This is a genomic window from Brevibacillus brevis NBRC 100599 (genome assembly GCF_000010165.1).
Taxonomy (GTDB): Bacteria; Bacillota; Bacilli; order Brevibacillales; family Brevibacillaceae; genus Brevibacillus; species Brevibacillus brevis_D.
Window position 1 is genome coordinate 197,501 of record NC_012491.1, and the last position, 55,302, is coordinate 252,802.

Below are 55,302 nucleotides of genomic sequence, written 5' to 3' on the forward strand. Positions count from 1 at the left end.
CTTTATTGCTACGCATCCGTTTGCAAGCTGTATGCTCTCCGTACTGAAGGGAAGAAATGATTGGAAGGAACCAATCTATACGATCATTACGGACTATACCATCCATCCTTCATGGATTAATCACCATATCAATTATTACTTCATCGGTCATGAACAGCTGTATTACCTGTTAGACGTTTATCGACAGGATCATCAAAAATTCATTCCGATGGGCATTCCTATCATGAAGAAATTCAGCTTGCCATTGGAACCCGAATTGATTCGGCAAAAGCTTGGTCTCGCTCCTGAACAAAAGAGCATTATTCTTTCGGGGGGCGGATTGGGTCTCGGCTCGATGGAAAAGGTATTAGATGGGCTAGAAGAGATTAACATTCCCCTGAAAACTTTTGTGTTAACAGGGACAAACGACAAGCTATACAATAAGGTGACAAATCGTACGTATCGGCATGAAGTCATTCCGCTAAAATTCATCAATAACTTCCACGAATACTTGGAAACGGCTGATTTAATTGTCACCAAATCAGGCGGACTTACATCAGCTGAAGTAATGAGTAAACGGGTACCCATGATTGTTTACAACCCTCTGCCTGGACAGGAAGAGAGGAATAGCCACTTTTTGCTCAATAATGGATGTGCGGTACACGCGAATCTATCCGAGCAGTTGATTTACTTTATCGATGAACTATTGCATAGCCCGTCCAAGGTGGAATATATGCGTAGAATGGGACAAAAAATCTCCAAGCCAGATGCTGCACAACGAATTACTGAGTTTATCATGGATGATATGAATATGTTGCCAGGAAAAGTAGAATAGCTGCCTAGCCAGACAAAATGGAGGAACCCATGACTGTACCATTCGCGATATTATTTGATATGGATGGCACGTTACTGCAAACAGAAAAGCTGTCGACCCCCGCTTTTATTCGAACGTTTGACCAGCTTCGTCAAAAAGGGCTATGGCAAGGGGAAACCCCTGACGAGCGTGAACTGATCAATGTACTGGGAATGACGATCGAGCAGATCTGGGACAAATTACTGCCGGGTGCGAGTGAAGAAGCCATTCGCTCAGCAGATGCTTTCTTGCTAGACAACGAAATCCAGTTACTCAAAGAACGAGTGACCGAGCTATATCCGGATGTAAAATCAACCTTAGAAAAGCTGCATGAAAAAGGAGTTGCTTTATTTGTAGCAAGCAATGGGCAGGAAGAGTACATCGATGCCATTTGTCAGGCATACGAGTTAAAGCCGCTGATGACAGACCTGTACTCGGCTGGTCGTTTCCGCACGCATTCCAAAAATGACCTGGTTGCAAAATTGTTGTCTGATTACAAAATTGGGCAGGCCATCATGGTAGGAGATCGTCACTCCGACGTGGAAGCAGGCAAGACAAACGGTTTATTTACCATTGGATGCGACTTTGGTTTTGCGAAACCAGGCGAGCTTGATGGGGCAGATGTTATTATCACCAGCTTCTCTCAGCTACTGAATCATTTGCCAGCAATCGACACCAATAAGCAAGAACAAGCATAAACCATTCCTCAGGGAGTGGTTTTTTTGTTGATCATGTCCAAGTTTCAAGCGACCCTCTTTTGCCCACACTAGAATGTGTAAGGGACACTTGCGGGCACGCACTAAACCCATTATAATTAACGTCAAAGATAGTCAAAGTCAATAGGTAACCTCATAAGAACATACACAGAGGAATAGGAGGCGATGACTTGCGAAACATCTCGGACATCATTGAACATCACTTGAAAAGCATCCTTACTAACAGTCCCAATGGATCGATCGAGATTCAGCGTAGTGAGCTTGCCGACCATTTTCAATGTGTGCCGTCTCAGATCAATTACGTCATCAATACGCGCTTTACCGTTCAAAAAGGATACCTCGTAGAGAGTAAGCGCGGGGGCGGCGGGTATATTCGCATACGCAAGGTGCAGATTGTCAGCAAAGCACGCTTGCAGGAATTGCTAACAGAAGAACTGATTGGTGAGAGCATCAGTCAGAGTGTGGGATATGCGATCGTAGAAAGACTATTGGAGGAAGGGTTAGTCAACATTAGAGAAGCCACCTTGATGAAAATCGCTACCTCGCGAAACGTTTTGACTCTGGAAGCTGAATTGCGGGATCGTTTGCGGGCAAATATTTTAAAGCAGATGATCGCGGCAATCTTGTTGAAGTAAAAGGAGGTATGATGTTATGAACTGTGAGGAATGCGGAAAACGACCGGCGACACTTCATTTGACGAAAATCGTCAATGGCGAAAAAACCGAATACCATATTTGCGAGCAATGTGCTCATGAAAAAGGGGACGTCTTTACCGGCTTTCACAACTTCAGCATCAACAATCTCCTGTCAGGACTTTTAAAATTTGATCCCATGCAAAAGAATGGACGCGAAACGGCAACGAATAAGCCGCTTCAATGCGAAACATGTGGACTCACATATGCTCAATTTAGTAAAAGCGGCCGATTTGGCTGTAGTGATTGCTACACCTTTTTGGGGGATCGACTGGACCCACTTTTCCGCCGGATTCATGGAAACACACAGCATAGTGGAAAAGTACCAGAGCGTACCGGTGGCAAACTGAAGATCCGTAAAGAGCTGGAGCAACTAAAGCAAGCGCTGCAAAGTCATGTCGCCAGTGAAGAGTTCGAGAAGGCAGCAGAAATGCGTGATCGAATTCGAGCATTGGAACAAAAAATGGCCCAATCGTAGCAAGGGAGGTTAGCTGGTTATGTCCCAAAAGCAGTTTATGCAAAACCCGTGGAGCAATTGGATGAAAGGAGAAGGTCCTGATTCCGACATTGTCATTAGTACACGGCTGCGTATCGCCCGTAACCTGCGCCAGCACCCCTTTCCGTTATTGGCAACGGACTCGCAGGCCGAGGAAGTCGTCAGAAAGGTAACGGAAGTAAGCGATTCGGAGGCAATGCGCAAACGGCATCAGCTTCAGGTCATCCATATGGATCAAATTAACCCGTTAGAAAAACGGGTGCTCGTAGAAAAGCATCTGATTAGCCCTCATCTGGCAGAGGAATCCCGTAAAGGTGCCGTATTGCTTCGGGAAGATGAGTCTGTCAGCATTATGGTTAATGAAGAAGACCACATTCGAATACAGGTACTATTACCCGGGTTTCGTTTGAACGAGGCATGGGAAATAGGTACGAAGATAGACGACATTTTTGAGAAAAGCTTGAACTACGCGTTCGACGAAACTCGAGGATATCTTACAAGCTGCCCAACCAATGTGGGTACGGGAATTCGTGCATCCGTGATGCTGCACCTGCCCGCTCTGGTGATGACGCAGCAGATCAGCAGAATTTTACAGGCGATTAATCAAGTTGGTCTGGTCGTTAGAGGAATTTACGGAGAGGGCAGCGAAGCTCTAGGGAATCTTTTTCAGTTATCCAATCAGGTCACACTGGGGATGTCTGAGTCGGATATCCTTTCCAATCTCTACGGTGTGGCCAGACAGATTATTGAGCAAGAGCGTGTGGCACGCACTTACTTGCTGGAGCATACCCGGGTTTCTTTGGAGGATCGGATTTTTCGGTCGTATGGCATCTTGATGTATGCCCGCACGGTAGAGTCCAAGGAAGCGGCTCAGCGCCTGTCAGATGTACGTCTGGGGATTGATCTAGGCATCATTCCTAATGTATCTCCGCTCGTCTTAAACGAACTGTTGGTCACGACACAGCCAGGTTTTTTACAACACCACGCTGGTCAAAAGCTCACTCCGGACCAACGCGACGAAAGAAGGGCAAGGCTGATCCGCGAACGTCTACGCGTAGTAGAATCACAAGAGTAATCGTAATGGTATCACGCAATTGTTAACCATATAGAGAAAAAACACGGTTATACGGAGGTGTACGATATGATGTTTGGACGTTTTACAGAACGCGCACAAAAAGTACTGGCGCTTGCCCTGGAAGAGGCGGTTCGTCTCGGACACAAAGATATTGGGACAGAGCATGTGCTGCTGGGACTCATTCGAGAAGGCGAAGGAATTGCGGCGAAGGCACTGCAATCACTTGGGCTTGGCCTCGATAAAATCCAGAGTGAAGTGGAGTCGTTAATCGGGCGAGGAACAGAGCAGTCCGGTAGTAATTACACACCAAACTATACACCTCGCGCCAAAAAGGTCATTGAACTGTCGATGGACGAAGCCCGCAAGCTGGGTCATACCTATGTGGGGACTGAACATATTCTGCTTGGCTTGATCCGTGAGGGAGAAGGCATTGCTGCGAGAATCATGAACAATTTGGGCGTTAGCCTGAACAAGGCACGGCAACAGGTGCTCCAGCTGCTGGGCAGCTCGGAAATGATGGCATCTCATCAACCGTCTGGAGGGAATCCAGCGGCGAATACGCCGACATTGGACGGCTTGGCAAGGGATCTGACTGCAATCGCTCGTGACGGCGGTCTGGACCCGGTTATCGGTCGCCAAAAAGAAATCGAGCGTGTGATCCAAGTACTTAGCAGACGTACCAAGAACAACCCTGTTTTAATTGGGGAGCCTGGTGTCGGGAAAACAGCTATCGCAGAAGGTCTTGCCCAAAAAATCGTGAACAACGAAATTCCGGAGACCCTTCGTGATAAGCGCGTCATGACCCTCGATATGGGAACCGTTGTTGCGGGAACCAAATATCGCGGTGAGTTCGAAGATCGTCTGAAAAAAATCATGGACGAAATTCGCCAAGCAGGAAACATCATCCTGTTTATTGATGAGCTGCACACCCTGATTGGTGCTGGTGGAGCAGAAGGCGCAATTGACGCCTCTAACATTTTGAAGCCTGCGCTGGCTCGTGGTGAGCTACAGTGCGTAGGTGCTACAACGCTGGATGAATATCGCAAGTACATCGAAAAAGACGCGGCACTGGAGCGTCGTTTCCAACCGATTCAGGTTGATGAACCGACAGCGGAGGATGCCATTCGTATCCTGCATGGCCTTCGTGATCGTTATGAAGCCCACCACCGTGTCAAAATTACCGATGAAGCAATCGAGCAGGCAGTAAAGCTGTCTGACCGCTATATTACGGAACGCTTCCTGCCTGACAAGGCCATCGACTTGGTTGACGAGGCGGCATCGAAAGTCCGCTTGCAATCCTTTACCGTTCCGCCAAACCTCAAAGAGCTGGAGGGACGTCTGGAAGAGGTGCGCAAGGAAAAAGACGCTGCCGTACAATCACAAGAGTTCGAGGAAGCAGCAGCACTTCGCGATCAGGAGCAAAAACTGCGTGAAGAACTGGATAAAACGAAAAAAGACTGGAAAGAACGCCAAGGCCAGCTGAACATGGAGGTTACGCCAGAAGACATCGCGCAAGTAGTGGCGAGCTGGACGGGTATTCCTGTGTTAAAGCTGAAGGAAGAAGAAACAGAGCGCTTGTTGAAGATGGAAGAGATTTTGCACGATCGCGTTATTGGTCAAGATGAAGCAGTCAAATCCATTTCGCGTGCGATCCGCCGTGCCCGTGCTGGTTTGAAAGACCCAAAACGCCCAATCGGCTCGTTTATCTTCCTGGGGCCTACCGGTGTGGGTAAAACCGAATTGGCTCGTGCCGTGGCGGAGACGCTTTTCGGTGACGAGGATGCCATGATCCGCGTGGATATGTCCGAGTACATGGAGAAGCATTCCACCGCTCGTCTGGTAGGTGCCCCTCCAGGCTACGTAGGCTTTGACGAGGGCGGTCAGCTGACCGAAAAAGTGCGCCGTAAGCCTTACTCCGTCATTTTACTGGACGAAATCGAGAAAGCTCACCCAGACGTATTCAACATCCTGCTACAAGTTCTGGATGATGGTCGTTTGACAGACTCCAAGGGACGTACCGTCGACTTCCGCAATACGGTTGTCATCATGACTTCCAACGTCGGAGCCAGCATGATCAAGAAAAATACAACGCTCGGCTTCACGACCAATGATTCGGAAAGAAAGTATCAGGATATGAAGGACAAAGTCATGGATGAGCTGAAGAAGAGCTTCCGTCCTGAGTTCTTGAACCGTATCGACGAAGTCATCGTGTTCCACTCCTTGGAGCAAGAGCATATCGAGCAAATCGTAACTCTCATGACAGATGAGCTGCGTAAACGTTTGAAAGAGCAGGACATTGATTTCCAATTGACCGAAGAAGCCAAGAAAGTATTGGCAAAAGAAGGCTTTGATCCGGCCTATGGTGCACGTCCTCTGCGTCGAGCTATCCAGCGCCACATCGAGGATAATTTGTCCGAGGAATTGCTCAAGGGCACGATCAGTAAAGGCGATACCGTCAATATCGAAGCGGAAGAAGGCAAGCTGGTAGTCAAGCGCCTTGAAAAAACGAAATCATAAGCTGGGTTGAAACGTAATAGAATGCCTCCTGATTCGGGAGGTATTCTTTTTTTGGGTGCGTTATTATGATAAAAGTAGAGAAAGAAATCCAAGTGAGGGTGCGATTATGTCAAAGTATAAAACGAAATACGCGTGTCAAGAATGTGGCTATGAATCGCCAAAATGGATGGGGAAATGCCCGGGATGCAGCAGTTGGAACACCCTGGTAGAGGAAGTGACGGTAAAAACTGCACATCGTCACGAAGGGATGAGTGGCGGCCAGCGTCAATCTGCTATTCCACTGACCCAGGTAGCCAGTGAAGAAGACCCACGCATGGATACGACGATCGGAGAATTGAATCGTGTTCTTGGTGGAGGACTTGTTCCGGGTTCACTCATTTTGGTTGGGGGAGACCCTGGAATCGGGAAATCGACATTGCTTTTGCAAACTTCTTTTGCCTTGGCTCATCAAGGGGCGAAGGTTCTCTATGTATCTGGAGAGGAGTCGGCAAAACAAATCAAAATTCGCGCGGATCGACTCCATTTGCAAACGCCGCCGATGTTTGTATTGGCAGAAAATGATTTGGATTTGATCGAACAGCATATTAATCAAGTAGACCCGGATGTTCTGATTATTGACTCGATCCAGACCGTGTTTCACCCGACGATCCAATCGGCAGCGGGGAGTGTCGCACAAGTGCGGGAGGCAACAGCCCAATTGATGCGGATTGCAAAAGGGAAAGGGATTGGTACCTTCATCGTCGGTCACGTAACCAAGGAAGGCTCCATCGCCGGTCCGCGTATGCTTGAGCACATGGTGGATGCTGTTCTCTATTTTGAAGGGGAGCGTCACAATACGTTTCGAATTTTGCGTGCCGTCAAAAACCGTTTTGGTTCGACAAACGAAATCGGTATTTTCGAGATGAAGGATCGCGGTCTGGAGGAAGTGGCGAATCCATCTGAGATATTTTTGGCAGAGCGTCCATTTGGTGTTGCGGGTTCCACAGTCGTAGCCAGTATGGAGGGCACACGTCCCGTTTTGGTTGAGCTACAAGCTCTCGTTGCCCCGACCAGCTTTGTAACCCCACGGAGAACGGCAACAGGGGTCGATCATCAGCGTGTGGCGATGATCATGGCGGTGTTGGAAAAGCGCATGGGCATGATGCTGCAAAATCAGGATGCTTATGTAAACGTAGCAGGTGGGGTCAGATTAGATGAGCCAGCGGTTGATTTGGCGATTGCCGTAAGCATTGCAAGCAGTTTCCGTGACCACGCTACCAATCCGCATGATGTCGTTATCGGAGAAATTGGCTTGACTGGTGAGGTGCGCGGTGTCTCCCGTATTGAGCAACGAGTACGAGAAGCCCATAAATTAGGCTTTAAGCGTGTCATCATACCGGAGAAAAACATCCGCGGGCTGGATGCGCCAGCAGATATTCAAGTAATTGGTGTGAGCAATATCGCCGATGCGTTGAACGAGGTGATAAGGAGGTAGGAGTGGGCATGCAGGGGAACATCAAAAGAACTCCGCAAATCGGTGATGTGCTTCGTCTCGTGGCACCCGGCACACAGCTTCGTGAAGGGTTGGAAAATGTTTTACGGGCCAAAACAGGGGGCTTGATCGTTATTGGGTGCGGTCCGGAGATGAAGTCGATTGTCGATGGCGGTTTTTCCATCAATTGTGATTTTTCTCCTGCCCATTTGTATGAATTAGCGAAGATGGATGGGGCGATTATAGTAAGTGAAGACGCAAAACGCATCCTGTACGCGAATACGCAAATCTTCCCACCCTCCTCAATCCCCACGAGCGAGACGGGCACACGGCATCGTACAGCACAACGTACGGCCATTCAAACGAATCATCTGGTCATTGCTATCTCCCAGCGTCGCAATGTGATCACGCTGTATCAGGGGAGTTTCCGGTATGTCTTAAGCGAAATCAGTGTCATTCTGGCCAAGGCGAATCAAGCTGTATCTACCCTTGAGAAATACAAGGCCGTCCTTGATCAAACTTTGACGAATCTCGGTGCGTTAGAATTTGAGGAGCTCGTTACTTTGCATGAAGTTGCCTCGGTTTTGCAACGGATTGAGATGGTGTTACGTATTAAGACTGAGGTCTCCAAGTACATATGTGAGCTAGGGGTAGAAGGAAGGCTCGTCAGTATGCAGTTGGAGGAACTGGTTTCAAACATTGAGGAAGAGGCCCATATGCTTATTCGGGATTATTCCCGAGATCCATCCTATTCACCTGATCTTGTACTGCGGGACATGAAAAAATTGAACTCAGAGGAAATGCTGGAGCTCACTTCTTTTTTACGAACGCTGGGGTATTCCTCTAATGCCAGTATGCTCGATGAATCCGTTTCCCCTAGAGGTTATCGGATCCTGTACAAGATCAGGCGTCTGCCCGTTACAATCATCTCGAATCTGGTAGAGCATTTTCATCATCTGCCACGAATCATGATGGCAACGATTCAGGAATTAGACGAAGTGGAAGGCATTGGTGAGGTTCGAGCGAGAGCGATTAAAGAGGGACTGAAACGGATTCAAGAACAAGTGTTCATTGACAGGCACATTTAAAGTAGAATAGGATAAAGGCATTATTTGTATTCAGCATTTGCCTAAGGGACTTGGATGAAAACAAGGTCAACAGGATAACCTGCTCCTTACGCAAAAGAAATCAGGAGGTAGTCTATGTTCGTGAAATCGTTACCGAACATACTAACCGTAAGCAACTTGTTTCTGGGAGTTTTAGCAATTATTCTTGCGTTTCGAGGCGATCAATACGTCGAATATGCAGCGATCACAGTGATCATTGGTATGCTGGCAGACGGGCTGGATGGACGTGTAGCTCGTATGTTAAACGCCCAAAGTGAGTTCGGGAAGGAATTGGATTCCCTTTCTGACGTTATTACTTTTGGGATTGCGCCGGCGTTCATTATGTATGTTGTCGTCTTGCAACACTTTGATTTGCTTGGGATTCTCATTACAGCCATTTTTCCGATCTGTGGTGCGCTTCGTTTGGCGCGTTTTAACGTACAGGCCGGGGTTCCGGGGTATTTCATCGGTTTGCCGATTACGGCAGCGGGGGGCGTACTGGCTACGCTCGCACTCTATCACCAAGTGTTCACTCCGGTATTGCTTGCCGTAAGTATGTTGCTGCTTGCCTTTTTGATGGTATCAAAGGTCAAGTATCCTAACTTTAAAAAAGTGGGGATTCCAAAGTCTGCTTACTGGATCACACCCATTATCATCGCGATTGTGGTTATTGTAGCGATTAAGTATCCGCAGCAGTTTCCAAAAATTGTTTTCTTGCCACTTGCTTTTTATGCACTCTACGGAATAAAAAAAAACGTTGACTTTCTCGTCAAAAAATTACGTAAGCGTAAAAACAAAGAGAAAGAATCCGTTCCGTTTGAATAGTTTCGGCATAAAAAAACCCACACTTCAATGTGCGGGTTTTTCTTTTTTGTATGCAACTTTTTTTAGGGTTCATTCGTAATACGAGTAGCGGACTTTTAAGACAGGTTGAAGACACCCAAAGTATTCAATCGGTTGGATTCCTTCTGAAGGACATCTTCTAGCTTAATGTCTGTAATATTGCACAAGGCAGTGAGGTAAAAGAGGTTTTTGCCAAGCTCAGCAGTAACTACATCGCGACAATGCTCGCACAGCGGTCCGTTAAAGTGGGTGTCCAAATGGGACTTGTTGTCCTCCAGGTTCTTGTTTGAATCGTACGTCTGTTTTTTGGCAACCACTTCGACACAGCCGCATTCGGTGATGGCTTTTGTCAGTGAACGGTTAATGCGGGATGCCGTTTCCTGAACTTTGGACATGACGTCCAGTACGCTACGATGTCTGATTAAAAGCTCGGATACTTGCGTTTGAAAGTCGTCTATGTTTCGATTGTCCATCTGGTTCACCTCTGCTTTAGGCTGTTGGTATCGTCATAATTTTCTCTCATTACGATACTGACATTATAAGAAGGGAGTCAGCTCCCTGTCAATTTAACATCGAAGGAAACGAGTGTTCCCGGGTTGACGAGAAAATGACAACTATGTTAAAATTTTTGGCTATTTGACATGGCAAAATCTTTTTTGCTATAGTGAGGGAAAGTAAGATGAAGCATTATAATGATTTGGAAAAAAATAGGTTTTTACTCTTAGGCTTCTGTCTATATTAGTAAAAGGAGGTGAAGGCATGTTACGCCGAGTAGGAAAATTCATTTTTGTTTTGATTGGTGCCGGATTGGGGTATCGATTTGGTGACGAATTGTTCTCGTTGCTCGACCCACTGTTAAACTTTGGTGTAGTAGCCGGATCGCAATATATTGGGGCTGTACTAGGTGCCATCTTGTTTTTCTTTTTAGCGAATTGGGTTGTGGATTATGTTCTGCGCATCGTTCGATGGGGTGAAGAGACACTCGTCAAAATGCCGGTTGTCGATGTGATGTTCGGAGCGATGGGGTTGATTAGTGGTCTTATTGTTGCATTCTTATTATTCCTGCCCATCAGTAAAATTCCGATTCCATTTGTGGGAGATCTTTTGCCGTTAATTGTTTCCGGGTTGCTCGGTTATTTGGGCTTCCAGGTAGGGTTTCGCAAGCGGGACGAGATTATGTCGGTATTTTCGATTGGACGTAAGGATAAGAAAAAGGATAGCGCAACAACTACCGTTAACCTGGAAAATAAAATCCTCGATACCAGTGTCATTATTGACGGACGCATCGCAGATATTTGCCGTACCGGCTTTCTAGAAGGGGTTCTGGTCATTCCGGGATTTGTGTTAGAGGAGTTGCAGCATATCGCCGATTCCTCCGATGTACTGAAGAGAAACCGCGGTCGTCGGGGTCTGGATATCTTGAACAAGATTCAAAAAGAAATGAAGGTAAAGGTTCAGATTTGGGAAGGCGATTTTGAAGAAGTATCCGAGGTGGACAGCAAGCTGATCAAGCTCGCAAAGCTCATTAACGGAAAGGTCGTAACAAACGACTTCAACCTGAACAAGGTATGTGAGCTGCAAGGTGTTGCGGTATTGAACATCAATGATTTAGCGAATGCAGTCAAGCCCGTAGTTTTACCTGGAGAAGAGATGAACGTCCAAGTCATCAAGGATGGGAAAGAGCACGGTCAGGGTGTCGCTTACCTGGACGATGGCACGATGATTGTTGTAGAGGGCGGACGAGAATACATCGGAAACGACGTCGATGTTCTCGTAACGAGTGTGCTACAAACTTCAGCAGGACGAATGATCTTCGCCAAACCAAAGTTGCTGGAACGAGCGTTATAGAAAAGACAACAGGAGAGGGATGAAGCAGTGAGTACGGGTGTCGTGATCGTTGCAGCCGGTTCGGGTAAACGAATGGGTGGGCAACGAAACAAGTTGTGGTTACCGCTTGCGGGCGAGCCGATCCTGGCTCATACGGTACGTCTATTTGCTACTCATCCCGACATTGATGAAGTCGTGCTGGTGGTGAGTGAAGCAGACCACGCAGAAGTAATGACCTTGATCTCGGCTGAAAAGCTGATGGTTGTGATTACTATGGGGGGAGCAGAGCGACAGGACAGTGTGAGAAATGGCTTGGCTTCCCTATCCGCAAATTGCGATTACGTACTGGTTCACGATGCTGCCCGTCCTTTCGTCACTCGCAAACAGATCAGTGACATGATCAAACAGGTACAACAAGATCAGGCAACGATCATGGCAGTACCTGTCAAAGATACGATTAAAGTGGTGGGGGTAAATGGACTTGTAGAGTCAACCCCGGCACGGGAAAGCTTGTGGGCGGTTCAAACCCCACAAGCTTTTCGTATGTCTTTACTGCGAGAGGCACATCAGGCAGCAGGGGAAGCAGGGAAGCTGGGTACGGATGATGCGATGCTGGTTGAGTGGCTGGGTCATCCGGTATCGATTATGCAGGGAAGCTATGAGAACATTAAGATTACGACGCCAGACGATCTGTGGTTTGGTGAAGAGATATTGCGGAAACGAAAGGGAGAGTAGTTCATGCGTATTGGACAAGGTTTTGACGTGCATCAATTAGTAGAGGGGCGTCCATGCATTATTGGAGGCGTCACCATCCCGAATGAAAAAGGCTTGCTAGGGCATTCTGACGCGGATGTTCTCCTCCATGCGATTAGTGACGCGATTCTTGGAGCGATTGGTGAGGGGGATATTGGCCGTCATTTTCCGGATACAGACCCGGCTTTTAAGGATGCCGATAGCGTAAAGCTGCTGGAGCATGTATGGAAGTTGGTTCGGGAGCGCGGCTACCGATTAGGTAACGTGGATGCAACGATCATTGCTCAAGCGCCGAAAATGGCACCGTACATTCCGCAAATGTGTGAAGTCATTGCACGCGTGCTGGAGGCAGACGATCTCTCGCAAGTGAATGTGAAGGCGACGACATCCGAGAAACTCGGTTTTACAGGCAGAGGGGAAGGAATCGCTTCGCAGGCGGTATGCTTGCTTGTCAAGTAGAGGGGCAAGGTGTAACATAAAGCCTTAGATACGTTTTTACTTAGGTCAAGGTTATAGCCTTTTACATTCATAAGGATGGTGCTACCAATGGCGAAAGAAATTCGCACTCGTTATGCGCCGAGTCCTACGGGGCATTTACACATCGGCGGTGCGCGAACAGCGCTCTTTAATTATCTTTTTGCGAAACATCACGGTGGTTCGTTCATCGTTCGGATTGAAGATACGGACCAAACGCGCAATAAGGAAAATGCGGACGAAGAGCAAATGAAAAACCTGAAATGGCTCGGCGTAACATGGGAAGAAGGTACAGACGTTGGGGGACCATATGGACCGTACCGTCAAACAGAGCGCCTGGACATTTATCGGAAATATATCGATCAACTGCTAGCAGAAGGCAAAGCATACTACTGCTACGCGACAAAAGAAGAGCTGGATGCAGAACGTGAAGAACAGCTCGCGCGTGGAGAAACACCACGCATTCTGGAAAAGCACCGCCATGTAACGGACGAGCAGCGGGCTCAGTACGAAGCAGAAGGTCGAGTGCCATCCATTCACTTCCTCGTTCAGGATGATCGCGAATATGTCGTGAACGACCTGATTCGCGGCCAGGTAACATTCAACTCCAACGAGATGGGCGATTTCGTTATTTGCCGTCCGGATGGGATTCCTACATACAACTTCGCTGTTGTAGTGGACGACTATTTGATGAAAATTAGCCACGTCATTCGTGGAGAAGAGCATCTGTCTAACACGCCTCGTCAATTGATGATTTACGAAGCGTTTGGATGGGAAGCGCCTGACTTTGCTCACTTGGCACTGATCCTCAACCAAGACGGCAAAAAGATGTCCAAGCGCGATGAGAGCATTCTTCAGTTCATTGAACAGTACCGTGACCTGGGCTTCTTGCCAGAAGCAATCGTGAACTTCCTTGTTCTCTTGGGATGGTCTCCAGGTGGCGAAGAAGAGATTTTCTTAATGGAAGATCTGATCAAGCTGTTCTCAATGGATCGCGTGAACAAGTCTCCAGCTGTGTTTGATGCAACGAAGATGAACTGGATGAACAACTTTTATTTGAAGCGTCAACCGCTGGATATGATTACAGACATGTGTATCCCGCATCTGCAAAAAGCTGGCTTCATCGAAGAGACTTTGTCTGCTGAGAAGCGCGAATGGGTTCGCAGTATCGTAGGCCTGTACCAAGAGCAAATGTCCTACTGTGCGCAAATCGTTCCGTTGGCAGCCCTTTTCTTCCTCGACGAAGTGGTGTACGATGAAGAAGCAACTCTGGTGCTGAAAGAACCGCAATTGCCGGAAGTACTTGCTTCCTTTGTGAAACACCTTTCTGCCCAGGATGCATATAATGTGGATGTTATTAAAGCGGTACTCAAGGACGTGCAAAAGGAAACGGGTCACAAAGGCAAGGCGTTGTTTATGCCGGTTCGCGTAGGAGCAACTGGCCAGGCGCATGGTCGTGATTTGGCAGAGACGTTGTATCTGCTTGGACGCGACAAGGTGATTGCACGTGCACAACAAGTAATTGCAAACGGTCAGTAAGTATTGGCTGGCTATCTTTTATAAATAAGGAATGCGACGATCAGGAGAAGTACAACAGTCTGCACATCTACAGAGAGGATGGATAGGTGAGAGCCATCTGATGTGTCCTGTATGGAAATGCCCCTGTGAGCAATGAGCTGAACCTATCTTTTTGAAAAGATATCAGTAGGCGTCATCGGCCTCCCGCCGTTATCGGGATATGAGCGAGATCGTTCGAGGTTGTTTGTTATGTCTTTGCAGCCAAGACGATCTAAGCAGAGTGGAACCACGGTAAACCCGTCTCTGTCCCTTCGAATTGGAGGGGATAGGGACGTTTTTTTATTTTAGAGGAAGTTGAACACTCGGCAGGTAAATCAGGCAGGAGGTGCCACCCAAAAATGTTAGCACAGATGAGAGATGACATTCATGCTGTTTTTGAACGAGACCCGGCTGCGCGCAGTACGCTGGAAGTCGTCATGACCTATTCCGGATTGCACGCGATATGGGGGCACCGGATTGCCCACAGGCTCTGGAAAGCTGAGCTGTGTACACTCGCCCGAATTGTCTCTCAACTATCCCGCTTTTTCACGGGAATTGAGATTCACCCGGGCGCGACAATTGGCCGCGGCCTGTTCATTGACCATGGCATGGGTGTTGTGATCGGAGAGACGTGCGAAATCGGAGACAATGTAACGATTTATCAAGGGGTTACACTCGGGGGAACAGGTAAAGAAAAAGGAAAGCGTCACCCTACGATCGGCAATGATGTCATTATTGCAACGGGAGCAAAGGTGTTGGGCTCCTTCAAAATTGGCGATAATTCAAAGATAGGGGCTGGTGCCGTTGTTTTGCAGGAGGTACCGCCGAACTCGACCGTAGTAGGAATCAAGGGGCGTATCGTCATCCAGGATGGCAAGCGGGTCAAAAATGACCTGGACCATGTAAACATGCCAGACCCGGTAGCGGATACGATTCGTATGATGCAAAAGGAAATTGATCAATTACGCAAAGAATTGGAGCTTTTGAGGGAGGATAAAAAGAACGATGGGCATTCAGCTGACTAACACGATGACGCGGCGAAAGGAACCGTTTCACACATTGGAGCCAGGAAAGGTAAAAATGTACGTGTGCGGCCCGACCGTGTACAATTACATTCACATTGGAAATGCGCGCCCTGCCATTGTATTTGATACACTGCGCCGTTACTTGAAATATCGTGGCTACGAAGTGACATTCGTGCAAAACATTACGGACGTAGATGACAAACTGATTCGTGTGGCGAATCAGGAAGGTGTCACTGTCAAAGAAGTGGCGGATCGATACACAGATGCGTACAATGCTGATCTGAAATCACTGAACGTATCGCCTCCAGATATTCAACCGCGAGTGATGCAGACCATTCCGGAGATCATTGAATTCGTGCAAGGGCTGATTGAAAAAGGCTTTGCCTACGAGAGTGAAGGTGACGTCTATTTCCGCACGGGGCGTTTTCAGGAATACGGAAAGCTTTCGCATCAACCGTTGGATGATTTGCAGGCAGGTGCTCGTGTAGAAATCAACGAGAAAAAGGAACATCCCCTGGACTTTGTGCTTTGGAAAGCGGCCAAGACTGGAGAAGTTACTTGGGATAGTCCGTGGGGCGAAGGAAGACCGGGATGGCATATTGAGTGCTCGGCAATGGCCCTGAAGTTTTTAGGGGAGGAAATCGATATTCATGCAGGCGGAACAGACCTTGTGTTCCCTCACCACGAGAACGAAATTGCCCAGTCGGAGTGCTTTACGGGCAAAGTTTTTGCTCGCTACTGGCTGCACAACGGCATGCTCAATATCGACAACGAAAAAATGTCCAAATCCCTCGGGAATTTCTTGCTTGCACGCGATCTTTCGGAGAAATTCGGCGGTCAATTAATTCGCTTCTTTATGCTTCAGGGACACTATCGCAACCCGATCAATTTTAGCGAAGAGTTGATCGAACAAGCGGCCAATGGTTTGGATCGAATCACGACGGCGTATACGAATCTTTCCCATCGTCTGGATACCGCCCGAGCAGAAGAGCCGAATGATCAGGCACAGGAGCAGGCACGAATCATTGGAGAGCTTCGAGAGCGCTTCATTGCTGAGATGGATGATGATATCAATACAGCGAATGCTATTACCGTTATTTTTGATGTGGTGAAGGAAGCCAACCTTTATTTGCGTCATCAAAATGTAGGCGAAACCGAAGTTCGTGCATACATGGATTTGTTGGTGGAGTTGACGGAGGTTCTTGGTCTTGACATTGCAGAAGAGCAGGAGCTGTTGGATAGTGAGATTGATGCGTTGATCGAAGAGCGCACAGAAGCTCGCAAAGCAAGAAACTTTGCGCGTTCTGACGAAATCCGCGATCTGCTCGCTGCAAAAGGAATCGTGCTTGAGGACACGCCACAAGGTGTTCGCTGGCGTCGAAAATAAGGGGCCGAAGAAAATAAATGCAAAAAGAAGAACTGACCCGAGATCCTAATCTGACAAATCCACTCGTGCTTGCCTTCCTCGGGGATGCTACCTATTCGCATTGTGTCAGGTATCATTTGATCGCCAAGGGGCTGGTTAAACCAAACCAGCTCCACAAGGCGGCCAACCGCTATGTTTCAGCGAAAGCACAGGCCAATGTGTTGTTGACGTTAATGCCCACATTGCCGGAGGAAGAATTGAATGTAGTGAAGCGGGGGCGGAATGCTAAATCCGGCTCCAGTGCCAAAAACGCAGATATTATCGACTACCGTCATGCAACGGCTTTTGAAGCATTGATCGGGTACCTGTACTTGAGTGGAAAAGAAGAGCGGATCGCTGAAATTGTGCAGCAGGCTTTTGCCATAGTGGAAGGAGAATCATGAAATGAGTGAAGAATGGATTCTGGGGAAAAACCCCGTCATCGAGGCTTTGCGATCAGGCCGTACGATCAATAAGATTTGGGTTGCAGAGGGAACGAATAAAAATCTGATGGGACCTGTCTTTGCCTTGGCAAAAGAACAGGGTGTCATTGTGACGACAGCGAACCGCAAAAAGCTGGATCAGCTTGTGTCGACGGACAACCACCAGGGTGTAGTGGCTTCTGTCGCTGCTTACGATTACGTAGAAGTAGACGATATTTTAAAGCGGGCAGAGGAGAAAAACGAGGCGCCGTTTATTTTGCTGCTGGACGAGCTGGAGGATCCGCATAACCTCGGTTCCATCATGCGGACAGCCGATGCAGTCGGGGCTCATGGTGTCATCATTCCAAAACGACGTTCAGTCAGTCTTACAGCAACAGTGGCAAAAGCTTCGGCAGGGGCAATCAACTACGTACCGGTAGCACGAGTGACGAACTTGGTTCGTACCATGGAAGAGCTCAAAGAACGCGGTGTTTGGATCGCGGGAACAGACGCGAGTGCCAAGCAAGATTTCCGCCAGGGTGATTATACGATGCCGCTTGCAATTGTCATTGGCAGCGAAGGAAAAGGCATGAGTCGTCTTGTCCGGGAAAACTGTGATTTTCTGTACAGCCTTCCGATGGCGGGCAATGTTACCTCACTCAATGCTTCTGTAGCAGCTGCCTTGTTGATGTATGAAGTCTATCGCTCCAGGAGTCCAATTCCGACGCGGGTGAAATGACATGGCGAAACGAAAAGCCAAGCAGCTGTTGATCGTAGATGGATACAATATCATCGGCGCCTGGCCCGATCTGCGCCTGTTGAAGGATCAAGAGCGGATGGACGAGGCGCGTGATCAATTAATCGCAAAAATGGCTGAGTACCAGAGCTACACTGGTGTGATGGTCATCATTGTCTTTGATGCGTACAACGTTCCTGGTAGTGGCCGTCAAATGGAAGACTTCCAGGTTGAAGTTTATTTCACGAAAAAAAAGGAGACGGCAGACGAGAAAATTGAGCAATTAGTCTCCCAATTTCACAATAAAAATCGACAAATTTATGTAGCAACTTCTGACTATACCTCTCAACGTGTCATATTTGGGCAGGGGGCTTTGCGCAAATCAGCGCGGGAGTTGTTGCTCGATATGGAAAATGCGGGCAAGGAAATCAAGAAACAGGTCGAAAAAACGCAAGAAGAACGTTTCTCCACGCGGATTACGCTGAATGATGAAATAGCGAAAATATTCGAAAAATGGAGAAGGGAATAACTTGGATTCGGTTGACGCTTTTTTACGGCATCATGTATAATAACGCTATCTATTGGAGAAACCGGTTGGCGGAGGGATCATTTGTGAGTGTTGACCTCAAGGAGTTAAAACATGCCCAATATGAACTAATGACCGACGAAGAAGTAGTCGACCTGGTTCGCGATAATGACGCCGAAGCTTTGGAGTATTTGATCAACAAATACAAGAACTTCGTTCGTGCCAAAGCGAGATCCTATTTTCTTATTGGGGCTGACCGCGAAGACATCGTGCAGGAAGGGATGATCGGACTGTACAAGTCTATTCGCGACTTCCGAGGAGACAAGCTCACGTCGTTCAAGGCATTTGCTGAGCTGTGTATTACCCGTCAGATCATTACCGCGATCAAGACAGCGACACGCCAGAAGCACATCCCGCTCAATTCTTACGTCTCACTGGACAAGCCTATCTACGATGAAGATTCTGACCGCACACTCCTCGATGTGATCTCGGGAACAAAAGTGACCGATCCAGAGGAATTGTTTATCAATCGGGAAGAGTTCGATGATATCGAGGGCAAAATGAGTGAAATTTTGAGTGACTTGGAGCGTCAGGTTCTCATGCTCTATTTGGATGGGCGATCCTATCAGCAGATTGCCGTCGAGCTGAAGCGTCACGTCAAGTCTATTGATAATGCATTGCAGCGAGTAAAGCGCAAGCTAGAGCGCTATTTGGAAGGAAGAGAGATTCATCTGTAGAGAATCTCTCTTTTTATTTTGGAAGCAAAAGGACTATCTCTTGTCAAGTCATTTTGTTTGACATGGGTATTTCGGTATGATAAATTTATTTAGGTAGCCATAGACTCTTATCTCTCTGTTCTATGGTTACTTAGGTGAATGAAATGGTCTGGAAAAAGTAGCGGTTTTCCCGTACTATTTATCATCGGGGTACTTTTAACTAATAGCAGGTTTGAAATGAGATGGAGGTGGCAATAAATGCGAGTAAACATCACGTTGGCGTGCACCGAGTGTGGCGAGCGTAACTATATCTCCACAAAGAACAAGCGCACCACTACTGAACGTGTTGAACTGAAAAAGTATTGCTCCCGTGACAAGAAGCAAACCCTTCATCGCGAGACGAAGTAATGGTTGATGCGACGAAGTCAGGGGGTGGCAAAGTGGGTTTTTTATCACGAATTGGAGCCAGTTTTCGCCGTACCGGTGGTTTTTTTAGTGACGTAATGTCCGAGCTAAAGAAAGTCCGTTGGCCTAACCGTAAAGAATTGACGACTTATACGCTCGTTGTTCTTGTCACGGTTGTGCTCCTGGCAATATTCTTCTTCGTCGTTGATTTGGGTATCTCGCGCTTGATCGATTTGATTCTAGGAACGTAATTATGCAAGTCTTAGGAGGGACGGACGGTTATCGTCCTGTTGGATATGGAAAAAGCATGGTATGTACTTCATACGTACTCAGGTTACGAAAACAAGGTAAAAACAAATCTGGAGAAGCGACTCGAGTCGATGGGCATGGAAGACAAGATCTTTCGCGTTCTTGTTCCCACTGAAGAAGAGGTGGAAACCAAGGATGGTAAAAAGCGCACCGTCACGAAAAAAGTGTTTCCTGGATACGTCCTTGTTGAAATGGTGATGACGGACGACTCATGGTATGTCGTGCGCAACACCCCTGGGGTTACCGGCTTTGTCGGATCCACGGGTGCTGGCTCTAAACCGACAGCGCTGCGTCCTGAAGAGGCCGATACGATTCTCAAGCAAATGGGAATCGAAATTCCCAAGATCAGAGTCGATTTTGCTCTCCGCGATATGGTGCGCGTCACAGATGGTCCGTTTTCCAATCGCACCGGGGAGATTATCGAGATTTACCCGGACAGGCAGAAGGTTCGCGTATTGGTGGACATCTTCGGTCGCGAAACACCGGTAGAGCTAGACTTTACACAAGTTCAACAATTGGATTAGGATTCAACTTGAAAAGTATCGCGCTATGTGGTACATTTCATTTTGTTTTAACAATCCCACAAAACTAATTTGGGGTTTCTTGCACTCTCACTATAGATCGAAAGTCTGTTACATACAGACTTTCAAAAAACGGTGGGAGGGGGCATTCCCCCGTAATAACCACATGTGAAGTAAGGAGGTGTGTTACGTGGCTAAGAAGGTTATCCGCGTAATTAAATTACAAATCCCAGCAGGTAAAGCGAATCCTGCACCTCCAGTAGGTCCGGCTCTCGGTCAAGCTGGTGTAAACATCATGGGATTCTGTAAAGAATTCAATGCTCGCACTGAAAGCGAAGTAGGTATGATCATTCCGGTGGAAATCACCGTGTTTGAAGACCGTTCTTTCACTTTTATCACAAAAACTCCTCCAGCTGCAGTTCTGTTGAAGAAAGCTGCTGGTATTGAGTCCGGTTCTGGCGTACCAAACAAAACAAAGGTTGCTACGCTGAAGCGTGATAAAGTTCGTGAAATCGCAGAACTGAAGCGTCCTGACCTGAATGCTGCATCCGTTGAAGCGGCTATGCGCATGGTAGAAGGTACAGCTCGTTCTATGGGTATCGTAATCGAAGACTAATTGTCTTGAGTGCAAGGGGGCACAGACGTTGTGCCCCCCTGTCTGTGGGAGGATCAACCGCTACGACCACATTGAAGGGAGATTTAATCATGGCGAAAAAAGGTAAGAAATATCAAGATGCTGTAAAGCTCGTTGATAAAAATAAAGTATACGAAGTAGTTGAAGGCGTTGAGCTGGTTAAAAAAGCAGCTACAGCTAAATTCGACGAAACTGTTGAAGTAGCTTTCCGTTTGGGCGTAGATCCTAAGCGTGCTGACCAACAAATTCGTGGCGCAGTTGTATTGCCACATGGTACTGGTAAAGTACAACGTGTTCTCGTATTCGCAAAAGGTGAAAAAGCGAAAGATGCGGAAGCAGCTGGCGCAGACTTCGTAGGCGATGCAGACATGATCGCAAAAATTCAAGGTGGCTGGTTCGACTTTGACGTTGTAGTAGCTACTCCTGATATGATGGGTGAAGTAGGTAAATTGGGTCGTGTACTCGGTCCAAAAGGCCTGATGCCAAACCCTAAGACCGGTACAGTTACTTTCGATGTAACCAAAGCGGTTAACGAAATCAAAGCAGGTAAAATTGAGTATCGTGTAGACAAAGCGGGTAACATCCACGCTCCTATCGGAAAAGCATCCTTCGATGCTGACAAACTGGTAGAAAACCTGGCTGCTCTGACTGAAGCACTGAACCGTGCGAAACCAGCTGCTGCTAAAGGTGTTTACATGAGAAACGTAACCCTGAGCTCCACTATGGGCCCTGGCGTACGTGTAGCTGTAAAATAATGACACTTGACTTCCTTTACGGGAGTTGTTAAGATAGTCCCTGTTGATGAAAAGAATATGCCGTAGACAGAAGGTGCGGTGCTTGTGAGAGTAACGCTTAATACCCCTCCGAGGCGTGTAATGTACGAATGAGGAAACGCTGTTTCCTTTGACGATATAGCATTATGCCCTCGTGAGTCTGCGAGGGCATTCTTCATTTTCTAGGATTAGAGCACGGGAGGTGTAATCAATGGCAGAAATTCGTCCAACCGTTATTCGTGAAGAAAAGGTACAAGCGATCAACGAAATCGCAGCTAAACTTCGCGAAAGCCAAACTACAGTGGTAGCTGACTACCGCGGTCTGACAGTAGCACAAGTAACTGAGCTCCGTAAGCAATTGCGTGAAGCTGGTGTTGAGTTCCAGGTGTTGAAAAACTCCCTGACTCGTTTGGCTACTGAGAAGGAAAGCCTGACTGAACTGGATCAATATCTGACTGGACCAAACGCTCTGGCGTTCTCCAAAGACGATATCATCGCTCCAGCGAAAGTTATCGCTGAATTCGCTAAGAAAAACGACAAGCTGGAAATCAAGGGTGGCGTTATCGAGGGTAAAGTAGTTGATGCTGAGCAAATTAAAGCTCTGGCTTCCCTGCCGAACCGCGAAGGTCTCTTGTCCATGCTTCTTTCCGTCCTGCAAGCTCCAATGCGCAACGTTGCACTGGCAGTCAAAGCAGTGGCAGAACAAAAAGAAGGTCAAGGCGCGTAATCGTCTGATCGGTTAATGTTTTACAAATACTATTCCTTGAATGGAGGATTTACAAATGTCTAAAGACCAAATCTTGGAAGCCATTAAAGGCATGTCCGTTCTCGAACTGAACGATCTGGTAAAAGCAATTGAAGAAGAATTCGGTGTAACTGCTGCTGCTCCTGTAGCTGTAGTTGCTGGTGGCGGAGCAGAAGCTGCTGCTGAGCAAACTGAGTTCACTGTTAACCTGGTAAGCGGCGGCGCTTCCAAAATCAACGTAATCAAAGTTGTTCGCGAGCTGACTGGCTTGGGTCTGAAAGAAGCAAAAGACCTGGTAGACAACGCTCCAAAAACACTCAAAGAGGGCGTTTCCAAAGACGAAGCAGAAGCCCTCAAAGCAAAACTCGAAGAAGCTGGCGCACAAGTAGAAGTAAAGTAAGTTAGCTTCCTTTAGGATATCCCCTTGCCTGCGGCAGGGGGATTTTCTGTAAGCTTTTGATGTTAGAGGTTTTCTTAAACGATGAGGAAGGGTGAATCACACGTGGCAGACCATTACTATACCAATCAACCGGGCGCTGCACATGATGAACAGCAATTTACGTTCAAGCTCCGTGATAATGAATTTCGTTTCATAACGGATGCCGGCGTTTTTTCCCGAGACCGGATTGACTTTGGAAGTGTATTGCTCATCGAGAACATGGAAATTAACAGTCATGCACGTGTACTCGATGTGGGATGCGGGTATGGTCCGATGGGATTGACGGCTGCCAAGCTTGCTGATCATGGTCGGGTGACGATGATCGACGTGAACGAGCGTGCGGTTAACCTGGCTCGTCGTAATGCAGAAGCAAATGGAATAAAAAATGTTGAGGTTCGAGTGAGTGATGTCTACAGCGGCGTGCAAGGCGAGCAGTTTGATGTCATTCTGACCAATCCGCCGATTCGTGCGGGTAAGGAAATCGTTCATCGCATTTTTGTTGAGGGATACGACCTGTTGGTAGAAGGCGGAGAAATGTGGGTTGTCATTCAGAAGAAGCAAGGCGCCCCATCTGCATTAAAGAAGCTGCAGGAAGTGTACCGCGAAGTAATAGAGGTAGATCGGGAAAAAGGCTATCACATATTCAGGGCTATCAAATAAGCAAGAAGAAATCATTAGAAAACTTTTCTTGACGTGAATAATTGAGTGTGATAGTATTATAAAATGTCAATATGGGATAAATGTCTATTTTTCAGCAATTCCCTGTCCATCAAGCGTTTCTACTTTTTTCCTGAGATAGGAATGTTTGGGTGAAAACATGGGAATTCTTTTAAAATAGAGTTTCTCTGGGTTAAAAATGGTTGAAGCTGCTTTAACCCATTTTTATTTTTAGGCATTCGAATGCGACTGAAAGAAGTTGCCGAATGCCGAGTTTCTATGTGTGAAAACACAACCTGAGGGGTGAATAAGTTGGCAGGTAAAGTGATTCAAAGTGGCCGACACCGCCAGCGTCGTACGTATTCACGTATTAACGAAGTGCTGGGCCTTCCAAATCTCATCGAGATTCAACAAAAGTCCTACCAATGGTTCCTTGATGAGGGGCTCCGTGAGATGTTCCAAGACATTTCGCCAATCCAGGACTTCACAGGTAATCTCGTGCTGGAGTTTATCGACTACAGCTTGGGAGAGCCGAAGTACGATGTTGACGAGTCGAAAGAACGTGACGTCACCTATGCGGCGCCTCTGCGTGTGAAGGTACGTTTGTTGAACAAAGAGACGGGTGAAGTGAAGGAACAAGAAGTATTCATGGGGGATTTCCCGCTCATGACAGAAACGGGAACCTTCATTATTAATGGTGCTGAGCGCGTAATTGTCAGCCAGCTTGTTCGTTCCCCCAGTGTATATTACAACACCAAAGTGGACAAAAACGGCAAGCAGACGTTTACAGCTACAGTAATCCCGAACCGGGGTGCTTGGCTGGAGCTGGAGACCGATGCGAAGGACGTTATTTATGTCCGCATCGACCGTACGCGAAAAATCCCGGTAACGGTTCTTTTGCGTGCGTTGGGCTTTGGTTCCGACATTGAGATTCTCAACTTGCTGGGTGAAGATGAATACATCAAGAACACGCTGGAAAAAGACAATACGGATTCTACGGAAAAAGCGCTCATCGAAATCTACGAGCGTCTTCGTCCGGGTGAGCCACCAACAGTCGAAAATGCGAAGAGCCTCTTGATCTCTCGTTTCTTCGACCCTAAGCGCTATGATTTGGCTTCTGTTGGTCGCTATAAAATGAACAAAAAGCTTCATTTGAAAAACCGTCTGTACAACCAACGTCTGGCTGAAACGTTGATCGATACGACAACAGGTGAAATTTTTGCCGAAGCAGGTCAAATGATTGACCGTCGTGTGTTGGAACGTATTGTGCCAGCTCTGGAAGGCAGCATCGGATTTATCGACGTTCGCACGCATGGCGGCGTTCTGGAAGATGAAGCAATCCATCTACAATCTATCAATATTTTTTCTCCGATTGAAGATGGCAAGATCATCAAAGTAATCGGAAACGGAAATGTAGATAAGTCCTTCAAACATATTACGCCGGCGGACATCGTATCGGCGATCAACTATTTCATGAACCTGCTGCACAGTGTAGGCTCCACAGATGATATCGACCACTTGGGTAACCGTCGTCTGCGTTCCGTAGGTGAACTGTTGCAGAACCAGTTCCGTATTGGTCTGTCCCGTATGGAGCGTGTGGTTCGTGAGCGCATGTCCATCCAGGATCAAAACCAAATTACACCGCAAGCTCTCATTAACATCCGTCCAGTGATTGCCTCGCTGAAGGAGTTCTTTGGTAGCTCGCAGTTGTCCCAGTTCATGGATCAAACAAATCCATTGGCTGAGCTGACGCACAAACGCCGTTTGTCCGCACTCGGACCTGGTGGTTTGACGCGTGAGCGCGCGGGCTTCGAAGTGCGCGACGTTCACCATTCCCACTACGGTCGTATGTGTCCAATTGAGACGCCAGAGGGACCAAACATTGGTTTGATCAACTCCCTGTCGTCCTTTGCACGCATTAACGATTACGGATTCATCGAAACGCCGCGTCGTAAAGTAGATCCAGAAACAGGCTTCGTGTTGACTGATATCAGCTACTTGACTGCTGATGAGGAAGACGTGTTCAACGTGGCACAGGCGAATCAGCCACTTGATGAAGATGGCCGTTTCGTAAACGACATGGTAATCTGCCGTCGTAAAGGTGAGATCTTGAGCGTACCGCGCGACAAGGTAGACTTCATGGACGTATCGCCGAAGCAGGTTGTATCCGTTGCGACAGCGCTGATTCCGTTCCTCGAGAACGATGACGCCAACCGCGCACTGATGGGTTCAAACATGCAGCGGCAGGCCGTTCCGCTTTTGATTCCACAAGCACCGTTTGTCGGTACGGGTATGGAACATAAAGCAGCGCAAGACTCCGGGGTGGCGATCGTTGCCAAGCATCCGGGTCAAGTTGAGCGCGTAACGGCTCGCGAAATCTGGATTCGTCGTTACCAAGAAATCGATGGCAGAAAAGTTGCTGGCGATCTCGATAAATACAAAATGCACAAGTTTATCCGTTCCAACCAAGGTACCTGCATCAACCAGCGTCCAATTGTAAGCACTGGAGACTGGATTGAAAAAGGCGATATCGTTGGGGACGGCCCATCCACTGAAAAAGGTGAATTGGCTCTCGGTCGTAACGTAATCGTTGCGTTTATGACGTGGGAAGGATACAACTACGAAGACGCGATTCTTCTAAGTGAAAAACTTGTAAAAGATGACGTGTATACGTCTATTCATATTGAAGAATACGAGTCCGAAGCTCGCGACACCAAGCTGGGTCCAGAGGAAATCACTCGCGATATTCCAAACGTCGGGGAAGATGCTCTGAAAAACCTGGACGAACGCGGTATCATCCGTGTTGGTGCGGAGATTCAGGACGGCGACATTCTCGTTGGTAAGGTTACACCTAAAGGGGTTACTGAGCTGACAGCAGAAGAACGCCTCCTGCATGCCATCTTCGGTGAAAAAGCTCGTGAAGTTCGTGATACATCCCTGCGCGTACCGCATGGTGGTTCCGGTATCATCGTAGACGTAAAAGTATTTACGCGTGAGAATGGCGACGAATTGCCACCAGGCGTAAACCAACTCGTTCGCGTTTACATCGCCCAAAAACGGAAAATCTCCGTGGGTGACAAAATGGCTGGTCGACATGGTAACAAAGGGGTTATCGCCCGCATCATGGCGGAAGAAGATATGCCATTCCTGCCAGATGGTTCTCCAGTAGAGATCGTACTCAACCCGTTGGGCGTACCTTCGCGTATGAACATCGGTCAGGTATTGGAGACTCACTTGGGTATGGCAGCGAAGCTTCTGGGTATCCACGTAGCAACCCCGGTATTTGACGGTGCACGTCAGGCAGAAGTATTCGAAACGTTGGCAGAAGCAGGTCTGGATCGTGACGGAAAAACGATCTTGTTTGATGGTCGTACTGGTGAACCGTTTGATCGCCGTGTAACAGTTGGTTGTGTATACATGCTGAAACTGGCTCACTTGGTTGACGATAAAATCCATGCTCGTTCTACTGGTCCTTACTCTCTTGTTACGCAGCAACCATTGGGTGGTAAAGCTCAATTCGGTGGACAGCGTTTCGGGGAGATGGAGGTTTGGGCATTGGAAGCATACGGTGCTGCCTACACCTTGCAAGAAATTCTTACTGTCAAGTCGGATGACGTCGTGGGCCGCGTGAAAACGTACGAAGCGATCGTTAAGGGCGAAAACGTTCCAGAACCAGGTGTTCCAGAGTCCTTCAAGGTATTGATCAAGGAACTGCAGAGCTTGGGTATGGACGTGAAGATTCTGTCCGGTGACGAGCAGGAGATTGAAATGCGTGAAATGGAAGATGAGGATGAAGGTAACGGTGAAAAACTGAACCTCGTTCTCGAAGGCGGAAGCTTGAACGAAGAGTAAGATTCCGGTACCAAGGGAGGTAACGCCCTGTGATTGACGTGAACAACTTCGAATATATGAAGATCGGCTTGGCTTCCCCCGATAAGATCCGTTCGTGGTCTTTCGGGGAAGTGAAGAAGCCAGAGACGATCAACTACCGCACACTGAAACCGGAAAAAGACGGCTTGTTCTGTGAACGCATCTTTGGACCAACCAAGGACTGGGAGTGCCATTGCGGTAAATACAAGCGTGTTCGTTATAAAGGTGTAGTGTGCGACCGTTGTGGCGTGGAAGTAACCCGCGCCAAAGTACGGCGTGAGCGTATGGGGCACATTGAACTGGCTGCCCCAGTTTCTCACATCTGGTACTTCAAAGGGATTCCAAGCCGTATGGGCTTGGTGCTCGACATGTCCCCTCGTTCCCTGGAGGAAGTAATCTACTTTGCTTCTTACGTAGTTACCGATCCAGGTGACACTCCTCTCGATAAAAAGCAATTGCTCTCCGAAAAAGAGTATCGCAATTATCGTGAGAAATACGGCCACTCCTTCCAAGCGATGATGGGAGCAGAAGCGATCAAACGCCTGCTTGCAGAAATCGATTTGGATAAAGACGTGGAAACGTTAAAAGAAGATTTGAAAACGGCACAAGGCCAGCGTCGCAACCGTGCGATCAAGCGTCTGGAAGTGCTCGAGGCATTCCGCAACTCCGGTAACCACCCGGATTGGATGGTTCTCGACGTATTACCGGTTATCCCGCCAGAGCTTCGTCCAATGGTTCAGTTGGATGGTGGACGTTTTGCCACTTCCGACCTGAATGACCTGTACCGCCGTGTAATCAACCGTAATAACCGTCTGAAGCGCCTGCTCGAACTGGGTGCGCCTGACATTATCGTACAAAACGAGAAACGCATGCTGCAGGAAGCAGTAGACGCGCTCATCGACAACGGTCGTCGTGGACGTCCGGTAACAGGACCAGGTAACCGTCCTTTGAAATCTCTCAGCCACATGCTGAAAGGTAAACAAGGTCGTTTCCGTCAAAACCTGCTCGGTAAGCGTGTTGACTACTCCGGTCGTTCCGTTATCGTTGTAGGACCTAACCTGAAGATGTATCAGTGCGGTTTGCCTAAAGAAATGGCACTGGAGCTCTTCAAGCCGTTCGTGATGAAAGAGCTGGTTTCCAAAGGCCTCGCTCACAACATCAAGAGCGCAAAGCGCAAGGTTGAGCGCGTTCAGCCAGAGGTATGGGACGTTCTCGAGGACGTTATTCGTGAGCACCCGGTACTGTTGAACCGTGCCCCCACCTTGCACCGTTTGGGTATCCAGGCGTTCGAACCAGTTCTGGTTGAAGGCCGTGCGATCCGTCTGCATCCGCTCGTTTGTACAGCGTACAACGCGGACTTCGACGGTGACCAAATGGCGGTTCACGTTCCGTTGTCTGCTGAAGCACAGGCAGAAGCCCGTATCCTCATGCTGGCAGCGCAGAACATCTTGAACCCGAAAGACGGTAAACCGGTAGTAACACCATCCCAGGATATGGTGCTTGGTTCTTACTACCTGACGCTAGAGCGCGAAGGCGACAAAGGCGAGGGTACGATTTATCGCGATCCTCACGATGCGATTGCCGCTTATCAGCAAGGCTTTATCAGCTTGCATACGCGTATCGTTCTGCCAGCGAAACGCCTGAACAAAATCAGCTTTACTGAGCGTCAAGAGAACGCACTGATCGTAACGACAGTTGGGAAAGTGATTTTTAACGAGATTTTCCCTGCTGATATGCCGTTCATTAATGCGCCAACTCGAGCTAACCTGCAAACGATGGTTCCAGATGAGTGCTTTATTTTTGATAAAGGTACGAATGTTTCTGAGTTCATTAAGAACCTCCCTGATCCAGGGGCTGTAAAAAAAGGCTTCCTAGGTACCATTATTTCCGAGTGCTTCCGCCGCTTCGGTACGATGAAAACGTCCATGATTCTCGACAGAATCAAGGAACTGGGCTTCACGTACTCGACGAAAGCAGGTATCACGATTGCCGTAGCGGACATCGCGGTACCAGGAAAGAAAAAAGACATCCTTGACGCTGCAGATGAGAAGGTAGCAACTGTTATGACGCAATTCCGTCGCGGTTTGATCACCGAGGACGAGCGCTATGACCGCGTTATTTCCATCTGGTCCAAAGCGAAGGATGAGGTAACAGAAGTTTTGATGAAGTCCATGGATAAGTTTAACGCGATCTTCATGATGGCGAACTCCGGTGCCCGTGGTAACGTATCCCAGATCACTCAGCTGGCTGGTATGCGCGGTCTGATGGCGAACCCATCCGGTCGAATCATCGAGTTGCCGATTAAATCCAACTTTCGTGAAGGTCTGACGGTATTGGAGTACTTTATCTCTACGCACGGTGCGCGTAAAGGTCTCGCCGATACGGCCTTGCGTACAGCGGACTCGGGTTACCTGACTCGTCGTCTGGTGGACGTTGCTCAAGACGTGATTGTACGCGAAACCGATTGTGGAACAGATAAAGGTATCCGTGTAACAGCGATCAAGGATGGTAAAGAAGAGATCGAGAAGCTATCTGACCGTCTGACAGGACGTACTTGCTTCGAGACTTTACGCCACCCTGAGACAAAAGAAATCATCGTGCACCGCAATGAGGAGATCTCTGAAGAGGTTGCCGAGTATATCGAAAAAGTTGGAATCACTGACGTTTACATCCGTAACGTACTTGCTTGCCGCACCAGCCACGGTGTCTGCAAACTGTGCTACGGACGCAACCTGGCTACAGGAGCCGAGGTGGAAGTGGGAGAAGCAGTCGGTATTATCGCTGCACAATCCATTGGTGAGCCGGGTACCCAGCTGACCATGCGTACCTTCCATACCGGTGGGGTTGCGGGAGACGATATTACCCAAGGTTTGCCGCGTATTCAAGAGTTGTTTGAGGCGCGCAATCCGAAAGGGCAAGCAGTCATCTCCGAAATCGATGGTGAAGTTATTGATATTCGCGAAGGGAAAGATCGTCGCGAGATCGAAGTACGTGGAGAAGCGGAGAACAAAGTGTATGCAGCACCGTATGGCTCGCGCATCAAGGTTTCTGTTGGTGTCAAGCTGAATGCTGGTGACGAGCTCACAGAGGGTTCCGTAGACCCGAAAGAAATGCTCAAAGTTCGCGGTATGCGCGGCGTTTCGAACTACATCTTGCAAGAGGTACAAAAAGTTTACCGTATGCAAGGGGTAGAAATTAACGACAAGCACGTAGAGGTTATGATTCGTCAGATGCTGCGCAAGCTGCGCGTTATCGACAGCGGAGATACAGACCTCTTGCCAGGTTCCTATGTTGAGGTTCCTGAATTTGAGCAAGCGAACGCAAAAGTTCTCATGGAAGGCAGAAATCCAGCAGTGGGTCGTCCGGTTCTTTTGGGGATCACCAAAGCATCCCTCGAAACCGACTCCTTCCTGTCGGCAGCATCCTTCCAGGAAACGACTCGCGTTCTTACCGATGCAGCAATCAAAGGAAAAGTCGATCGCTTGCTAGGTTTGAAAGAGAACGTTATTATCGGGAAGCTGGTTCCAGCAGGTACCGGTATGTCACGTTACCGCAATGTAAAAGTTGCTAGTCAAGTAGATTACGAAGCAGAGCTGGAAGCAGCGAAAGCTGAGCAAGAAGCAGTTTCTGTAGAGTAATGGCGGGAAAAGCGCCCATCACCGATTGGTGGGCGCTTTCCTAAATAAAAAATATCAAAAGGGCGTTGACAATAACTAGCCCACCTGATATTATATTCAAGTGTGCCTGACATCTGTACTTTGGAGGATATGAGAATCATGTCTTATGAAAAAGTCGAGCGGGCCAAGGACTTGACAATCGGCATTAAGCAGACGATCAAAGCTGTTGAAAGCCAACAGGTAGAAGCAGTGTATATCGCTGTTGATGCAGATAAGCGTTTGACCCAAAAAGTCGAGCTCCTTTGCAAAGAGAAGGGTGTTCCAGTCATCCATGTAGATTCCATGTATCGCTTAGGCAAAGCGTGCGGAATTGAAGTGGGAGCGGCTACTGCTGCGATTAAAAAAAGTGGTTAACGATGTTTTTGTCCGTGGCTTACACGTTGCGTAATGATGGACAAGGACTTTCTATTTGACCTAAAAATGACTCACCTGGATCTGTGGTCTTGAAGATTGGGTATTAAGAAGGGAGGTAACATCATGCCTACAATTAACCAATTGGTGCGTAAAGGTCGCGAGGATAAGGTAGTGAAGTCGAAGTCCCCAGCTCTTCAAAAGGGGTACAACAGCTTCAAGAAAAGCCAAACTAACCAAAGTTCTCCTCAAAAACGTGGTGTTTGCACTCGTGTAGGTACCATGACTCCGAAAAAACCGAACTCCGCGTTGCGTAAATACGCTCGTGTGCGTTTGACTAACGGAATCGAGGTAACAGCTTACATCGGTGGTATTGGCCACAACCTGCAAGAGCATAGCGTCGTGCTGGTGCGCGGCGGTCGTGTAAAAGACTTGCCAGGGGTACGCTACCATATCGTTCGTGGTGCTCTTGACACTGCTGGTGTGAACAACCGTAAACAAGGTCGTTCCAAATACGGTACTAAGCGTCCGAAGCCAGGTCAAGCAGCAGCGAAGAAGTAATAAAAAAACGCCTGTGAAGTGGCGTGAATTTATAACGAAAAGAAGGAGGGAATACGATGCCTCGTAAAGGTCCTGTAACCCGTCGTGACGTGCTGCCTGATCCTATTCACAACAGCAAGTTGGTTACTCGCTTGATTAACCGCCTGATGTTGGATGGTAAGCGTGGTGTAGCTCAGAACATTCTCTACAACGCATTTGACATCATCCAGGAGCGCACAGGTCGCAACCCGATGGAAGTGTTTGAAGAAGCACTGAAAAACGTAATGCCAGTACTGGAAGTTAAAGCTCGCCGTGTAGGTGGTGCTAACTACCAAGTACCAATCGAAGTAAAACCGGAGCGCCGTACCACTCTTGGCCTGCGTTGGATGGTTAACTACTCCCGTAACCGTGGAGAGAAAACCATGGAACAACGTCTTGCTAACGAGATCATGGACGCTGCTAACAACACCGGTGCAGCAGTTAAAAAGCGTGAAGACACACACAAGATGGCTGAAGCGAACAAAGCGTTTGCTCACTATCGCTGGTAGGAATTGAATCGGGTGTCCGTATTGGATACCCGTTTATTCTCAAACTCGAGTATGGAAGGAGCATACCTAATGGCTCGCGAGTTCTCTTTGCCGAATACGCGTAATATCGGTATCATGGCTCACATCGATGCTGGTAAGACGACGACTACTGAGCGTATTCTGTTCTACACTGGTCGCGTTCATAAAATTGGTGAGGTGCACGAAGGTGCAGCAACCATGGACTGGATGGAACAAGAGCAAGAGCGTGGTATCACGATCACTTCGGCTGCTACTACTGCTCAATGGAATGGCCATCGAATCAACATTATCGATACGCCAGGCCACGTAGACTTCACTGTTGAAGTTGAGCGCTCCCTCCGCGTTCTTGACGGTGCTGTAACCGTTTTTGACGCAAAAGGTGGCGTTGAGCCGCAAACCGAAACCGTATGGCGCCAAGCTGACCGCTATGGCGTACCACGCATGTGCTACATCAACAAAATGGATATCATGGGTGCTAACTTTGATATGTGCTTGGGTCAGATCAAATCTCGCCTGGGTGCAAATCCAGTAGCGATCCAATATCCAATCGGTGCAGAAGATCAATTCAAAGGTATGGTTGACCTGATTGAAATGAAGGCAATCGTATATACTGATGACTTGGGTAAAACTTCTGACTCCGCTGAAATCCCTGCTGACCTGCTCGCTCGTTGCGAAGAACTTCGTATGGCGATGGTTGAGGCAGCTGCAGAACAAGACGAAGAGCTCATGATGAAGTACTTGGAAGGCGAAGAGCTGACCAACGACGAAATCCGTGCTGCTCTGCGTAAGGGTACTATCGACTGCAAACTGACGCCGGTAATGTGCGGTTCTTCTTATAAGAACAAAGGTGTTCAGCCTATGCTGGACAACGTAGTTGCTTACCTGCCGTCTCCAGTAGATATCCCTGCAATTAAAGGTACATTGCCAGATACTGAAGATGAAGTTGATCGTCCAGCTGACGACAACGGTCCGTTCTCTGCTCTTGCGTTCAAGATCATGACTGACCCGTATGTTGGTCGTTTGACTTTCTTCCGCGTATACTCCGGTGTACTGAACTCCGGTTCTTACGTTCTCAACTCTACCAAGGGTAAACGTGAGCGCGTAGGCCGTATCCTGCAAATGCACGCAAACCACCGTGAAGAGATCACAACGGTTTACTCCGGTGACATTGCTGCAGCTGTAGGTTTGAAAGATACAACAACTGGTGATACTCTGTGTGATGAAAAGGCTCCAGTAATCCTTGAGTCTATGGACTTCCCAGAGCCAGTTATTTCTGTTGCGATCGAACCAAAATCCAAAGCAGACCAAGACAAGATGGGTATCGGCCTGTCCAAGCTTGCTGAAGAGGATCCAACGTTCAGAACTCGCACGGATGAAGAGACTGGTCAAACAATCATCTCCGGTATGGGTGAGCTTCACCTGGAGATTATCGTAGACCGTCTGAAACGCGAATTTAAAGTCGAGTCGAACGTAGGTGCTCCACAGGTTGCTTACCGTGAAACATTCCGTAACGCAGCAAAAGTGGAAGGTAAATTCGTTCGTCAGTCCGGTGGTCGTGGTCAATACGGTCACGTTTGGGTGGAATTCGCTCCACTTGAAGCTGGTCAAGGCTTCCAATTCGAAAACAAAATCGTTGGTGGTGTAGTACCACGCGAATACATCCCTGCTGTTCAAGCGGGTATCGAAGAGTCCATGAAAAATGGTGTTATCGCCGGCTTCCCGTTGGTTGATATCAAAGCTACTATCGTAGACGGTAGCTACCATGATGTTGACTCCAACGAGATGGCATTTAAAGTAGCAGGTTCCCTCGCATTGAAGGAAGCTGCGAAAAAATGTGGCGCTGTACTGCTCGAGCCAATCATGAAAGTAGAAGTTACAATGCCAGAAGAGTACATGGGCGACGTTATGGGCGACCTGAACTCCCGCCGCGGTCGTATCGAAGGTATGGAAGCTCGTGCAAATGCACAAGTAATCCGTGCAATGGTACCACTGTCCGAGATGTTTGGTTACTCCACAATTCTTCGTTCCCGTACCCAAGGCCGTGGCGTTTACTCCATGGTGATCGACCACTACGAAGAAGTACCTAAATTTATCGCTGAAGAGATCATCAAGAAATCTAAAGGCGAATAATTACAGGTTACAGCTTTATCTTGCAATCAGAAAGGTTTACAATATGGAAGGGACAACCATTCGTAAGGTAAACCTTTCTTCAAACCATAAAACCCTTATCTATAAGGAGGCTTTTCTCTCATGGCAAAAGCGAAATTCGAGCGTAATAAACCACACGTTAACATTGGTACTATCGGTCACGTTGACCATGGTAAAACTACCCTGACTGCTGCTATCACAACTGTTTTGGCACAAACAGGTCAAGCACAAGCAATGAACTATGCATCTATCGACGCTGCTCCAGAAGAAAAAGAGCGCGGTATCACTATCAACACTGCTCACGTTGAGTATGAAACTGAAAACCGTCACTATGCTCACGTTGACTGCCCTGGTCACGCGGACTATGTGAAAAACATGATTACTGGTGCTGCTCAAATGGACGGCGCAATCCTGGTTGTATCCGCAGCTGATGGCCCTATGCCACAAACTCGCGAGCACATCCTGCTCTCCAAACAAGTAGGCGTACCTTACATCGTAGTATTCATGAACAAATGCGACATGGTAGACGATGAAGAGTTGTTGGAACTGGTTGAAATGGAAATCCGTGACCTGTTGTCTCAATATGAGTTCCCAGGTGACGACACTCCAGTAATCAAAGGTTCTGCTAAAGAAGCTTTGGATAACCCAACTGGTGAGTGGGCTAAGAAAATTGGCGAACTGATGGAAGCTGTTGACAGCTACATCCCAACTCCTGAGCGTGCAACTGACAAGCCGTTCCTGATGCCTGTAGAGGACGTGTTCACGATCACTGGTCGTGGTACTGTTGCTACTGGTCGTGTAGAGCGCGGTATCGTTAAAGTTGGTGACCAAGTAGAAATCATTGGTCTGGCTGAAGAAACTAAAAACACAACTGTAACTGGTGTTGAGATGTTCCGCAAATTGCTGGATCAAGCTCAAGCTGGTGACAACATCGGTGCTCTGCTGCGCGGTGTAGACCGTAACGACATCGAGCGTGGACAATGCTTGGCGAAACCAGGTTCCGTTAAGCCTTACACTAAGTTCAAAGCAGAAGTTTACGTTCTGTCCAAAGAAGAAGGCGGACGTCACACTCCTTTCTTTGCTAACTACCGTCCACAATTCTACTTCCGTACAACTGACGTAACAGGTATCATCCAACTGCCAGAAGGCGTTGAAATGATCATGCCTGGCGACAACACTGAGTTCACTGTAGAACTGATCGCTCCAGTAGCGATGGAACAAGGTACTCGCTTCGCGATCCGCGAAGGTGGCCGTACAGTAGGCGCTGGCGTTGTAGCTTCTATCGACGCGTAAGATATACGGATACACAAAACCCGACAACTTTGGTTGTCGGGTTTTTTTATGTGCATTTATCGAACTTTTAAATAACTCCCATCAAAATCATTCAATTTGCCTCTCGTAGCAATATGCTACAATACCATCAGGATTGGATGGGGGATAGTAGAGATGAAAAATAATGAGCGATTATTGTTTCTTATGCTTGCGGGTGTTGTCACACTGTGGGGCTTGAATGTCGTCATGGTCAAGTATTTAACCACGTTTCCTCCATTATATGTCGCGGCTATACGCATGACTGTTGGTGGAATCTGTTTATCACCACTCATCTTCTTATACAGAAAGAGCTTGCGATTTAGCAAAACGGATTGGTTCTTGTTAGCTGGAGTCGGTGCTAGTTCTATCGCACTTCATCAAATAACGCTTGCAGCAGGTGTTCAATACACGACAGCAGGAAATGCATCTCTTATTCTTGGATTAAATCCGTTGGCAACGGCTCTCTTGGCGATGCTATTCTTAGGGGAAGGCATGTCTTTGAAAAAAGGGCTTGGCATTGGAATGGGGTTTGCAGGAGTGTTGATTGTCGTCATCTCTCAGCACGGTGGCCTTCATATGAATGGCTGGGGAGATGCCATTATGTTTTTCTCCATGCTCATGTATGTAACGGGTGGTTTACTCATTCGAAAGTTGGTCGTAAGAGGTGTACCGGTACTTTTAATTACGGCTTTATCGCAAACGTTTGGGGTCATCTTCTTGTGGGGAGTCGCATTGACTGTTCAACCAGCTTCCTATTATTTTTCTTTGGACGTTTCCTCCTTCCAGTGGCTTGTGATTTTTGCTTCAGGTGCGCTGTCAACTGCGCTCGGCTCAGTCGGCTGGAATTATGGGATACGTCAGCTCGGGGCGAGTCGAACAGCTGTATTCCTAAATGGAATGCCAATGGCCAGTTTGGTATTTGCGGCGATATTCCTGGGAGAAAGCCTTCAACTCGTACACCTACTAGCACTGTGCATGATTGTAGGCGGTGTATACTTGGGATCACGTAGCTTGGTAAGGCCGAAAGCTACCTGTGCAGCAGCACCCTCTGATATAACAACAAAAGCGTAGGACGATAAATTGTCCTACGCTTTTTCTTATTGATCCCACTTATTGACCATATGGTGAGCAGTTAAACGCAAGCGATCAAAGATTTGCTTCCGAATTTCGCCCTCTAGTCCAGTCAGGTTCATGGCTTTATCCATACAAGATAGCCAAGCCTCTGCCTGTACAGGTCCAATGGGGAAAGGCATGTGTCGTGCCCGCAGCATCGGATGACCATGGGCGTCCGAATAAAGGCTTGGACCACCGAGAAACTGCGTCAAAAACTGATATTGACGCTCCTTCACGTGGGTTAAATCTTCAGGGAAGAGGTCGTTAATATCGGGATGCTGTTTTACCAGATCGTAAAAGGTATCGACAAGACGGGTCAAAGTATCTGCACCGCCAATGATTTCATAAGGGGTTTGATTCACATCAGACATTGAGGAAAACCTCCATTTCATAACGATTACAATCCTAAGTATAACGTCTTCCTTCTATTATAGATAGATGACTTGGCAGGTTGGCAGGTAATCCCGCTTGCCTTTCTTCCTTGAAATCTGTATGATGGTCAAGGTGAGCCATTCAGTAGGCACACCATGTACAAAAAAATATACGGAAACCCAAGAAAAAACTTGCGTTGCCCAAATCTTTTTAGTACAATATTGAATGTTGGTCATGGACTTGCGATGATGTGGGAGGTTGCTGACACACCCGGCCCCTTTGCCATGACCGGGGTGCAGGATATTTCCACGGAGAAATGTCTGTTTAAAAAATGGGCGAAAAAGGAGGGACTTCAATGGCAAAGCAAAAGATTCGTATTCGTTTGAAGGCTTATGATCACAAAATCCTGGATCAGTCCGCAGAAAAAATTGTGGACACTGCGAAGCGTTCCGGTGCTAACGTATCCGGTCCAATTCCACTCCCAACGGAGAAAGCAGTTTACACGATCCTGCGTGCGGTTCATAAGTACAAAGATTCTCGTGAGCAATTCGAGATGCGTACACACAAACGTTTGATCGACATCTTGAACCCAACACCACAAACAGTAGATGCTTTGATGCGTCTGGATCTGCCATCTGGTGTGGATATCGAGATTAAACTGTAAGGTCCCAAAAAGCGATACACGCGCAGACGTTGTCTTGATAAGCGTGTTACACCAAGCAACAAACCCTTAAAATGGCACCCCTGCGCATCGATGGGGACTTGATACAACATAAAAAGCGTTTTACTGAAATAAGCACAGGAGGTGGCACAAATGACCAAAGGAATCTTAGGGAAAAAACTTGGTATGACTCAAGTTTTTGGTCCAAACGGAACAGCGACTGCTGTAACGGTCATCGAGGTTGGTTCCAACGTAGTTCTTCAGAAGAAAGACGTTGAGACTGACGGTTATGAAGCGATTCAAATCGGCTTCGAAGACAAAAAAGAACAGCGCGCTAACAAGCCGGAAAAAGGACATGCAGCGAAAGCTAACACTGCTCCTAAGCGCTTCATTCGCGAAATTCGCGGAGTTAACCTCGCTGATTACGAGGTTGGTCAAGAGTTGAAGGCTGACATTTTTGCCGAGGGAGAAATGGTGGACGTAGCTGGCGTATCCAAGGGTAAAGGTTTCCAAGGTGCGATCAAACGTCACAATCAATCCCGCGGTCCTATGGCTCACGGTTCGCGTTACCATCGCGGTCCAGGTTCCATGGGTGCTGTAGCTCCGAACCGCGTATTTAAAGGTCAAACACTGCCAGGTCAAATGGGTGGCGACAACGTTACCATTCAAAACCTGGAAGTAATTAAAGTAGATACAGAACGTAACCTGGTTCTCGTAAAAGGCTCCGTGCCTGGTCCGAAAAACAGCTGCGTACTGGTATCCACGGCAGTCAAGAAGAACTAGTAAGGAAAGGAGGAACTGACATGCCGAAAGTAGCTCTTTATAACCAAACCGGTTCTCAAGTTGGCGAAATCGATCTGGCAGACAGCGTATTTGGTATTGAGCCTAACAGCGCAGTTCTGTACGATGCGATCGTGATGCAACAAGCATCCCAACGCCAAGGTACACATGATGTAAAGAACCGTTCTGAAGTACGTGGTGGTGGCCGCAAGCCATGGCGCCAAAAAGGTACAGGTCGTGCACGCCAAGGTTCCATTCGCTCTCCGCAATGGAAAGGTGGCGGTGTTGTATTCGGTCCAACTCCGCGCAAATACGGTTACAAACTGAACCGTAAAGTTCGCCGTTTGGCTCTGAAATCTGCACTTTCCACGAAAGTACAAAACAACGAACTCCTGGTATTGGAAGCTTTGAACTTCGCAGCTCCAAAAACTAAGGAAATGACAGCTGTTCTGAGCAGCTTGAAAGTAGATCGCAAAGTTCTGATCGTTACTTCCGAGTACGACCAAAACGTAGCGCTCGCTTCCCGCAATATCCCAGGTACAAAAATCGTAGATGCTGCAGGCATTAACGTTCTTGATCTGGTAGCGCATGACAAAGTAATCGTGACGAGAGAAGCGGTTGCGAAAGTAGAGGAGGTGCTCGCATAATGAAGAGCCTTCATGATGTCCTTAAACGCCCTGTCATTACCGAGCGCACCACTGATATGATGGCTGAGAAGAAGTACGTTTTCGAAGTACCTCTCAAAGCTAACAAAACAGAAATCAAACAAGCTGTTGAAAAAGTATTTGGCGTAAAAGTAGAAGCAGTTAACACAGTTCGTGTACCTGCGAAACCAAAACGCTACGGAAAATACTCCGGTTACACGTCCGAGTGGAAGAAAGCAATCGTTAAGCTGACTGATGACAGCAAAGAATTGGCCTTCTACGAGGGAGTATAACCTCGACGACTACCGAAAAGGAGGGTATTAACATGGGTATCAAAAAGTTTAAACCGACTTCTCCTGGTCGTCGCCAAATGACGGTTTCTACTTTCGAGGAGATCACCACGTCGACTCCCGAAAAATCCTTGTTGGCGCCTCTCAGCAAAAAAGCTGGTCGCAACAACCAAGGTAGAATTACCGTTCGTCATCAAGGTGGCGGTCATAAACGTAAATACCGTATTATCGACTTCAAACGTAACAAAGATGGTATCATTGGTCGCGTAGCAACCATTGAATACGATCCAAACCGTTCCGCTAACATCGCGCTGATCAACTATGCAGACGGTGAAAAGCGTTACATTATCGCTCCACACAACCTGAAAGTGGGCGACCAGATCGTATCCGGAGCAGATGCCGACATCAAAATCGGTAACGCACTGCCAATGGAGAAAATCCCGGTAGGTACTACCATCCACAACATCGAGCTGAAACCTGGTAAAGGCGGCCAATTGGTGCGCGCTGCTGGTACATCTGCTCAATTGCTTGGTCGTGATGGTGAGTTCGTAATCGTTCGCCTGTCTTCCGGTGAAACTCGCCGCATCCACAACGTATGCCGCGCTACTATCGGTCAAGTAGGTAACCTGGATCACGAACTGCTGAACATCGGTAAAGCAGGACGTTCCCGCTGGTTGGGTATCCGTCCAACTGTTCGCGGTAGCGTAATGAACCCTAACGATCACCCACACGGTGGTGGTGAAGGTCGCGCTCCAATCGGTCGTAAGGCTCCTGTTACTCCTTGGGGTAAACCAACCCTGGGTCTCAAGACTCGTAAGAAGAAGAACAAGTCCGACCAATACATCATCCGCCGCCGCAAGAAGTAAGGTAGGCTGATACTATAACCGAACGCCTTTGGCGAAGGGAGGTTCACTAATGGGACGTAGTTTAAAAAAGGGTCCTTTCGTGGATGACCACTTGATGAAAAAAGTTGACGAGCAAAATGAAAAGAACGAGAAACGCGTGATCAAAACTTGGTCTCGCCGTTCCACCATCTTCCCTGATTTCGTAGGACACACGTTTGCAGTTTACGATGGCCGCAAACATGTACCAGTATACGTATCGGAAGACATGGTTGGTCATAAATTGGGTGAATTCGCACCAACTCGTACCTTCAAGGGTCACGTCGACAACGACAAGAAGTCCAAGAAGCGCTAATTTTCTCTTGACAGAGAGGAGGTACAAAGATGGAAGCAAAAGCAGTTGCACGCAACATTCGCATCGCGTCTCGTAAAGTTCGCCTGGTGGTAGACTTGATCAGAGGCAAGCAAGTAGGTGAAGCTTTGGCGATCTTGAAACACACGCCAAAGGCAGCTTCTCCAGTTGTTGAAAAACTCCTGAAGTCGGCTATTGCAAACGCTGAGCACAACTATGAGATGGATCCAAACAGCCTCGTAGTGGGTAAAGTCTTCGTAGACCAAGGTCCTACGTTGAAGCGTTTCCGTCCGCGCGCTATGGGTCGCGCTAGCCGCATCCATAAACGCACGAGCCACATCACAGTGGTACTAAACGAGAAATAAGGAGGGATTACGTGTGGGTCAAAAGGTAAGCCCGGTAGGTCTTCGGATCGGTGTCATTCGTGACTGGGAGTCCAAATGGTACGCTGACAAGGACTTCGCAACTCTGTTGCACGAAGACTTGAAAATCCGCAAGTATGTAAAAGGGCGTCTGAAAGATGCTGCTGTATCCACGATCGAAATCGAACGCGCAGCTAATCGCGTGAACGTTACGATTCACACCGCTAAGCCTGGTATGGTAATTGGTAAAGGTGGTTCAGAGGTTGAAACTCTGCGCAAAACCCTGACTGATCTGACTGGCAAACGCGTTCATATCAATATCAACGAAATCAAACGTCCGGATCTGGATGCTACTCTGGTAGCTGAAAATATTGCACGCCAATTAGAAAACCGCATTTCTTTCCGCCGTGCGCAAAAGCAATCGATCACTCGTACGCTGCGCTCTGGTGCTAAAGGTATCAAAACCTTGGTAAGCGGTCGTCTTGGCGGCGCGGACATCGCACGTTCTGAAGGTTACAGCGAAGGTACTGTTCCACTTCACACATTGCGCGCTGACATCGACTACGGTACTGCTGAAGCACATACCACTTATGGTCGCATCGGTGTTAAAGTGTGGATCTATCGTGGAGAAGTCCTTCCAGCGAGAAAGAACGTCGCTACTGAGGAAGGAGGCAAGTAATCATGTTGACGCCAAAACGCGTGAAACACCGTAAACAACACCGCGGGAAAATGGCTGGTAACGCAAAAGGCGGTACTACTGTTGCGTTCGGTGAATACGGATTGCAAGCAATGGAACCATCTTGGGTAACTAACCGTCAGATCGAGGCAGCTCGTATCGCGATGACTCGTTACATCAAACGTGGTGGTAAAGTTTGGATCAAAATTTTCCCAGATAAACCAGTAACACAAAAACCGCTCGAAGTCCGCATGGGTTCCGGTAAAGGTTCTCCTGAGAAATGGGTAGCGGTAGTGAAGCCAGGCAAGATCATGTTCGAGCTTGCTGGTGTTCCTGAAGAAGTCGCTCGCGAAGCTATGCGTCTGGCTATGCACAAACTGCCAATCAAGTGCAAGTTCGTGAAGCGTGAAGAAGTGGGTGGTGACGCACATGAAGGCTAATGAGTACCGTAATTTGACCACTGCCGAGATCGAACAAAACGTTACTTCTTTGAAAGAAGAGTTGTTCAACCTTCGTTTCCAGCTGGCTACGGGTCAACTCGAAACCACATCTCGTATTAAACAAGTGCGTAAGGATATTGCTCGTGCGAAAACCGTCCTGCGCCAGAGAGAATTGGGAATCGGCTAATTATAGGAAGGAGGTTTGAACGATGACCGCAGATCGCAATATGCGTCGAACAGTTGTAGGTCGCGTTGTTTCCGACAAAATGGATAAAACCATTGTTGTTCTTGTTGAAACTTACAAGACACATCCTTTGTACGGCAAACGCATGAAATTCTCGAAAAAGTTCAAGGCTCACGACGAGAACAACACGGCAAAAGTGGGCGACATCGTAGAAATCATGGAAACTCGTCCATTGTCTAAAGACAAGCGTTTCCGTTTGGTACGTATCGTCGAAGAGGCAGTAATCGTATAAGTCAGATTTTCGGATATTAATTCCGAAAGGAGGAACAGTAAATGATCCAAACTCAGACGAGATTGGCTGTTGCTGACAACTCCGGTGCAAAGGAACTCATGTGCATCAAGGTTCTGGGTGGTTCCGGTCGTAAAACGGCGAACATCGGTGATGTTATCGTGTGCTCCGTAAAATCCGCTACACCCGGCGGCGTTGTCAAGAAAGGTCAAGTAGTTAAAGCGGTAGTAGTACGCACAGTAAGTGGCGTTCGTCGTAACGATGGTTCTTACATCCGTTTCGATGAAAATGCAGCTGTAGTTATCAAAGACGATCAATCCCCACGTGGTACTCGTATCTTTGGACCTGTGGCTCGTGAGCTCCGCGATAAGGATTTCATGAAGATCATCTCTCTGGCTCCAGAGGTTATCTAATTGAACGGCAAAACTCAGGCAGTTTGTTCGATAGGAGGTGCACCAAGCGATGCACGTTAAAAAAGGCGACACTGTTATCGTAAATGCGGGCAAAGATAAAGGCAAAAAAGGTCGCGTTCTCGCTGCTTATCCAAAGAAAGAACGCGTTCTGGTTGAAGGTATCAACCTCGTGAAGAAACATAGCCGTCCGTCCCAAGCTAACCCGCAAGGTGGCATTGTGACTCAAGAAGCAGCTATTCACGTATCCAACGTATCTTTGATCGATCCGAAGTCCGGAAAAGCTACTCGCATCGGTTACAAAGTTTTGGATAACGGCAAGAAAGTTCGGTACGCGAAAAAGTCTGGCGAAGTACTCGACAAGTAGTCAGGTTGGAAAGGAGGATATCCTAGATGGCAACAAGATTGAAAGAAAAGTATACGAGCGAAATCGTACCTAGCTTGATGAGCAAGTTCAACTACACTTCCATCATGCAAGTGCCGAAAGTAGAAAAGATCATCATCAATATGGGTGTTGGCGAAGCGGTAGCGAACGCTAAGTCCTTGGATACTGCAATTGAAGACCTGCAAATCATCGCTGGTCAAAAGCCTGTAGTAACAAAGGCTAAGAAATCCATCGCGGGTTTCAAATTGCGTGAAGGTATGCCGATCGGTGCGAAGGTTACTCTGCGCGGCGAGCGTATGTACCACTTCCTCGACAAATTGATGAACGTATCTCTCCCACGTGTTCGTGACTTCCGTGGAATTTCTTCCAAGGCTTTTGACGGACGCGGTAACTACACACTTGGTCTGAAGGAACAACTGATCTTCCCTGAGATCGAGTACGATAAAATTGATAAAGTTCGCGGTATGGACATCGTTGTTGTTACTTCCGCGAAAACGGATGAGGAAGCTCGTGAGTTGCTGACTCAAATGGGTATGCCATTCCGTAAATAAACCCACTCGTAAGGAGGGAAGAATGTGGCAAAGAAATCAATGATCATCAAGCAACAGCGGGAGCCGAAGTTTGCAGTACGCGCGTACACACGTTGCGAGCGTTGCGGACGTCCTCACTCCGTATTGCGCAAATTTAAACTCTGCCGTATTTGCTTCCGTGAACTTGCTTATAAAGGTCAAATTCCAGGCGTGAAAAAAGCAAGCTGGTAATTTGAAACGGGAAGGAGGTTTTCTCTCATGGTTATGACTGATCCAATCGCAGATATGTTGACACGAATTCGTAACGCCAACATGGTTCGCCACGAGAAAGTGGAAATCCCGGCGTCCACCATCAAGAAGGAAATCGCGCGCATTCTGAAAGAAGAAGGCTTCATCCGCGATGCGGAGTTTGTTGAAGACAACAAACAAGGAATCATCCGCGTATTCCTGAAATATGGTGCAGGCAACGAGCGTGTTATCACAGGTCTGAAACGCATCTCCAAGCCAGGACTTCGTGTTTATGCAAAGAACAATGAAGTACCTAAGGTTTTGGGTGGTCTCGGTTGCGCGATCATCTCTACATCCACTGGTGTAATGACTGACAAGCAAGCTCGTCAAGCTCACGTAGGTGGAGAGGTTCTCGCATACATTTGGTAATTAACAGATTGTAAATAGCACAGGAGGTGCACCACATGTCTCGTGTCGGTAGAAAACCGATCGTGGTCCCTGCAGGCGTTACCCTCACTCTGAACGGTACTGAGCTGACGGTAAAAGGCCCTAAGGGTCAACTCGTTCGTAGCTTCCATGAAGATATCAAAATCAACATCGCTGAAAACGAAGTAATCGTTGAGCGTCCAAGCGATAACAAACTTCACCGTTCCCTGCATGGTACGACTCGTGCGCTGGTATCCAACATGGTAACTGGCGTATCTGAAGGCTTCACTCGTACCCTGGAACTGGTCGGTGTAGGTTACCGTGCTGCTAAGTCCGGCAACGGTGTTACTCTCTCTCTTGGTTTCTCCCACCCAGTGGAAGTTACTCCAGAAGAGGGTATCGAAATTGATGTACCAAACCAAACCACTTTGGTGGTAAAAGGTATTAACAAAGAGCGCGTAGGCCAAATTGCTGCTGAAATCCGTTCTCTGCGTAAACCTGAGCCATACAAAGGTAAAGGTATCAAGTACAGCAATGAAGTTGTTCGTCGTAAAGAAGGTAAAAAAGGTAAATAAGCTTCTAGCTTCATGAGAAAGGAGGCCGCTTAATGTTTACGAAAGCTGATAAAAACAAAGCTCGGAAAAAACGTCACCTGCGAATCCGCAAACGTGTGATTGGTACTACCATTCGCCCACGTCTGAACGTATTCCGTTCTTCTAAGCACATCTACGCTCAATTGATCGACGATGCAACTGGCGTAACACTGGTATCTGCATCTTCTTTGGATAAAGAGCTGGGCCTGAATAATGGCGCAAACGTGGAAGCTGCTACAGCTGTTGGCACACTGATCGCTAAGCGTGCACAAGAAAAAGGTGCGACTGAAGTGATTTTTGACCGCGGTGGTTACATCTATCATGGACGTATTAAAGCACTGGCAGAAGCAGCTCGTGAAGCTGGTCTGCAATTCTAACAACAAGGAGGGTAAGGAATGCGTATCGACCCTAGCAAATTAGAGCTCGAAGAAAAAGTAGTCGCAGTTAACCGTGTTGCAAAAACGGTTAAAGGTGGACGTCGTATGAGCTTCAGCGCCTTGGTTGTTGTGGGAGACCGTAACGGCCACGTAGGTGCTGGTATGGGTAAAGCTCAAGAAGTTCCAGACGCCATTCGCAAAGCGATTGACGATGCTAAGAAAAAATTGATCCGTGTACCGATGAGAGGAACAACTGTTCCGCACCAAGTACTGTGCCAATTCGGCGCTGGTAAGGTTCTCATCAAGCCTGCTGCCCCTGGTACAGGTGTTATCGCTGGTGGACCTGTTCGTGCCGTACTCGAACTGGCTGGTGTAGGCGATATCTTGAGTAAGTCTCTTGGTTCCAACAATCCTATCAACATGGTCAACGCTACGCTGGAAGGCCTCGGTCGTCTGAAAACAGCGGAAGATGTCGCGAAATTGCGCGGTAAGACTGTTGACGAGTTGTTGGGTTAATAAGGAGGGAATGAACATGGCAAAATTGCAAATCACCCTCAAACGCAGCCTGATCGGTCGTACTGTAGATCAGCAAGACACTGTAAAAGCTCTGGGTCTTCGCAAAATCAACTCCACTGTAGTGAAGGAAGATAATCCTGCAATTCGTGGAATGGTTTTCAAAGTGAAGCACTTGGTAGAAGTGAAAGAAGTAGAAGCTTAATTGAACATCTCAATTAGTTAGGAGGTGCAACGTATGAAATTGCATGAACTGCAACCTGCAGAAGGATCCCGTCACACTCGTAAGCGTATCGGTCGCGGTATTGGTAGCGGTACTGGCAAAACTGCTGGTAAAGGTCACAAAGGTCAAAACGCTCGTTCCGGTGGCGGCGTACGCCCAGGTTTCGAGGGTGGTCAAAACCCATTGTACCGTCGTCTGCCTAAGCGTGGTTTCACTAACATCAGCCGCAAAGAATTTGCGATTGTTAGCTTGGACGCGCTGAACCGTTTCGAAGAGGGCACTGTAGTAACACCTGAGCTGTTGAAAGAAACTGGTGTTATCAGCGCGCTGCGCGACGGTGTTAAGGTTCTTGCTAACGGTGAACTGACTGTGAAGCTGACTGTAAAAGCTCACAAGTTCTCCGGAGCTGCTGCTGAGAAGATCGCACAAGTCGGTGGAACAACCGAGGTGATCTAATGTTAGCGTCCTTAACTAACATTTTCAAAATTAGCGACCTTCGTCGCAAAATCCTTTTTACGCTCATGATGCTGGTTGTTTTCCGGATCGGAAGCTATGTGCCAGTTCCTAACGTAAATGTCGCGTTGTTTCAGCAGAACACAAACCAATTACTTGGCTTGTTGAACACCTTCTCAGGTGGTGCACTGCATAACTTCTCGATTTTTGCCATGGGTATCATGCCGTACATTACGGCATCGATTATCATGCAGCTGATGTCCATGGATGTTGTGCCTAAGCTTACGCAATGGGCTCGTGAAGGGGAAGTTGGTCGTCGCAAGATTGCCACCGTTACCCGTTACGCTACAATTATCCTTGGTTTGATTCAGTCTGTAGGGATGACGATTGGATTCAACAATATGGCGCCTGGTTTACTAAACGACACGTCGGTTAGCAGCTATGCACTCATTGCGTTGACTTTGACAGCTGGGACCGCATTCATGATGTGGATGGGGGAACAGATTACGGAGAAGGGTATCGGTAACGGGATTTCGATCCTGATCGTTGGTGGGATCGTCGCTAACATTCCGCAAGGGATTACGACGATTTACACAACACAGTTCGCTGACCCATCTCAAAACGTATTCTTCAGCGTCGTCAAAGTTCTGCTTATCCTATTGGTGATCCTCGCCATCATTGTCGGGGTTATCTTTATGCAGCAAGGCCTTCGTAAGATTCCAGTGCAATATGCGAAACGAGTGGTTGGACGCAAAATGTACGGTGGTCAATCTACCCACATTCCACTGAAAATCAACTCTGCTGGTGTTATTCCTGTTATCTTTGCGGTATCGCTGGTAATGTTCCCGTCAACGATTGCTCAGTTCTGGGTGGATGCATCTGGACAAGGATTTGCTAACTGGATTTATCAGAACTTCCAAGTCAACAAACCATTAGGAATGACGCTTTACGCTATCTTGATTCTCGGATTCACCTACTTCTACACATTCGTACAGATCAACCCTGTACAAATGGCAGAAAACATGAGAAAAAATGGCGGTTACATTCCTGGTATCCGACCTGGTAAAAACACTGAGGTATTCATTACTCGTACATTAAACCGGTTAACATTGGCGGGCGCTTTGTTCTTGATGATTATTGCGATATTGCCATTCTTCTTCGGTAGTCTTGCAAACTTGCCACAATCCATTTACATCGGTGGTACATCGCTGTTGATCGTGGTTGGGGTAAGCTTGGATACAATGAAGCAGATTGAAAGTCAAATGATCAAACGCCACTACCAAGGGTTTATCAAGTAATGACTTAGATGTTTACAGAAAAGCTTCTGTAGCTTTTTTGATGGGACGGAGGGAATGGACGTGAATATAATTCTGATGGGACTGCCTGGAGCCGGTAAAGGGACACAGGCAGAACGTATCGTAAAAGAGTTTGACATCCCGCACATTTCGACTGGCGACATGTTCCGAGCTGCGGTCAAAAACGAAACGCCGCTCGGACTAGAGGCAAAATCCTACATGGATAAAGGTCATCTCGTCCCAGACGAGGTTGTCATTGGTATTGTGCGGGAGCGCCTTTCGATGGATGACTGCGCAAAGGGATTCCTCTTAGATGGTTTTCCGCGCACAGTTCCTCAGGCGGAAGCGTTGACAGCTACAGTAAAAGAGCTGGGACGCGAAATTGACCATGTAATTAACATCAACGTTCAACGCGAGCAATTGATTGAACGTCTGACCGGTCGCTGGATCTGCCCTGTTTGTGGTGCTAGCTATCACACGATGTTCAATCCTCCAAAAGAGGCTGGCGTATGTGATAAAGATGGTGGTAAGCTGTATCAGCGTGAAGACGACAAGATCGAAGTGGTAACACAACGCCTTGACGTGAATATCGCTCAAACACAGCCACTTATCGACTACTATTCCGCACAGGAACTTCTGCGAGATATCGATGGAGAACAAGATATCCAGGTAGTGTTTGCGGAAATTAAGTCTTTGTTGCGAGGGTAATTGCGAATGATTATCCTAAAGTCGAAAGCAGAACTTGAGGTTATGCGCGAAGCTGGTCGTATCGTCGCACTCACCCATCAAGAACTGGCCAAGGCGATCAAGCCTGGTGTCACGACGAAGCAGCTAGACGAAATTGCCGAGACCTTTATTCGAAGCATGGGAGCAATTCCATCGTTTAAAGGCTATGGTGGCTTTCCAGGAAGTATCTGTGCTTCAGTCAATGAAGAACTCGTACACGGGATCCCAGGTAAACGGGCGTTACAAGAAGGAGACATTATCAGTATCGACATTGGTGCCCAGTTTCAGGGTTATCATGGCGACTCCGCTTGGACGTATCCGGTCGGTAAGATTTCAACAGAAAACCAGAAGCTACTCAGAGTAACGGAAGAGTCGTTGTACAAGGGGCTTGAAAAAGCTGTTCCAGGTGGACGCTTATCCGATATCTCTCATGCGATTCAGGTTCATGCAGAAGCTGCCGACTTCACACTCGTTCGCGAGTATGTGGGGCATGGGATCGGGCAAAACTTGCACGAAGATCCGCAGGTTCCTAACTACGGCCCTCCTGATCGAGGACCACGGTTAAAACCAGGCATGGTGTTGGCAATTGAGCCAATGGTAAATGCCGGCGAACGTTATGTCCGCACATTGGAGGACAATTGGACGGTAGTAACAGTGGATCGGAAAACTTGTGCTCATTTTGAACACACCATCGCGATTACGGAAGATGGCTATGAGATTTTTACACGGACATAAAAACGGTAGTTCCGAACGATTCGGGATTGTCGTCCAACGTGTCGACGATAAGTTCGTTGTGTGATCATTTCGCAAAACTCATGGTCCGACTGAAGAGCAGAAGAAAGGAGAGTTTACCATGGCAAAAGATGATGTAATTGAGGTGGAAGGTACGGTAATCGAACCTTTGCCAAATGCTATGTTTCGAGTAGAATTAGAGAATGGACATAAAGTCCTTGCTCACGTCTCAGGAAAAATCCGCATGCACTTTATCCGTATCCTGCCGGGGGATAAAGTAACTGTTGAACTGTCGCCGTACGACTTAACCCGCGGACGTATTACGTACCGCTATAAATAGTAAGCAAAACCCCTAGAAAAGGGAGGCAAGAACCATGAAAGTGAGACCTTCGGTTAAACCGATCTGCGAGAAATGCAAGGTTATCCGTCGCAAAGGTAACGTAATGGTTATTTGTGAAAATCCGAAGCATAAGCAAAAACAAGGGTAAACAAGGAGGTGCTTTTGACACATGGCACGTATTGCAGGCGTAGACTTGCCGCGCGAAAAACGCGTTGAAGTTGCTCTTACCTACATTTTTGGTATTGGCCGCCCCACGTCTCAAAAAATTCTGTCCGCTACTGGCGTAGATATGAACACTCGTGTTCGCGATCTGACAGAAGATGAAGTGAACAAACTTCGTGAGTACATCGACAAAACTGTGAAGGTAGAAGGTGACCTCCGTCGTGAGATCTCCCTCAACATCAAGCGTCTGATGGAAATCGGTTGCTTCCGTGGCATCCGCCATCGTCGTGGACTTCCAGTTCGCGGTCAACGTTCTAAAACAAATGCTCGTACGCGTAAAGGTCCACGCCGTACAGTAGCAAACAAGAAGAAGTAAAGGAGGGTAATCTGACATGGCGAAAAGAAAACAAGCTACAGCAACACGTACCCGTCGTCGTGACCGTAAGAATGTTGAAGTCGGCGTAGCACACATCCGTTCTACTTTCAACAATACGATCGTCACAATCACGGATCCACACGGTAACGCGATCTCTTGGTCCAGTGCTGGTTCCCTCGGCTTCAAAGGCTCCCGTAAAAGCACTCCATTTGCTGCGCAAATGGCTGCTGAAGCGGCTGCACGCGTTGCTATGGAACACGGCATGCGTTCCCTTGAAGTATCGGTAAAAGGCCCAGGTGCAGGTCGTGAAGCTGCGATCCGTTCCCTGCAAGCAACTGGTCTTGAAGTGAACATGATTAAAGACGTGACGCCAATTCCGCACAACGGTTGCCGTCCACCAAAACGTCGCCGCGTGTAACTGGTTTATATCGTTCAGAACATGTCCATACTAGAATGGTAAATTCTGATTTATAGCTTGTCATGCACGCAAACGGTAAACCGCCGGGGAAATTCCTGAGTGGGCACGTATGCGGCCCACCCAAGGATTTCGACGTTTTGAAGGAGGGTTTGTTTAATGATAGAAATAGAAAAACCAAAAATCGAGGTTGTGGAAGTTAGCGACGACAACTCGTATGGAAAGTTTGTTGTAGAACCTCTAGAGCGCGGATACGGAACTACCCTTGGCAACTCGCTGAGACGAATTCTTCTTTCGTCCTTGCCAGGCGCGGCAGTTCGTACTGTTCAAATCGATGGGGTTCTTCACGAATTCTCTACGGTTGAAGGCGTCGTTGAAGATGTAACCGAGATCATCCTGAACATCAAAGGCTTGGCGCTGAAGATCCATTCCGATGAAGAAAAAGTAATCGAGATCGATGCAGAAGGCGAAGGCGTTGTCAAAGCGGGAGATATCCGTGCTGACAGTGATGTGGAGGTCTTAAACCCTGATCTTCATATTGCAACGTTGGCCAATGGCGGTCGTCTGCATATCCGCATGACAGCTGGACGTGGTCGTGGTTATGTTCAATCTGATGGAAACAAATCTGAGGATCTGCCTATTGGTGTGATTCCGATTGATTCGATCTACACGCCGATCAAGCGCGTTAACTATCAAGTGGAAAATACCCGTGTAGGGCAAATGACCAACTATGACAAGTTAACACTTGAGGTTTGGACTAACGGTAGCATCAGTCCGGAAGAAGCCGTGAGTCTCGGCGCAAAAATCATGACGGAGCACCTGAACTTGTTCGTCGGTCTGACTGACGAGGCGAAGGATGCAGAAATCATGGTAGAGAAGGAAGAGGACAAGAAAGAGAAAGTCTTGGAGATGACTATCGAAGAGCTCGATCTTTCTGTTCGTTCCTACAACTGCTTGAAGCGTGCCGGTATTAATACCGTGCAAGAGCTGACGCAGAAGACCGAAGAGGACATGATGAAAGTACGCAATCTGGGGCGCAAATCTCTTGAAGAAGTTCAAGAAAAGTTAGCTGAACTGGGCCTGTCCCTGCGCAGCGACGATTAGAGTAGCAAACCAAGAAGCAAACTTTTGTTCTCTCGATTAAGAGGGAGGTAAACCACATGGCACAACGTAAATTGGGTCGTCGTAGCTCAGCTCGTAAAGCGCTGTTCCGCGACTTGGTAACAGACCTGATCATCAACGAGCGCATCGAAACTACAGAGATGAAGGCGAAAGAATTGCGCCCAATCGCTGAAAAAATGATCACGCTCGCGAAACGTGGCGATCTGCATGCTCGCCGTCAAGTTGCTGCTTTCGTTCGTAAAGAAGTTGCGAATGCTGAAGGCCGCGATGCTGTTCAAAAACTGTTCGATGAAATCGCTCCTCGCTTCAAAGAGCGCAACGGTGGATACACTCGTATCCTGAAAGCCGGCCCTCGCCGTGGCGACGCTGCTCCAATGGCGTACATCGAATTCGTTTAATACATGTAAACTGGTCATTTACTCAGGTTGTAAGCCTGGTAGATTACCGCGAAAAGGGTGGGGGCAGATCTGGTCATAGGCTGGACTCTGATTCAACCCTTTTTTCCTTTCTCTTCGAAATCCTGCTAGTCAGTTCCCTGTGAAGGCTGGGGAGGTTGTGAATGCCTCATGAATGAAGATAACCTGCTGGCATTGCGAGATGTTTCTTATACCTACGATGGTGAGGATGGCCAACGGGTTCCGGTATTACAAGGTGTTGACCTTACCATTCAAAAAGGTTCCTTTGTATCCGTATTGGGTCACAACGGTTCCGGCAAATCAACGATGGCAAAGCTGATGAATGCTCTGTTGCTTCCAGAAGGCGGCACAGTACTTATCAGTGGAATGGATACGAAAGATGGGGAGCAGCTTTGGGAAATTCGACGACATGTTGGCATGGTCTTTCAGAATCCGGACAATCAGATTGTTGGGGCCACTGTGGAAGATGATGTCGCCTTTGGCCTAGAGAACATGGGTGTGGACCCCAAAGAGATGCGAGATCGTATCGATGAGGCGCTCGTTTCTGTAGGGATGGAGTCTTATTTACAAGCACAACCACATCGTCTGTCTGGTGGTCAAAAGCAACGAGTGGCGATTGCAGGGATTATGGCGATGCGTCCTTCTGTCATCATTTTGGATGAAGCGACAGCGATGCTTGATCCACAAGGGAGAATGGAAGTGCTAAATCTGGCTCGTCAACTGAACCGTGATGAGGGACTCACGATCATAAACATTACCCACTTTCCGGAAGAAGCCATCTATTCGGATAAGGTCATCGTCATGAATGCGGGTGAAGTCCTGATGGAAGGTAAGCCGAGTGAAGTGTTTAATGAGGTAGATCGTTTGAAACAGGTGGGACTGGATGTGCCATTTGCCGTACGACTGCGACACGCACTTCAGTCCAAAGGGATTGATTTACCGTTTGTCCTGCATCAAGAGGAGCTGGTGGAGCACGTATGCAAATTACTTTTGACCAAGTAAGCCATATCTACGCAAAGGGAACACCGTTCGAGCGAGTTGCCTTACACAATATTTCGCTGACGATTCCATCTGGTTCGTTTGTCGGAATTATTGGCCACACGGGCTCAGGTAAGTCAACGCTGATTCAGCACTTGAACGGGTTGCTGATGCCTAGTTCAGGGCAGATTACCCTGGGTGATGCGGTCATTACTCCAAAGCGACGATTACCCCATGCTCAGAGGCGCGATATTGGGCTCGTCTTTCAATATCCTGAACATCAGTTGTTTGAAGAAACGGTTGCGAAGGATGTTGCTTTTGGACCGCTCAATTTTGACTTGCCAACGGAAATGGTGGAAGCGCGCGTAAAGGAGTCCCTTGAAATTGTCGGCCTGGATTATGCCACGATCAAGGATCGTTCGCCATTTCATTTGAGTGGCGGACAAATGCGACGTGTTGCTTTGGCTGGTGTTCTTGCCATGCAGCCGAAGGTTCTGGTATTGGATGAACCAACTGCGGGTCTTGATCCTGCGGGACGAGTCACGATTCTTGAAGGGATCTACCGGATTCATCGGGAACAAAACCTCACGACACTATTGGTCACGCACAGCATGGAAGAGGCAGCCCGCTATGCAGACTATTTGCTTGTGATGGAACAAGGTCAAGTAGCTTTGCAGGGGAAGCCGGAGGAAGTATTCATGCATGTGGATCGTCTCCGAGAGCTGTCTTTGGATGTACCGGAAACGGTGGCTCTCGTATCGCAAATGAATCAAAAGCTGCCGGACAAGGCTAGTCTGCCGAGCTCCCTTTATCGGGAGGAAGAGCTGATTGCCCATCTGCTGGAACGACTGTCCGTACCAAAGGAGGGCTAGGCATGCTGCAGAATATCGCAATTGGTCAATACGTACCAGGGCAATCTTTTTTACATCGTGCAGATCCGCGAAGCAAGCTTCTCTTCATCATTCTTTTTGCTACCTTGATTTTTCTGGCTAACAATACGGTTACGTACGCCATACTCATTGGTTTTACCTTGTATGCTGCACTTCTTTCTAGGCTTTCCTTGTCCTATATATTAAAAAGCTTAAAACCTGTCTGGATCCTGATTTTGTTTACCGTAGTCTTGCATATTTTTATCACAAAAGGCGGAACGGTTTACTTTCAGTGGGGATGGTTTACAGTAGAAGAACAGGGAGTTCGCCAGGCGATCTTCATTTCTTTGCGGTTGGGACTTTTGATTCTCATTAGCTCCCTACTAACACTGACAACCTCTCCAATCGATTTGACGGAAGGTTTGGAGCGTTTACTAGGACCACTAGGGAAGATCGGCATACCAGTTCATGATATAGCCCTGATGATGTCTATTGCACTCCGGTTCATTCCGACCCTGATGGAAGAAACGGATAAAATCATCAAGGCGCAGACCGCCAGAGGAGCCAATTTCACCAGTGGAAGTCTCGTGCGC

At 47.8% G+C, this 55,302-nt stretch carries 70 protein-coding genes and 2 other annotated features (2 of these 72 only partly in view); of the genes, 68 read left to right on the plus strand and 2 right to left on the minus strand.

Annotated elements, in window-relative coordinates; translation table 11 throughout:
• The 9 genes from BBR47_RS01155 to pssA form a co-directional block, all read left to right on the plus strand.
• Positions 1-814: the 3' portion of an MGDG synthase family glycosyltransferase gene (locus BBR47_RS01155; RefSeq protein ID WP_012683952.1), read on the plus strand. 308 nt of this gene lie to the left of the window's left edge; the window shows 814 of its 1,122 coding nt (coding positions 309-1,122); its start codon lies beyond the left edge, outside the window; the stop codon is at positions 812-814.
• A gap of 29 nt (positions 815-843) precedes the next feature.
• Entirely contained in the window at positions 844-1,530 is a 687-nt protein-coding gene (locus tag BBR47_RS01160; RefSeq protein WP_012683953.1) for an HAD hydrolase-like protein, read from the plus strand.
• Between the two features lie 188 nt (positions 1,531-1,718).
• Positions 1,719-2,183, plus strand: a complete 465-nt coding sequence (locus BBR47_RS01165) for a CtsR family transcriptional regulator (protein WP_012683954.1) — start codon at positions 1,719-1,721, stop codon at positions 2,181-2,183.
• A gap of 16 nt (positions 2,184-2,199) precedes the next feature.
• The gene (locus BBR47_RS01170) at positions 2,200-2,718 is read left to right on the plus strand and encodes a UvrB/UvrC motif-containing protein (RefSeq protein WP_012683955.1); all 519 of its coding nucleotides are present in this window, start codon (positions 2,200-2,202) and stop codon (positions 2,716-2,718) included.
• Between the two features lie 19 nt (positions 2,719-2,737).
• Positions 2,738-3,811, plus strand: coding sequence for a protein arginine kinase (locus tag BBR47_RS01175; RefSeq protein WP_012683956.1), 1,074 nt, complete (start codon positions 2,738-2,740; stop codon positions 3,809-3,811).
• A gap of 66 nt (positions 3,812-3,877) precedes the next feature.
• Positions 3,878-6,328, plus strand: coding sequence for an ATP-dependent Clp protease ATP-binding subunit (locus BBR47_RS01180; protein ID WP_041749199.1), 2,451 nt, complete (start codon positions 3,878-3,880; stop codon positions 6,326-6,328).
• Between the two features lie 106 nt (positions 6,329-6,434).
• The gene (gene radA, locus BBR47_RS01185) at positions 6,435-7,802 is read left to right on the plus strand and encodes a DNA repair protein RadA (RefSeq protein WP_012683958.1); all 1,368 of its coding nucleotides are present in this window, start codon (positions 6,435-6,437) and stop codon (positions 7,800-7,802) included.
• A gap of 8 nt (positions 7,803-7,810) precedes the next feature.
• On the plus strand, positions 7,811-8,887 hold the full coding sequence (disA, locus tag BBR47_RS01190) for a DNA integrity scanning diadenylate cyclase DisA (RefSeq protein ID WP_012683959.1): 1,077 nt from the start codon (positions 7,811-7,813) through the stop codon (positions 8,885-8,887).
• Between the two features lie 114 nt (positions 8,888-9,001).
• Positions 9,002-9,730: a CDP-diacylglycerol--serine O-phosphatidyltransferase gene (gene pssA / locus BBR47_RS01195; protein ID WP_012683960.1), complete on the plus strand. Its 729-nt coding sequence runs from the start codon at positions 9,002-9,004 to the stop codon at positions 9,728-9,730.
• Between the two features lie 95 nt (positions 9,731-9,825).
• Here the strand turns inward: pssA and BBR47_RS01200 are convergent, their stop codons facing one another.
• Positions 9,826-10,221, minus strand: coding sequence for a hypothetical protein (locus tag BBR47_RS01200; RefSeq protein WP_007716195.1), 396 nt, complete (start codon positions 10,219-10,221; stop codon positions 9,826-9,828).
• 286 nt (positions 10,222-10,507) lie between these two features.
• On the opposite strand from BBR47_RS01200, the gene BBR47_RS01205 reads away from it, so the two are divergent.
• The 26 genes from BBR47_RS01205 to BBR47_RS01330 all read left to right on the plus strand — a co-directional run bounded on the left by BBR47_RS01205 (position 10,508) and on the right by BBR47_RS01330 (position 37,206).
• Entirely contained in the window at positions 10,508-11,596 is a 1,089-nt protein-coding gene (locus BBR47_RS01205) for a PIN/TRAM domain-containing protein (RefSeq protein ID WP_012683961.1), read from the plus strand.
• 27 nt (positions 11,597-11,623) lie between these two features.
• The gene (gene ispD, locus BBR47_RS01210; protein ID WP_012683962.1) at positions 11,624-12,310 is read left to right on the plus strand and encodes a 2-C-methyl-D-erythritol 4-phosphate cytidylyltransferase; all 687 of its coding nucleotides are present in this window, start codon (positions 11,624-11,626) and stop codon (positions 12,308-12,310) included.
• Between the two features lie 3 nt (positions 12,311-12,313).
• A complete protein-coding gene (gene ispF / locus BBR47_RS01215; RefSeq protein ID WP_012683963.1) occupies positions 12,314-12,787 on the plus strand; it encodes a 2-C-methyl-D-erythritol 2,4-cyclodiphosphate synthase in 474 nt (157 codons plus the stop codon).
• 87 nt (positions 12,788-12,874) lie between these two features.
• Positions 12,875-14,341: a glutamate--tRNA ligase gene (gene gltX / locus BBR47_RS01220; RefSeq protein WP_012683964.1), complete on the plus strand. Its 1,467-nt coding sequence runs from the start codon at positions 12,875-12,877 to the stop codon at positions 14,339-14,341.
• A 27-nt stretch (positions 14,342-14,368) separates the two neighbouring features.
• Positions 14,369-14,628 (plus strand) — a binding site (T-box leader).
• Between the two features lie 90 nt (positions 14,629-14,718).
• A complete protein-coding gene (gene cysE, locus BBR47_RS01225; protein WP_012683965.1) occupies positions 14,719-15,384 on the plus strand; it encodes a serine O-acetyltransferase in 666 nt (221 codons plus the stop codon).
• The gene (gene cysS / locus BBR47_RS01230) at positions 15,365-16,771 is read left to right on the plus strand and encodes a cysteine--tRNA ligase (protein WP_012683966.1); all 1,407 of its coding nucleotides are present in this window, start codon (positions 15,365-15,367) and stop codon (positions 16,769-16,771) included. Before cysE ends, cysS begins: the two co-directional genes overlap by 20 nt.
• A 17-nt stretch (positions 16,772-16,788) precedes the next feature.
• The gene (locus tag BBR47_RS01235; RefSeq protein ID WP_007716204.1) at positions 16,789-17,193 is read left to right on the plus strand and encodes a Mini-ribonuclease 3; all 405 of its coding nucleotides are present in this window, start codon (positions 16,789-16,791) and stop codon (positions 17,191-17,193) included.
• A 1-nt stretch (position 17,194) separates the two neighbouring features.
• Complete coding sequence (rlmB, locus tag BBR47_RS01240) at positions 17,195-17,950, plus strand: 23S rRNA (guanosine(2251)-2'-O)-methyltransferase RlmB (RefSeq protein ID WP_012683967.1); 756 nt, start codon at positions 17,195-17,197, stop codon at positions 17,948-17,950.
• A gap of 1 nt (position 17,951) precedes the next feature.
• Positions 17,952-18,476: an NYN domain-containing protein gene (locus tag BBR47_RS01245; protein WP_012683968.1), complete on the plus strand. Its 525-nt coding sequence runs from the start codon at positions 17,952-17,954 to the stop codon at positions 18,474-18,476.
• An 83-nt stretch (positions 18,477-18,559) separates the two neighbouring features.
• On the plus strand, positions 18,560-19,210 hold the full coding sequence (gene sigH, locus BBR47_RS01250; protein WP_005828894.1) for an RNA polymerase sporulation sigma factor SigH: 651 nt from the start codon (positions 18,560-18,562) through the stop codon (positions 19,208-19,210).
• Positions 19,211-19,447: 237 nt separating this feature from the next.
• Positions 19,448-19,597, plus strand: coding sequence for a 50S ribosomal protein L33 (rpmG, locus tag BBR47_RS01255; protein WP_003392018.1), 150 nt, complete (start codon positions 19,448-19,450; stop codon positions 19,595-19,597).
• Positions 19,597-19,845 carry a preprotein translocase subunit SecE gene (gene secE / locus BBR47_RS01260; protein WP_012683970.1) on the plus strand — a complete coding sequence of 83 codons (249 nt, stop codon included), beginning with the start codon at positions 19,597-19,599 and terminating at the stop codon, positions 19,843-19,845. The genes rpmG and secE overlap by 1 nt, the downstream gene beginning before the upstream one ends.
• Before the next feature lie 45 nt (positions 19,846-19,890).
• Entirely contained in the window at positions 19,891-20,427 is a 537-nt protein-coding gene (gene nusG, locus BBR47_RS01265; protein ID WP_012683971.1) for a transcription termination/antitermination protein NusG, read from the plus strand.
• 187 nt (positions 20,428-20,614) lie between these two features.
• Positions 20,615-21,040 carry a 50S ribosomal protein L11 gene (gene rplK / locus BBR47_RS01270; RefSeq protein ID WP_005828886.1) on the plus strand — a complete coding sequence of 142 codons (426 nt, stop codon included), beginning with the start codon at positions 20,615-20,617 and terminating at the stop codon, positions 21,038-21,040.
• Positions 21,041-21,129: 89 nt separating this feature from the next.
• Entirely contained in the window at positions 21,130-21,813 is a 684-nt protein-coding gene (rplA, locus tag BBR47_RS01275) for a 50S ribosomal protein L1 (protein ID WP_012683972.1), read from the plus strand.
• A gap of 42 nt (positions 21,814-21,855) precedes the next feature.
• Positions 21,856-22,017 (plus strand) — a sequence feature (ribosomal protein L10 leader region).
• Between the two features lie 25 nt (positions 22,018-22,042).
• The gene (rplJ, locus tag BBR47_RS01280; protein ID WP_012683973.1) at positions 22,043-22,558 is read left to right on the plus strand and encodes a 50S ribosomal protein L10; all 516 of its coding nucleotides are present in this window, start codon (positions 22,043-22,045) and stop codon (positions 22,556-22,558) included.
• Between the two features lie 55 nt (positions 22,559-22,613).
• Positions 22,614-22,976 (plus strand): 50S ribosomal protein L7/L12, encoded by a 363-nt coding sequence (gene rplL, locus BBR47_RS01285; protein ID WP_007716218.1) that lies wholly within the window; start codon positions 22,614-22,616, stop codon positions 22,974-22,976.
• Positions 22,977-23,078: 102 nt separating this feature from the next.
• The gene (locus BBR47_RS01290; protein ID WP_012683974.1) at positions 23,079-23,675 is read left to right on the plus strand and encodes a class I SAM-dependent methyltransferase; all 597 of its coding nucleotides are present in this window, start codon (positions 23,079-23,081) and stop codon (positions 23,673-23,675) included.
• 309 nt (positions 23,676-23,984) lie between these two features.
• Complete coding sequence (rpoB, locus tag BBR47_RS01295) at positions 23,985-27,524, plus strand: DNA-directed RNA polymerase subunit beta (RefSeq protein ID WP_012683975.1); 3,540 nt, start codon at positions 23,985-23,987, stop codon at positions 27,522-27,524.
• A gap of 29 nt (positions 27,525-27,553) precedes the next feature.
• Positions 27,554-31,180, plus strand: coding sequence for a DNA-directed RNA polymerase subunit beta' (gene rpoC / locus BBR47_RS01300; RefSeq protein ID WP_012683976.1), 3,627 nt, complete (start codon positions 27,554-27,556; stop codon positions 31,178-31,180).
• Between the two features lie 138 nt (positions 31,181-31,318).
• Positions 31,319-31,573: a 50S ribosomal protein L7ae-like protein gene (locus tag BBR47_RS01305; protein WP_012683977.1), complete on the plus strand. Its 255-nt coding sequence runs from the start codon at positions 31,319-31,321 to the stop codon at positions 31,571-31,573.
• A gap of 123 nt (positions 31,574-31,696) precedes the next feature.
• A complete protein-coding gene (rpsL, locus tag BBR47_RS01310) occupies positions 31,697-32,131 on the plus strand; it encodes a 30S ribosomal protein S12 (RefSeq protein WP_012683978.1) in 435 nt (144 codons plus the stop codon).
• 56 nt (positions 32,132-32,187) lie between these two features.
• Positions 32,188-32,658 (plus strand): 30S ribosomal protein S7, encoded by a 471-nt coding sequence (gene rpsG / locus BBR47_RS01315; protein WP_007716226.1) that lies wholly within the window; start codon positions 32,188-32,190, stop codon positions 32,656-32,658.
• A 69-nt stretch (positions 32,659-32,727) separates the two neighbouring features.
• On the plus strand, positions 32,728-34,806 hold the full coding sequence (fusA, locus tag BBR47_RS01320) for an elongation factor G (RefSeq protein WP_012683979.1): 2,079 nt from the start codon (positions 32,728-32,730) through the stop codon (positions 34,804-34,806).
• A gap of 120 nt (positions 34,807-34,926) precedes the next feature.
• Complete coding sequence (tuf, locus tag BBR47_RS01325; RefSeq protein WP_012683980.1) at positions 34,927-36,117, plus strand: elongation factor Tu; 1,191 nt, start codon at positions 34,927-34,929, stop codon at positions 36,115-36,117.
• A gap of 153 nt (positions 36,118-36,270) precedes the next feature.
• The gene (locus tag BBR47_RS01330; RefSeq protein ID WP_012683981.1) at positions 36,271-37,206 is read left to right on the plus strand and encodes a DMT family transporter; all 936 of its coding nucleotides are present in this window, start codon (positions 36,271-36,273) and stop codon (positions 37,204-37,206) included.
• A gap of 26 nt (positions 37,207-37,232) precedes the next feature.
• Here BBR47_RS01330 and BBR47_RS01335 read toward each other — a convergent pair whose 3' ends face one another.
• Entirely contained in the window at positions 37,233-37,619 is a 387-nt protein-coding gene (locus tag BBR47_RS01335) for a hemoglobin-like protein (RefSeq protein WP_012683982.1), read from the minus strand.
• Between the two features lie 356 nt (positions 37,620-37,975).
• Between BBR47_RS01335 and rpsJ the strand changes: the two genes are divergently transcribed.
• The 33 genes from rpsJ to BBR47_RS01505 all read left to right on the plus strand — a co-directional run.
• Complete coding sequence (rpsJ, locus tag BBR47_RS01345; protein WP_005828858.1) at positions 37,976-38,284, plus strand: 30S ribosomal protein S10; 309 nt, start codon at positions 37,976-37,978, stop codon at positions 38,282-38,284.
• Positions 38,285-38,434: 150 nt separating this feature from the next.
• Positions 38,435-39,064, plus strand: a complete 630-nt coding sequence (rplC, locus tag BBR47_RS01350; RefSeq protein WP_012683983.1) for a 50S ribosomal protein L3 — start codon at positions 38,435-38,437, stop codon at positions 39,062-39,064.
• Positions 39,065-39,084: 20 nt separating this feature from the next.
• On the plus strand, positions 39,085-39,708 hold the full coding sequence (rplD, locus tag BBR47_RS01355) for a 50S ribosomal protein L4 (RefSeq protein ID WP_012683984.1): 624 nt from the start codon (positions 39,085-39,087) through the stop codon (positions 39,706-39,708).
• On the plus strand, positions 39,708-39,998 hold the full coding sequence (gene rplW, locus BBR47_RS01360; protein ID WP_007716243.1) for a 50S ribosomal protein L23: 291 nt from the start codon (positions 39,708-39,710) through the stop codon (positions 39,996-39,998). The genes rplD and rplW overlap by 1 nt, the downstream gene beginning before the upstream one ends.
• 32 nt (positions 39,999-40,030) lie before the next feature.
• Positions 40,031-40,861, plus strand: coding sequence for a 50S ribosomal protein L2 (gene rplB / locus BBR47_RS01365; RefSeq protein WP_012683985.1), 831 nt, complete (start codon positions 40,031-40,033; stop codon positions 40,859-40,861).
• Positions 40,862-40,910: 49 nt separating this feature from the next.
• Positions 40,911-41,192 carry a 30S ribosomal protein S19 gene (gene rpsS, locus BBR47_RS01370; protein ID WP_007716246.1) on the plus strand — a complete coding sequence of 94 codons (282 nt, stop codon included), beginning with the start codon at positions 40,911-40,913 and terminating at the stop codon, positions 41,190-41,192.
• 29 nt (positions 41,193-41,221) lie between these two features.
• Positions 41,222-41,554 (plus strand): 50S ribosomal protein L22, encoded by a 333-nt coding sequence (rplV, locus tag BBR47_RS01375; RefSeq protein WP_012683986.1) that lies wholly within the window; start codon positions 41,222-41,224, stop codon positions 41,552-41,554.
• Positions 41,555-41,567: 13 nt separating this feature from the next.
• The gene (gene rpsC / locus BBR47_RS01380) at positions 41,568-42,230 is read left to right on the plus strand and encodes a 30S ribosomal protein S3 (protein WP_012683987.1); all 663 of its coding nucleotides are present in this window, start codon (positions 41,568-41,570) and stop codon (positions 42,228-42,230) included.
• Between the two features lie 2 nt (positions 42,231-42,232).
• Positions 42,233-42,667 (plus strand): 50S ribosomal protein L16, encoded by a 435-nt coding sequence (gene rplP / locus BBR47_RS01385; RefSeq protein WP_007716249.1) that lies wholly within the window; start codon positions 42,233-42,235, stop codon positions 42,665-42,667.
• Positions 42,657-42,854 carry a 50S ribosomal protein L29 gene (rpmC, locus tag BBR47_RS01390; RefSeq protein ID WP_012683988.1) on the plus strand — a complete coding sequence of 66 codons (198 nt, stop codon included), beginning with the start codon at positions 42,657-42,659 and terminating at the stop codon, positions 42,852-42,854. Before rplP ends, rpmC begins: the two co-directional genes overlap by 11 nt.
• Before the next feature lie 22 nt (positions 42,855-42,876).
• Positions 42,877-43,143 carry a 30S ribosomal protein S17 gene (gene rpsQ, locus BBR47_RS01395; protein WP_012683989.1) on the plus strand — a complete coding sequence of 89 codons (267 nt, stop codon included), beginning with the start codon at positions 42,877-42,879 and terminating at the stop codon, positions 43,141-43,143.
• A gap of 41 nt (positions 43,144-43,184) precedes the next feature.
• A complete protein-coding gene (rplN, locus tag BBR47_RS01400) occupies positions 43,185-43,553 on the plus strand; it encodes a 50S ribosomal protein L14 (RefSeq protein WP_012683990.1) in 369 nt (122 codons plus the stop codon).
• A 49-nt stretch (positions 43,554-43,602) separates the two neighbouring features.
• Positions 43,603-43,917 (plus strand): 50S ribosomal protein L24, encoded by a 315-nt coding sequence (rplX, locus tag BBR47_RS01405; protein WP_007716253.1) that lies wholly within the window; start codon positions 43,603-43,605, stop codon positions 43,915-43,917.
• 26 nt (positions 43,918-43,943) lie between these two features.
• Entirely contained in the window at positions 43,944-44,486 is a 543-nt protein-coding gene (rplE, locus tag BBR47_RS01410; RefSeq protein WP_012683991.1) for a 50S ribosomal protein L5, read from the plus strand.
• Between the two features lie 24 nt (positions 44,487-44,510).
• Positions 44,511-44,696: a type Z 30S ribosomal protein S14 gene (locus BBR47_RS01415; protein ID WP_007716256.1), complete on the plus strand. Its 186-nt coding sequence runs from the start codon at positions 44,511-44,513 to the stop codon at positions 44,694-44,696.
• Positions 44,697-44,723: 27 nt separating this feature from the next.
• A complete protein-coding gene (gene rpsH / locus BBR47_RS01420; protein ID WP_012683992.1) occupies positions 44,724-45,122 on the plus strand; it encodes a 30S ribosomal protein S8 in 399 nt (132 codons plus the stop codon).
• Between the two features lie 35 nt (positions 45,123-45,157).
• Positions 45,158-45,694, plus strand: a complete 537-nt coding sequence (gene rplF / locus BBR47_RS01425; protein WP_012683993.1) for a 50S ribosomal protein L6 — start codon at positions 45,158-45,160, stop codon at positions 45,692-45,694.
• A gap of 32 nt (positions 45,695-45,726) precedes the next feature.
• Positions 45,727-46,089 (plus strand): 50S ribosomal protein L18, encoded by a 363-nt coding sequence (gene rplR / locus BBR47_RS01430; RefSeq protein WP_012683994.1) that lies wholly within the window; start codon positions 45,727-45,729, stop codon positions 46,087-46,089.
• 18 nt (positions 46,090-46,107) lie between these two features.
• A complete protein-coding gene (rpsE, locus tag BBR47_RS01435) occupies positions 46,108-46,605 on the plus strand; it encodes a 30S ribosomal protein S5 (RefSeq protein WP_007716268.1) in 498 nt (165 codons plus the stop codon).
• Between the two features lie 16 nt (positions 46,606-46,621).
• Complete coding sequence (gene rpmD / locus BBR47_RS01440) at positions 46,622-46,807, plus strand: 50S ribosomal protein L30 (protein WP_012683995.1); 186 nt, start codon at positions 46,622-46,624, stop codon at positions 46,805-46,807.
• Between the two features lie 33 nt (positions 46,808-46,840).
• Complete coding sequence (rplO, locus tag BBR47_RS01445) at positions 46,841-47,281, plus strand: 50S ribosomal protein L15 (RefSeq protein ID WP_007716272.1); 441 nt, start codon at positions 46,841-46,843, stop codon at positions 47,279-47,281.
• Positions 47,281-48,576, plus strand: coding sequence for a preprotein translocase subunit SecY (gene secY, locus BBR47_RS01450; RefSeq protein ID WP_012683996.1), 1,296 nt, complete (start codon positions 47,281-47,283; stop codon positions 48,574-48,576). Before rplO ends, secY begins: the two co-directional genes overlap by 1 nt.
• A gap of 60 nt (positions 48,577-48,636) precedes the next feature.
• Positions 48,637-49,281, plus strand: a complete 645-nt coding sequence (locus BBR47_RS01455) for an adenylate kinase (protein WP_012683997.1) — start codon at positions 48,637-48,639, stop codon at positions 49,279-49,281.
• Between the two features lie 6 nt (positions 49,282-49,287).
• Positions 49,288-50,034, plus strand: a complete 747-nt coding sequence (gene map / locus BBR47_RS01460) for a type I methionyl aminopeptidase (protein WP_012683998.1) — start codon at positions 49,288-49,290, stop codon at positions 50,032-50,034.
• Between the two features lie 118 nt (positions 50,035-50,152).
• On the plus strand, positions 50,153-50,371 hold the full coding sequence (infA, locus tag BBR47_RS01465) for a translation initiation factor IF-1 (protein ID WP_003333772.1): 219 nt from the start codon (positions 50,153-50,155) through the stop codon (positions 50,369-50,371).
• A gap of 34 nt (positions 50,372-50,405) precedes the next feature.
• Positions 50,406-50,519, plus strand: a complete 114-nt coding sequence (rpmJ, locus tag BBR47_RS01470; protein WP_003333770.1) for a 50S ribosomal protein L36 — start codon at positions 50,406-50,408, stop codon at positions 50,517-50,519.
• A gap of 21 nt (positions 50,520-50,540) precedes the next feature.
• Positions 50,541-50,909, plus strand: coding sequence for a 30S ribosomal protein S13 (gene rpsM, locus BBR47_RS01475; RefSeq protein ID WP_012683999.1), 369 nt, complete (start codon positions 50,541-50,543; stop codon positions 50,907-50,909).
• 16 nt (positions 50,910-50,925) lie between these two features.
• The gene (gene rpsK, locus BBR47_RS01480) at positions 50,926-51,327 is read left to right on the plus strand and encodes a 30S ribosomal protein S11 (RefSeq protein ID WP_005828803.1); all 402 of its coding nucleotides are present in this window, start codon (positions 50,926-50,928) and stop codon (positions 51,325-51,327) included.
• A gap of 156 nt (positions 51,328-51,483) precedes the next feature.
• Complete coding sequence (locus BBR47_RS01485; RefSeq protein WP_005828801.1) at positions 51,484-52,428, plus strand: DNA-directed RNA polymerase subunit alpha; 945 nt, start codon at positions 51,484-51,486, stop codon at positions 52,426-52,428.
• 56 nt (positions 52,429-52,484) lie between these two features.
• Positions 52,485-52,844, plus strand: coding sequence for a 50S ribosomal protein L17 (gene rplQ, locus BBR47_RS01490; RefSeq protein WP_012684000.1), 360 nt, complete (start codon positions 52,485-52,487; stop codon positions 52,842-52,844).
• 168 nt (positions 52,845-53,012) lie between these two features.
• Positions 53,013-53,864, plus strand: a complete 852-nt coding sequence (locus tag BBR47_RS01495; protein ID WP_012684001.1) for an energy-coupling factor transporter ATPase — start codon at positions 53,013-53,015, stop codon at positions 53,862-53,864.
• Positions 53,840-54,712 carry an energy-coupling factor transporter ATPase gene (locus BBR47_RS01500; RefSeq protein ID WP_012684002.1) on the plus strand — a complete coding sequence of 291 codons (873 nt, stop codon included), beginning with the start codon at positions 53,840-53,842 and terminating at the stop codon, positions 54,710-54,712. Before BBR47_RS01495 ends, BBR47_RS01500 begins: the two co-directional genes overlap by 25 nt.
• Before the next feature lie 2 nt (positions 54,713-54,714).
• A protein-coding gene (locus BBR47_RS01505; protein ID WP_012684003.1) for an energy-coupling factor transporter transmembrane component T family protein crosses the window boundary here: on the plus strand, positions 54,715-55,302 show its 5' portion. The gene runs 210 nt beyond the window's last position; 588 of the gene's 798 nt are visible here — the first part of the coding sequence; the start codon lies at positions 54,715-54,717; the stop codon falls past the right edge of the window.

Excerpts from the sequence above, each read along its gene's own strand:
- BBR47_RS01485 (WP_005828801.1), top strand. The coding sequence starts at position 51,484 with ATGATAGAAATAGAAAAACCAAAAATCGAGGTTGTGGAAGTTAGCGAC.
- BBR47_RS01180 (WP_041749199.1), top strand. The coding sequence starts at position 3,878 with ATGATGTTTGGACGTTTTACAGAACGCGCACAAAAAGTACTGGCGCTT.
- rplQ (WP_012684000.1), top strand. The coding sequence starts at position 52,485 with ATGGCACAACGTAAATTGGGTCGTCGTAGCTCAGCTCGTAAAGCGCTG.
- BBR47_RS01245 (WP_012683968.1), top strand. The coding sequence starts at position 17,952 with ATGGCGAAACGAAAAGCCAAGCAGCTGTTGATCGTAGATGGATACAAT.
- BBR47_RS01495 (WP_012684001.1), top strand. The coding sequence starts at position 53,013 with ATGAATGAAGATAACCTGCTGGCATTGCGAGATGTTTCTTATACCTAC.
- nusG (WP_012683971.1), top strand. The coding sequence starts at position 19,891 with ATGGAAAAAGCATGGTATGTACTTCATACGTACTCAGGTTACGAAAAC.
- rpsQ (WP_012683989.1), top strand. The coding sequence starts at position 42,877 with ATGACCGCAGATCGCAATATGCGTCGAACAGTTGTAGGTCGCGTTGTT.
- rplX (WP_007716253.1), top strand. The coding sequence starts at position 43,603 with ATGCACGTTAAAAAAGGCGACACTGTTATCGTAAATGCGGGCAAAGAT.
- rpsJ (WP_005828858.1), top strand. The coding sequence starts at position 37,976 with ATGGCAAAGCAAAAGATTCGTATTCGTTTGAAGGCTTATGATCACAAA.
- disA (WP_012683959.1), top strand. The coding sequence starts at position 7,811 with ATGCAGGGGAACATCAAAAGAACTCCGCAAATCGGTGATGTGCTTCGT.
- gltX (WP_012683964.1), top strand. The coding sequence starts at position 12,875 with ATGGCGAAAGAAATTCGCACTCGTTATGCGCCGAGTCCTACGGGGCAT.
- BBR47_RS01330 (WP_012683981.1), top strand. The coding sequence starts at position 36,271 with ATGAAAAATAATGAGCGATTATTGTTTCTTATGCTTGCGGGTGTTGTC.
- BBR47_RS01235 (WP_007716204.1), top strand. The coding sequence starts at position 16,789 with ATGCAAAAAGAAGAACTGACCCGAGATCCTAATCTGACAAATCCACTC.
- rpsG (WP_007716226.1), top strand. The coding sequence starts at position 32,188 with ATGCCTCGTAAAGGTCCTGTAACCCGTCGTGACGTGCTGCCTGATCCT.
- fusA (WP_012683979.1), top strand. The coding sequence starts at position 32,728 with ATGGCTCGCGAGTTCTCTTTGCCGAATACGCGTAATATCGGTATCATG.
- BBR47_RS01305 (WP_012683977.1), top strand. The coding sequence starts at position 31,319 with ATGTCTTATGAAAAAGTCGAGCGGGCCAAGGACTTGACAATCGGCATT.
- rplW (WP_007716243.1), top strand. The coding sequence starts at position 39,708 with ATGAAGAGCCTTCATGATGTCCTTAAACGCCCTGTCATTACCGAGCGC.
- secY (WP_012683996.1), top strand. The coding sequence starts at position 47,281 with ATGTTAGCGTCCTTAACTAACATTTTCAAAATTAGCGACCTTCGTCGC.
- BBR47_RS01200 (WP_007716195.1), bottom strand. The coding sequence starts at position 10,221 with ATGGACAATCGAAACATAGACGACTTTCAAACGCAAGTATCCGAGCTT.
- BBR47_RS01335 (WP_012683982.1), bottom strand. The coding sequence starts at position 37,619 with ATGTCTGATGTGAATCAAACCCCTTATGAAATCATTGGCGGTGCAGAT.
- infA (WP_003333772.1), top strand. The coding sequence starts at position 50,153 with ATGGCAAAAGATGATGTAATTGAGGTGGAAGGTACGGTAATCGAACCT.
- rlmB (WP_012683967.1), top strand. The coding sequence starts at position 17,195 with ATGAGTGAAGAATGGATTCTGGGGAAAAACCCCGTCATCGAGGCTTTG.
- BBR47_RS01175 (WP_012683956.1), top strand. The coding sequence starts at position 2,738 with ATGTCCCAAAAGCAGTTTATGCAAAACCCGTGGAGCAATTGGATGAAA.
- rplC (WP_012683983.1), top strand. The coding sequence starts at position 38,435 with ATGACCAAAGGAATCTTAGGGAAAAAACTTGGTATGACTCAAGTTTTT.
- rplV (WP_012683986.1), top strand. The coding sequence starts at position 41,222 with ATGGAAGCAAAAGCAGTTGCACGCAACATTCGCATCGCGTCTCGTAAA.
- rplO (WP_007716272.1), top strand. The coding sequence starts at position 46,841 with ATGAAATTGCATGAACTGCAACCTGCAGAAGGATCCCGTCACACTCGT.
- pssA (WP_012683960.1), top strand. The coding sequence starts at position 9,002 with ATGTTCGTGAAATCGTTACCGAACATACTAACCGTAAGCAACTTGTTT.
- BBR47_RS01160 (WP_012683953.1), top strand. The coding sequence starts at position 844 with ATGACTGTACCATTCGCGATATTATTTGATATGGATGGCACGTTACTG.
- rpsM (WP_012683999.1), top strand. The coding sequence starts at position 50,541 with ATGGCACGTATTGCAGGCGTAGACTTGCCGCGCGAAAAACGCGTTGAA.
- rplE (WP_012683991.1), top strand. The coding sequence starts at position 43,944 with ATGGCAACAAGATTGAAAGAAAAGTATACGAGCGAAATCGTACCTAGC.
- rplN (WP_012683990.1), top strand. The coding sequence starts at position 43,185 with ATGATCCAAACTCAGACGAGATTGGCTGTTGCTGACAACTCCGGTGCA.
- rplL (WP_007716218.1), top strand. The coding sequence starts at position 22,614 with ATGTCTAAAGACCAAATCTTGGAAGCCATTAAAGGCATGTCCGTTCTC.
- rplF (WP_012683993.1), top strand. The coding sequence starts at position 45,158 with ATGTCTCGTGTCGGTAGAAAACCGATCGTGGTCCCTGCAGGCGTTACC.
- rpsH (WP_012683992.1), top strand. The coding sequence starts at position 44,724 with ATGGTTATGACTGATCCAATCGCAGATATGTTGACACGAATTCGTAAC.
- rplB (WP_012683985.1), top strand. The coding sequence starts at position 40,031 with ATGGGTATCAAAAAGTTTAAACCGACTTCTCCTGGTCGTCGCCAAATG.
- rplP (WP_007716249.1), top strand. The coding sequence starts at position 42,233 with ATGTTGACGCCAAAACGCGTGAAACACCGTAAACAACACCGCGGGAAA.
- rpmC (WP_012683988.1), top strand. The coding sequence starts at position 42,657 with ATGAAGGCTAATGAGTACCGTAATTTGACCACTGCCGAGATCGAACAA.
- rplA (WP_012683972.1), top strand. The coding sequence starts at position 21,130 with ATGGCGAAAAAAGGTAAGAAATATCAAGATGCTGTAAAGCTCGTTGAT.
- rpsK (WP_005828803.1), top strand. The coding sequence starts at position 50,926 with ATGGCGAAAAGAAAACAAGCTACAGCAACACGTACCCGTCGTCGTGAC.
- radA (WP_012683958.1), top strand. The coding sequence starts at position 6,435 with ATGTCAAAGTATAAAACGAAATACGCGTGTCAAGAATGTGGCTATGAA.
- secE (WP_012683970.1), top strand. The coding sequence starts at position 19,597 with ATGGTTGATGCGACGAAGTCAGGGGGTGGCAAAGTGGGTTTTTTATCA.
- cysS (WP_012683966.1), top strand. The coding sequence starts at position 15,365 with ATGGGCATTCAGCTGACTAACACGATGACGCGGCGAAAGGAACCGTTT.
- rplR (WP_012683994.1), top strand. The coding sequence starts at position 45,727 with ATGTTTACGAAAGCTGATAAAAACAAAGCTCGGAAAAAACGTCACCTG.
- rpsE (WP_007716268.1), top strand. The coding sequence starts at position 46,108 with ATGCGTATCGACCCTAGCAAATTAGAGCTCGAAGAAAAAGTAGTCGCA.
- rpmG (WP_003392018.1), top strand. The coding sequence starts at position 19,448 with ATGCGAGTAAACATCACGTTGGCGTGCACCGAGTGTGGCGAGCGTAAC.
- rplD (WP_012683984.1), top strand. The coding sequence starts at position 39,085 with ATGCCGAAAGTAGCTCTTTATAACCAAACCGGTTCTCAAGTTGGCGAA.
- rplJ (WP_012683973.1), top strand. The coding sequence starts at position 22,043 with ATGGCAGAAATTCGTCCAACCGTTATTCGTGAAGAAAAGGTACAAGCG.
- BBR47_RS01205 (WP_012683961.1), top strand. The coding sequence starts at position 10,508 with ATGTTACGCCGAGTAGGAAAATTCATTTTTGTTTTGATTGGTGCCGGA.
- rpmD (WP_012683995.1), top strand. The coding sequence starts at position 46,622 with ATGGCAAAATTGCAAATCACCCTCAAACGCAGCCTGATCGGTCGTACT.
- tuf (WP_012683980.1), top strand. The coding sequence starts at position 34,927 with ATGGCAAAAGCGAAATTCGAGCGTAATAAACCACACGTTAACATTGGT.
- cysE (WP_012683965.1), top strand. The coding sequence starts at position 14,719 with ATGTTAGCACAGATGAGAGATGACATTCATGCTGTTTTTGAACGAGAC.
- map (WP_012683998.1), top strand. The coding sequence starts at position 49,288 with ATGATTATCCTAAAGTCGAAAGCAGAACTTGAGGTTATGCGCGAAGCT.
- rpsL (WP_012683978.1), top strand. The coding sequence starts at position 31,697 with ATGCCTACAATTAACCAATTGGTGCGTAAAGGTCGCGAGGATAAGGTA.
- rpmJ (WP_003333770.1), top strand. The coding sequence starts at position 50,406 with ATGAAAGTGAGACCTTCGGTTAAACCGATCTGCGAGAAATGCAAGGTT.
- BBR47_RS01170 (WP_012683955.1), top strand. The coding sequence starts at position 2,200 with ATGAACTGTGAGGAATGCGGAAAACGACCGGCGACACTTCATTTGACG.
- rpsS (WP_007716246.1), top strand. The coding sequence starts at position 40,911 with ATGGGACGTAGTTTAAAAAAGGGTCCTTTCGTGGATGACCACTTGATG.
- ispF (WP_012683963.1), top strand. The coding sequence starts at position 12,314 with ATGCGTATTGGACAAGGTTTTGACGTGCATCAATTAGTAGAGGGGCGT.
- BBR47_RS01500 (WP_012684002.1), top strand. The coding sequence starts at position 53,840 with ATGCAAATTACTTTTGACCAAGTAAGCCATATCTACGCAAAGGGAACA.